Below are 55,926 nucleotides of genomic sequence, written 5' to 3' on the forward strand. Positions count from 1 at the left end.
TCGACAACGAACTCACCACGCCCAACGGCCGCGTGCACCGGCTGCTCACGCGCCTGGCCGTCGACAACCTGTTCCACCCGTTCCAGGCGTTCATGTTCGGGCAGAAGTCGCTGGCGCCCAAGATGGCGATCCTGCACGACATCCCGTTCGTCATCTATGGCGAGAACGAGGCCGAGTACGGCAACCCGATCGGCGACACCACCACCGCCAAGCGCGACTGGTCGTACTTCACCGCCTCGGACAAGTCGCAGATCTACCTGGGCGGCACCTCCATCCAGAGCCTCTACGACGACTTCGGCCTCGAGGAGCAGGACCTGCTGCCCTACCTGCCGGCCGACCCGGTGCAGATCCAGAAGAAGAACATCGAGGTGCACTACCTCGGCTACTACCTCAAGTGGCACCCGCAGAGCTGCTACTACTACGCGGTGGAGCACGGCGGCTTCGAGGCGTCGCCCGAGCGCACGCCGGGCACGTACAGCAAGTACAACTCCATCGACGACCGCATCGACGACTTCCACTACCACACCACGTTCGTGAAGTTCGGCATCGGCCGTGCCACCTACGACGCGGCGCAGGAGATCCGCTCGGGCGACATCACGCGCGACGAGGGCGTGGCGCTGGTGCGCCGCTACGACGGCGAATTCCCCGAGCGCTTCGCGGACGAGATCTTCCGCTACCTCAGCATCCCGGCGAAGGAGTTCCCGCAGGCTTCGAAGATGTTCGAGCAGCCGGTGATGGACCGCGACTACTACGCGAAGCTCGCCGACAACTTCCGCTCGCCGCACCTGTGGAAGCGCGAGACCGGGCAGTGGAAGCTGCGTCACACCGTCTTCGAATGACGACCGGCCGGCACGTCCGCATCATCGCGCGCCTCGACATCAAGGGGCCGAACCTGATCAAGGGCGTGCACCTCGAAGGCCTGCGCGTGGTGGGCGACCCGAACGAACATGCGGTGCGCTATTACGAGGAGGGCGCGGACGAGCTGCTCTTCATCGACATCGTCGCGTCCCTCTACCAGCGCAACAACCTCTCGGACATCATCAAGCGCGCGGCGGACCGCGTCTACGTGCCGATCACGGTGGGCGGCGGCATCCGCTCGCTCGCGGACGTGGCCACGATGATGATGTCCGGTGCGGACAAGGTCGCGATCAATACCGCTGCCATCGCACGCCCGGAGCTGATCGGCGAAGTGGCCAAGCGCTACGGTTCGCAGTGCATGGTGGTCGGTATCGAGGCCAAGCGCGTGAGCCGCGACGGCGGCTGGGAGGCCTACACCGACAACGGGCGCGAGCGCACCGGGCGTGACGTGGTCGAGTGGGTGAAGGAAGCGGTGGACCGCGGGGCGGGCGAAGTGCTGCTGACCTCCGTGGACATGGAAGGCACGCGCAAGGGCTTCGACCTCCAGCTCGCGCACGACGTGTGCGACGCGGTGAACGTGCCGGTGACGATCAGCGGCGGTTTCGGCAAGGCGGAGGACCTCGCCGCGGTCGCCGCGACAGGCGTGTCGGCGATTGCCGTCGCCGATGCGCTGCACTGGAAGCGCATGTCCATGGCCGAGATCAAGCGGCATGCGGCGGCCGCCGGGCTGGACGTGCGATGAGCGCCGTCACCGTCCTCGACTACGGCATCGGCAACCTGCTGAACGTGCTGCGGGCGCTGGAGCATTGCGGCGCCTCGCTCAAGGTGGTGGACAAGGCGTCGCCGGAAGACGTCGATGCCTCACGGCTCGTGCTACCCGGCGTCGGTGCTTTCGGCGACGGCATGAACGAGCTGCGTGCACGCGGCTTCGACGACCTGGTCAGGCGCTTCGCGCAGACCGGGCGGCCCTTCCTCGGCATCTGCGTGGGCATGCAGATGATGTTCGACGCGAGCGAGGAGATGGGTGAGCATGCAGGGCTGGGCCTGATGGCCGGCCGCGTGCAACCGGTCCCGCCCAACGGCGCCGACGGCACGCCGCACCGCGTGCCCCATATCGGCTGGCGTCCGCTCGAAGCGGCCACCGAGTGGAAGGGCACGATCATGGAAGGCGTGGCGCCGGGCGAGCGTGCCTACTTCGTGCATTCCTTCGCCGCTGTTCCCGCGGATGACGGCGTGCGCCTTGCGGACGTTCACTACGACGGCCGGCGCATCTGCGCGGCCGTGCACCGCGACAACCTCTACGGCTGCCAGTTCCACCCGGAGCGCAGTGCGCACGCGGGGCTGGGCATGCTCGAACGCTTCCTCAAGCTATGACCTCGCTCGCCGCTCCTGCCAAGACCATCGCGACCATCTGCGCGCGCGGCGGCAGCAAGGGCCTGCCCGGCAAGAACATCCGGCCCTTCATGGGCGTGCCGCTGATCGTGCACACGATCCGGCAGGCGCTGGGGTGCGAGCACATCCAGGGCGTGTACGTCTCCACCGACGACGACGAGATCGCGGCGATCGCGCGCGATGCGGGCGCGACGGTGCCGTTCAAGCGGCCCGCCGAACTGGCCACCGATACCGCCGGCAAGCTGCCCGTCATCGAACACCTGGCGCGCTACCTCGAACTGCAAGGCGAGACGATTGCGCGCATCGTCGACCTGCAGCCCACCTCGCCGTTGCGCGACACCGCGGACATCGAGCTTGCACTGCAGACGCGTCCCGACGTGGACCTCGTGGTCAGCGTTGCCGAGGCCCACGACAACCCGTACTTCAACCTTGTCGAGCGCGGCGCGGACGGCCTCGTGCGGCTGTGCGCGGGCGAGGGCAACCTGCGGCGGCAGGACGCGCCGCAGGTCTACGCGCTCAACGGGTCCATCTACGTCTGGCATCGCCCAGCGTTGGCAAAGGCCGCGAAGCAGGGCATGTGGAGCGTGCGCATGGCGCCGTACGTGATGCCGCGCTGGAAATCGGTCGACATCGACACGCTCGACGACTTCGATTACGCGGAGTGGCTGTACGTGCGGCACCGCGGTGGGGACGAGCGTGGCTGACGCTGTCTTCGTCATCGCGGAAGCGGGAGTGAACCATAACGGCGACCTCGCGCTGGCCTTCAAGCTGTGCGACGCCGCGAAGCAGGCCGGGGCCGACGCGGTCAAATTCCAGAGCTTTCGCGCCGAGGACCTCGTGCTGCCCGGCGCGCCCACCGCGAACTACCAGGCCCGGCAGACCGGCGAGCGCGACCAGTTCGCGATGCTGCGCAAGCTGGAGCTCTCGCGCGAGCAGCATGTGAAGCTGCAGGCGCACTGCGCGTTGATCGGCATCGAGTTCTTCTCGACGCCGTTTTCGACGGATGCTGTGGACATGCTGGTCGGCCTCGGCGTGCAGCGCATCAAGCTGCCTTCGGGCGAGCTCACGCATCGGGCGCTCGTCGAGCACGCGGCGCGCACGAAGCTGCCGCTGCTCATCTCCACCGGCATGGCGACGCTGGAGGAAGTGCGCGAGGCGCTCGACTGGGTGAAAGCGGCGCGCGGCAACCTCGAAGGCGTCACGGTACTGCATTGCACTTCCGCCTATCCGGCGCCCGACGAAGCGCTGAACCTGCGCGCCGTGCAGACGCTTGCGCGCGAGCTGGGGCTGCCGGCCGGCTACTCGGACCACAGCCTCGGCATCGAGGCTTCCCTTGGTGCCGTTGCGCTCGGTGCCATGGTGATCGAAAAGCACCTGACGCTCGACCGCACGCTGCCAGGCCCGGACCACGCCGCCTCGCTGGAACCGGGCGAGTTCGGCACGATGGTTACCGGCCTTCGCCGCATCAGCGCGATGCTGGGCGACGGCCGCAAGGAGCCGCGGCCGGAGGAGCTGGATGCGGCGCGCGTCGCCCGGCGCAGCATCGTTGCCGCTTGCGACATCGCCGCGGGTGCGCGCATCGACGCGTCGATGCTGGCGTTCCGGCGTCCGGCCTCGGGCATTGCGCCGCGCGAGTCGGTGCGCGTCGTGGGCAAAGTCGCGCGGACGGACATCGCGGCCGGCACGCTGCTGGATTGGGACCAGCTCGGGGACTGACGTGAAGCCGGCAAACCCACCCCGCGTCATCCCGGGCTTGACCCGGGATCCATCTTTGCGCGGCGCCACGCCACCATGGATTGCGGGTCGAGCCCGCAATGACAGCCTGTGACGCGCCGCATCGTGTACCTCACCGGCACGCGCGCCGACTTCGGGTTGATGGAAGCGACGCTCAGGCAGACGGCTGCAACGCCCGGCGTGCAGGTGCAGGTCATCGCCACCGGCATGCACCTGAGCGCCGTGCACGGCCGCACGATCGACGAGGTGCGAGCGAGCGGCCTCGACGTGCTCGCCGAAATCCCGCTCGACATGGACACCCGTACCGGCTCCAGCATGTCCCTCGGTATCGCCGAGTGCCTGCGCGGCGTCACGGAGGTCTTGGACCGCGAGCGCCCGGACGCGCTGCTGCTGCTCGGTGACCGCGGCGAGATGCTCGCCGGTGCCATCGCGGCGCTGCATGTCGGAATCCCATGCGTGCACGTGCACGGCGGCGAGCGCTCCGGCACCGTTGACGAGCCGGTGCGACACGCGATCAGCAAGCTCGCCAGCTACCACTTCGTGGCCACCGAGGACGCGCGCCGGCGGCTCGAGCGCATGGGCGAGGACGAGTCGCGCATCTTCGTCACCGGTGCGCCCGGGCTCGACGGCTTGCGCGAGCTGGGCGACTTGCCGCGCGCGGAGGCGCTGGCCGAGATCGGAATGCCGCCCGGCTCGCAGTTCGTCCTGGCGGTATTCCACCCGGTCGTGCAGCAGGCCCGCGAGGCCGCGCGTCAAACGCGCGAACTGGCCGACGGGCTCAAGCAGGTGGGCCTGCCGGTGCTGTGGCTCGAGCCGAATGCGGATGCGGGCTCGCGCGAAATCCTGCAGGCGCTGGACGGCATCGAGCTGCCAGCGGGCTCGCGCCGCGTCACCCACCTGGGCCGCAGGCACTTCGCCGTGGCCATGAACCACTGCGCCGCCATGATCGGCAATTCATCCGCCGGCATCATCGAGGCGGCCACGTTCGGCACGCCGGTGGTCAACGTCGGTGCGCGCCAGCAGCTGCGCGAGCACGGCCCCAACGTGATGGACGCGAACGACGGCTCGCACACGCTGGCCGCCGCCTTGCGGGCGCAGCTCGGCCACGGCAAGTGGCCGTGTGAGAATTCATGGGGCGACGGCCGCAGCGCCGCGCGCATCGCCAACCTGCTGGCGACGCTGCCGCTGCACCCGCGCCTGCTGGAAAAGACCAACACCTACTGAGCTTTGGACGCGAAGAACATCCTCGTCATCGTCGGCGCCGGCGGCCATGGGCGCGTCGTGGCCGATGCCGCGCTCGCCCAGGGCGGCTGGACTCGTGTTGCCGCTACCGACGGCGACCCGGCCCGGTGTGCCGGCGAGCTGCTGCCGGGCGTGGCGCTGCAGGGCTATGAGCCGGCGGTGGCGCTGCGCGATGCGGTGTTCCACGTCGCCGTCGGCAGCGCGCGCGCGCGTGAGCACGAAACCCACGCGATCGGCGCGCAGCGTCTCGCCGCGGTCATCCACCCGGCAGCCACGGTGTCGCCGTTTGCCGAAATCGGCGCCGGCACTTTCGTCGCCGCGCAAGCCGTCGTTGCGCCGCGCGCGAAGGTCGGTGTCTCCACCATCGTCAACCACGGCGCGGTCATCGACCACGATTGCGTCGTCGGCGACTACACGCACATTGCCCCCCAGGCGAGCCTGAGCGGGGCGGTCCGCATCGGCGCTCGCGTGTTCCTGGGCAGCGGCGCGCGCGTCCTGCCCGGCCTCTCCGTCTGCGACGACGTCGTGGTCGGCGCAGGCGCCGTCGTCATCGCGTCGATCACCGAACCGGGTGTGTACGCCGGCGTGCCCGCCAGGAGGCTCAAGTGACCGGCAACGAATTCCGCGCGCTGTGCGTGCCCGCGACGATCACGGTGCACGACGCGCTGCAGCTGCTGGACCGCACGGCCAAGGGCATCCTGCTCGTGACGCACGAGGACGGGCGCCTGCGCCGCACGCTCACCGACGGCGACTTGCGCCGCGCCGCGCTCGTGCACGTCGCCGAGACCACGCCGGTCGCGCAGCTGCCCGAAAAGCCGCCCATCACGATCGGCGAGGAAGCAGGCCTTCCCGCAGCGGTGGCGCTGCTGGACAAGCACGAGATCGACCACGTGCCCGTCGTCGACAAGGCCGGCCGCCCCGTCGACATCGTCCACCGCCGCGAGCTCTCGCAGCGCATCTGGCTGTCGTCCCCGCACCTGGGCGACGAAGAGACCGCGTTCGTCGAGGATGCCTTCCGCAGCAACTGGATCGCGCCGCTCGGCCCGCACGTCGACGGCTTCGAGCGCGAGGTCGCCGCGTATGTCGGCGTGCAGCACGCCGCGGCATTGAGCTCCGGCACCGCGGCCATCCATCTCGCATTGCTGCTGCTGGGCGTGAAGCCGGGGGACACGGTGTTCTGCTCCTCGCTCACCTTCGTGGGCAGCTGCAACCCCATCCTCTATTGCGGCGCGAAGCCCGTGTTCATCGACTCCGAACCGGGCAGCTGGAACATGTCGCCGCAGGCGCTGGAGCGCGCCTTCGAATGGGCGAAGCGCGAGAACCGCCTGCCGCGCTGCGTGATCCTGGTGAACCTCTATGGCCAGAGCGCCGACATGGACGCGCTGCTGCCGCTGTGCGAGCGCTACGGCGTGCCCGTGCTGGAGGACGCCGCCGAGTCGCTGGGCGCGCGCTACAAGGGCCGCGCGAGCGGCAGCTTCGGGCGCGTGGCCATCTTCTCCTTCAACGGCAACAAGATCATCACCACGTCCGGTGGCGGCATGCTCGTGGCCGACGACGGGGACCTCGTCGCGCGAGCGCGCAAGCTCTCGACGCAGGCGCGCGAACCCGCGGCCCACTACGAGCACACCGAGGTCGGCTTCAACTACCGCATGAGCAACGTGCTGGCCGGCATCGGCCGCGGCCAGCTGCGCGTGCTGGACCAGCGCGTGGAGCGGCGCCGCCACGTCTTCGAGACGTACCGCCGCGAGCTCGCCGGCCTGCCGCTGGCGTGGATGCCCGAGCCGGCCGGCTCGCGCTCGACGCGATGGCTCACGTGCTTTACCTTCGAGGGTGGCAACGCGGCCGCGCGGCGCGACGGCGTGATGCGCGCGCTGGAGCGCCACTCCATCGAGGCGCGGCCGGTGTGGAAGCCGATGCACCTGCAGCCGCTCTTTGCGCGCGCGGCGTATTTCGCGCACCGCGATGGCGAGGACGTGGCGGGCCGCCTCTTCGAGTCCGGCGTCTGCCTGCCCTCGGGCTCCAACATGTCCGACGAACAGCTCGCGCGCGTGATCGACCACCTGCGCCGCGCGCTCGAGCCGGCGAAGGCGCCCGAGTGAGGCGCGTCCGGCACGCGCTGCCGGTCCTCACCCTCGACCTCGCCCTCGTGCTGGCGGCGTGGTGGATCGCGTTCTGGCTGCGCTTCAACCTCGACATCCCGGACGAGTACGAGGACCTCGCCGTCAAGGCCATGCTGTGGCCGCTCGCCGGCTATGCCGCCGGACTGGTCTGGGCCGGCATCTACCGGCACGTCTGGAGCTTCATCGGCCTGCCGGAGATGCGGGAGCTGACGCTCGGCGTCGCGTTCGGTGCGGTGGTGACGACCGCGGCGGTGCTGATGCTGCGCCTGCCGTTCTTCCCGCGGTCGGTGCTGGTGCTGCACCCGCTGCTGGTGCTCGTGCTGCTCGGTGCGGCGCGCGCCGCGTGGCGCACGCTGGCAGAGCACCGGCGGTTGTCGGAGTCCGGCAAGGCCATCGTGGTCGTCGGCTCGCTGCAGGACGCTTCCGATGCGCTGCGCGCGCTGAAGGGCTCCCGCGACTGGCAAGCCGTGGGCATCGTGTCGCCGCTCGCCGAAGAGGTGGGCCGCTCGCTGCAGAACGTGCGCGTGCTCGGCCGCGTGAGCGCGCTGGCCGAGGTGTGCGACCGCATCGGCGCTGAAGCCGCGCTGGTGGCCAGCCCTGCCGGCAGCGAGGAGCGTCGTGAGGCGCTGCTGCTCGCGGCCGATACCGGCATCACGCTGCTCACGCTGCCGCGCGCGGACCAGTGGCTCAAGGCGGAGAGCACGGGCCCGCGCAAGATCGAGCTGGAGGACCTGCTGGGCCGTGCGCCGGTGCAGCTCGATGTGGAAGGCCTCGCCGATCTCTTCTCCGGCCAGACGGCGCTGGTGACCGGAGCCGGCGGCTCCATCGGCTCCGAGCTGTGCCGCCAGATCGCGCGCCTGGGCGTGGGCCGGCTCGTATGCATCGACGTGTCGGAGTACGCGATCTACCAGCTGGAGCAGGAGCTGCGCGAGACGCATCCGCAGATGCAGGGCGTGTACTACACCGCCAACGTGCGCGAGGCCGAGCGGCTGCGCGCGATCTTCGCGCGGCATCAACCGGCCGTTGTGCTGCATGCGGCGGCGTACAAGCACGTGCCGCTGATGGAGCAGCACAACGAGATCGAGGCCGTGCGCACCAACGTCATCGGCACGCTCAACGCCGCGCGCGCGGCGGGCGAGTGCGGCGCGAAACGGTTCGTGATGATCTCCACCGACAAGGCGGTGAACCCCACCAACGTGATGGGCGCGAGCAAGCGCCTCGCCGAGCTGGTCGTGCAGGCCGTGGCGGCGGAGCACCTGCAGACGCAGTACGTGTCCGTCCGCTTCGGCAACGTGCTGGGCTCCAGCGGCTCGGTGGTGCCGCTCTTCACGCAGCAGATCGCGCGCGGCGGCCCGGTCACCGTGACGCACCCGGAGATCGTGCGCTACTTCATGACGATCCCGGAGGCCGCGCAGCTCGTGCTGCAGGCGGGCTTGATGGGGCGCTCGGGCCAGATCTTCGTGCTGGAGATGGGCGAGCCGGTGAAGATCGTCGAGCTCGCGCGCATGCTCATTCGCCTGTCGGGGCACACCGAGCAGGAGATCCCGATCACTTATTCGGGCCTGCGCCCGGGCGAGAAGCTCTACGAGGAGCTGCTCGCGGACGACGAGACGACGGAGCCGACGCCGCACCCCAAGCTGCGCATCTCCAAGGCGTCGAGCCCGTTGCCGGACATCGAGACGATCGTGAAGTGGGTCGAGCTCGCCGGCGCCGCGCCGACGGGTACTTTCCTGCGCGAATGGCTGAAGGCGGCGGTGCCGGAGTACATGCCTCGCAACGAGGCCTGACCTAGTTTGTGATGCCGGTGCGGGTGAGCACGTCGCTCACCAACTCGAGGCGTACGAGCGGGTTCTCCAGCTCCATCAGGCGCTGCTTGAGCTGGACCGGCAGCGGCAGCAGCTCGCACCAGCGGTTCGCCACCCAGCCGCAGTCGTCGAGGCGCAGCGGCCCCTCGATCGGCAGCGGCTCGCCTTCGGGCGCGCGCTGCTGCAGCGACTGGATCAGCTTGGCCAGCGCATCCGCGGTGCCCTTGAGGTCCTCGGGAATGGCGACTTCCATGTCGGCGTCCATGCGCTCGACGTCGGCCACCCAAAGCCCGTGCTTGAGCTGGTCGCTCGACGTGATGCGAAAGCGCTGCGCGCCGTTCGCGCGGATCAGCAGCAGGCCAGGACGCGGCGACTCGAACTGGGCGATGGTAGCCAGCGTGCCGACCGTGGAGAACGCCTCTTTCTGGCCCGGCTGGCGCACTTCGCTGCCCTGCGTGAGCGACACCACGCCGAAGGGCGCGCCGGCCTTGTGGCACTTGGCGATCATGTCGAGGTAGCGCACCTCGAAGATGCGCAGCGGCAGCACGCCACCGGGGAACAGGACTGTGCCGAGGGGGAACAGCGGGAGGGACTGCAGGGTGAGGGCGGCGGCCACGGGTAGCGGGGGATTCGAAGCCGTATCATCCCACGGCCAAGCCGACCGCGCACCGATGCTCTACCAAATCATTTCCTTCCTGCTCGAAGTGGCCGCCGGCCTCCTCGGAGGCGCGTGCCTGCTGCGCATGTACATGCAGTACCAAAGGATTCCGTTCGGCAACCCGGTGGGCCGCTTCGTGTTTGCGCTCACTGACTGGCTCGTGCTGCCGCTGCGCCGGGTGCTGCCGCCCGTCGGCAAGGTGGACACCGCCAGCATCGTCGCGGCGTACCTGGTGACGCTGGTGCAGTACGCCATCGTCTGGCTCCTCATCCTGCGCGGCGTCTCGCCGGCGGTGGTGCCGGTGCTGGCGATCTTCGCGCTGCTGCGCCTCGTCATCTCCGGCCTGATGGGCCTGGTGCTGGTCTACGCCATCCTGTCGTGGGTGCGCGCGGATTCGCCCATCGTGGACGTGATCGACCGGCTCTGCGCGCCGCTGCTGCGGCCTTTCCGCAAGCTGATCCCGCTGGTGGGCGGGATCGATTTGTCGCCGCTGGTGCTGCTGGTGCTGCTGCAGATCGCGTCGTTCGTGCTGCAGGAGGTGCAGCGCTCGGTGGTGCGTATCAGCTGACCGCGTCAGCTGCCTGGCGTTGCAGCATGGCCAGCACGTTCGCCACCGTCTTGCGCAGCTCGCGGCGGTCGCAGATGAAATCCACGGCGCCCTTCTGCTGCAGGAACTCGGCGCGCTGGAAGCCCTCGGGCAAGGTCACGCGCACGGTGGACTCGATCACGCGCGGGCCCGCGAAGCCGATGAGGGCCTTCGGCTCCGCGATCACCACATCGCCAACGAACGCAAAGCCCGCGCTCACGCCGCCCATGGTGGGGTCCGTGAGCACGCTGATGTAGGGAAGGCCCTTCTTCGCCAGGCGCGTGAGCGAGGCATTGGTCTTCGCCATCTGCATCAGCGACAGCAGGCCCTCCTGCATGCGCGCGCCGCCGGTGGCGGTGAAGCAGAGGAACGGTACCTTCTGTTCGATCGCCGTCTCGACGCCGCGCACGAAGCGCTCGCCCACCACGCTGCCCATCGAGCCGCCCATGAAGTCGAACTCGAAGGCAGCGGCCACGAGGCTGATGCTGTGCACCGCGCCGCCCATCACCACCAGCGCGTCGGTCTCGCCGGTGTTCTCCATCGCCTCTTTCAGGCGCTCGGGGTACTTGCGGCTGTCCTTGAACTTCAGCGGGTCGACCGGCACCACCTCCTGGCCGATCTCGTAGCGGCCTTCGGGATCGAGGAACGCGTCGAGGCGCGCGCGCGCGCCGATGCGGTGGTGGTGGCCGCAGCTCGGGCACACGTTCTGGTTGCCTTCGAGGTCGGTCTTGTACAGCACCGTCTCGCAGCTCGGGCATTTGACCCACAGGCCCTCGGGCACGCTGCGGCGCTCGTTGGGGTCGGTCTGCTGGATCTTCGGCGGGAGCAGTTTCTCAAGCCAGCTCATCGGGGCTCCTTGGCGGGAATCAGTGATTATCGTCCAGTGCCGAGCGGATCTCCCGCAGGAAAGCGCCCAACGCGGCGGCGGCATTTCCGCGCGGCTGCTCCTCGGCCACCTGGATGACCTTGGAGCCGATCACCACCGCGTCGGCCACCTTGCCGATGGCCCGGGCCGATTGCGCGTCGCGGATGCCGAAGCCCACGCCGACGGGCACTTTGACATGCTGGCGGATGCGCGGCAGAGCTTCACCGACGGCTTGCGTGTCGAGGTTGCCGGCGCCGGTGACACCCTTGAGCGAGACGTAGTAGACGTAGCCGCTCGCGATGCGCGCGACCTGCTGCATGCGCTTCTCGGTGCTCGTCGGCGCGAGCAGGAAGATCAGGTCCATGCCGTGCTTGCGCAGCTCGGCGGCGAAGGCTTCGCACTCCTCGGGCGGGTAGTCCACGATGAGCACGCCGTCCACGCCGGCCTCTGCGGCGTCGCGAACGAACGCGCCTTCGCCACGTTCGAGGTCGTAACGCTCAACGGGGTTCGCATAGCCCATCAGCACGACGGGCGTCTTGTCGTCGCGCTGGCGGAACTCGCGGACCATGTCCAGCACCTGCACCGTGCCGATGCCGAGGGCCAACGCCTTCTCGCCCGCACGCTGGATGACGGGTCCATCGGCCATCGGGTCGGAGAAGGGAACGCCCAGCTCGATCACGTCCGAGCCCGCTTCGACCATGGCGTGCATCAGCGTGGGCGTGATGTCCGCGAACGGGAAACCCGCGGTGATGTACGGGATGAGGGCCTTGCGGCCCTGCGCCTTCAGTTGCGCGAAGGTGGGGTCGATGCGGCTCATTTCGGCTGCCCCTTGAGCGTGAGGCCGCGCATCGAGGGCCTGTCGTAGAAGTCGACGCCCGAAAGGTCCGCCACGGTGCCGATGTCCTTGTCGCCACGGCCGGAGAGGTTCACCAGGATCTTCTGGTCGGGCCGCATCGTCTTCGCGAGCTTCATCGCATACGCGATCGCATGGCTCGATTCCAGCGCGGGGATGATGCCTTCGGTGCGGCACAGGTAGTGGAAGGCTTCGAGCGCTTCCTTGTCCTTGATGCCGACGTACTCCGCACGCTTCGTGTCCTTCAGCCACGCATGCTCAGGCCCGACGCCGGGGTAGTCGAGCCCCGCGCTCACGCTGTGCGTCTCGGTGATCTGGCCGTTCGCGTCCTGCAGGATGTAGGTGCGGTTGCCGTGCAGCACGCCGGGGCTGCCGCGCTGCAGCGACGCCGCGTGCTTGAGCGTGTCGAGGCCTTCACCCGCGGCTTCCACGCCGATCAGGCGCGTGTTCTCGTACGGGATGTACGGGTAGAAGATACCCATCGCGTTGCTGCCGCCGCCCACGCACGCGATCACCGCGTCGGGTTGCGAGCCGGCCATCTCCTGCATCTGCTCGATGCTCTCGTTGCCGATCACGCTCTGGAAGTCGCGCACCATCATCGGGTAGGGGTGCGGGCCCGCGACGGTGCCGATGATGTAGAACGTGTTCTCCACGTTGGTCACCCAGTCGCGCATCGCCTCATTCAGCGCGTCCTTCAGCGTCTTGCTGCCGGACTCCACCGGCACGACGGTGGCGCCCAGCAGGTTCATGCGGTAGACGTTGGGGCTCTGGCGCTTGACGTCCTCGCTGCCCATGTACACCACGCATTCGAGGCCGTAGCGCGCACAGATCGTCGCCGTCGCGACGCCGTGCTGGCCCGCGCCGGTCTCCGCGATCACGCGCGGCTTGCCCATGCGGCGCGCGAGCATCGCCTGGCCGATCACGTTGTTGATCTTGTGCGCGCCGGTGTGGTTGAGGTCCTCGCGCTTGAGGTAGATCTGCGCGCCGCCCTGTTCGCGGCTCATGCGCTCGGCGTGGTAGACCGGCGAGGGGCGGCCGACGAAGTGCTTGAGCTCGTACGCGAACTCGCGCTTGAACTCCGGGTCGTGCTGGTATTTCGCGTAGGCGAGCCGCAGCTCTTCGATGGCGTGCGTGAGCGTCTCGCTCACGAAGCTGCCGCCGTATTTCCCGAAGTGGCCTGTCGGGTCAGGTTGCTGATAGGAGGGCATTCGTGGACCTTGCAAGGAGTGCGTCGGCGGCGCGCACGGCCGCGACGAACTGGTTGATCTTTGCGGCGTCCTTGATGCCCTTGGAGGCCTCGACGCCGCTACTCACGTCAACCGCCAGCGTCCTGCAACGCGGGCGCACCTGCACGATGCCATCGGTCACGTTTGCAGGCGTCAACCCACCACTCAAAACGAGGTGACTGTCGACGCTTGTTGGAAGGAGTGACCAATCGAATGCCTTGCCGCCGCCGCCATAGCCTTCGACATGCGCGTCGACGAGGATGGCCTGGGCGTGAGAATAGTCGGTGGCGAATTTTACCAAGTCGAACCCGGCCCCATCCAGCGGGATGCGGGCCGCGCGCATGTAGGGGCGGCCGCGGGCCGCATCGATGCATTCCTGCACGGTCTCGTCGCCGTGGAACTGCAGCATCGCGGCGGGGACTTCGTTGCACGCGGCCTGAACCGCATCGACGCCCGCGTTGACGAACAGCAGCACGGGCGTCACGAAGGGCGGCAGGCGGCGGGCAAGCTCACCGGCGCGTTGCGCGCTGACGTAGCGCGGGCTCTTGTCGTACTGCACGAAACCCACCGCGTCCGCACCGGCGGCCACTGCCGCATCCACGTCCTGCTCGCGCGTCAGGCCGCAGATCTTGATGCGGGTGCGGTGGTCCAGCGGGTTGGTCATGGCAGCCAATGATAGAGAGGCGTTTCGGCCGGCAGGTTCCACCTGGCGTCGTACACCGGCCCGACGAAATAAAGCCCATCCGGCGAGAACGTCGGCGCGGCGGCGTCGCGACTGCGTGCGTCGCGCACAGCCGCCATCCAGTCCGGCTCATGCAGCCCCTGCCCGACGGCGACGAGGCAGCCCATGATGTTGCGGATCATGTGGTGCAGGAAGGCATTGGCCTCGAACTCGAAGCGCCAATAGGGGCCGCGGCGCGCGATTTCGATGCGGGTCATGGTCTTCACCGGTGTCTTCGCCTGGCACGACGACGCGCGGAACGACGTGAAGTCGTGCTCGCCCAGCAGGTGCTGCACGGCCGCGCGCATGGCATCGGCGTCGAGGGGGCGGAAAACCCAGCCCGCGCGGCCATGCTCCACGCTGGGCCTCACGGGGCTTTCGAGCAGCACGTACGCGTAGCGCCGCGCGATGGCGCTTGCGCGCGAGTGGAATTCGTCCGGCACCGCGCGTGCCCACTGCACGGCAATGTCCGGCGGCAGGAAGGTGTTGGTGCCGCGCACCCAGGAGAACGCTTCGCGTTGGAGGTCGGTGTCGAAGTGCACCACCTGGTTGAGGCCGTGCACGCCGGCATCGGTGCGGCCCGCGCAGAGCGTCGTGACTGGATCCAGCTGCGCAGAGAACTGCGCGAGCGCCCCTTCCAGCTTGTCCTGCACGGTATTGCCCGACGGCTGGCTCTGCCAGCCATCGTAGCCTTGTCCGTTGTAGCTGATGCCGAGCGCCATGCGCATGGCGCTTCTCCGTGACGCCTCGCGTTAACCGATTTCGGCGAGCAGCTTCTGCGCGCGCGACTTGAGGTCGCCCTTCGCCTCGGCCAGCACTTCCTCGGCGAGGCTGCGCGCACCGTCGGCGTCGCCGATGGCGTTGAACTCCTCGGCCAGCGCCAGCTTGGTGGCGAGCGGGTCGGCACCGTCTTCGCTGGCGCCCAGGCTGACCGGGCCGGTGCTGTCCCCGGCGTCGAGCGAAAGCGTCGGCATCGCCGGCTCGGCCACCGGGGCGGCTGGTGCCTTGGCCGCGGGCGCGGGTGCCGGGCTGCCGGGCAGGTCGAGCGAAAGCGCGCCGAGGTCGAACTCGATCATGCCCGGGTCCTTGGCCTCGGCCGCGGGTGCCGCCGCCACGGGCGCCGCCACAGGCGCGGCAGGCGGCGGGGGCGGGGCGGGCAGGGGCTCCGGCGTGAAGCTCAGGCTGTTCTCGTTGAGCGTGAGGTCGGGCGCGTCCAGGCGCACGGCTTCGGGCTCCGACACGGCGGGCAACTCGAGCGCGGCGGGCGCGGGCTCGGCTGCTGCGACGGCCTGCGTCTTTTCACTGCCGAAATCCATGTCCAGCGGCGGGGGCGAGCCGGTGACGTCGAAGGCAACCGTGCGCTCGCTGGCGGGCGCCTGGGTACCGGCCGGCGTGGGCGCGGCAGCAGCCGGCGCCTCGGGCTCGTCGCCGAGCGAGAAGTCGAGGTCGAGGTCGAGGTCGACATCGCCGCCGCCGGCGTCCGCAGCGGGCGCTGCGACGGGCTGCACGGCCGGCGTGATCGACGTGGTGCCGAACGAGCCCGTGGCCGCGTGCGCCGCGGCCGCGGCCGCCATCGCGCTTTCGCCGGGCTGCCCGCCCGGGCGGTACATCGGGTTGGCCGGGTCGAGGTCGCGGCCGAGCTCGCAGATGTGCTCCCACTCCGGCCCCTGGCCGTGCGTGAGGTTGTAGGCCTCGGTGGCCACGACTTCGAAGGCCTTGGCGTCGCGGCGCTTCGCGTAGATCTCCAGCAGCTTGGCGTGGATGGCCACGCGCTGCGGGTTGGTGCGCAGCGCTTCCTTGAGGATCTCCTCGGCCTGCAGGTCGCGGCCGTAGGCGAGGTAGACGTCGGCTTCGGCCACCGGGTCCACGTCGCCGGCGGCATCGAGCTGGCTCGGCGAGTACACCATCGACGAACCGGTGGCGGCGCTGCTCTCCGCCGTGTCGATGCGCTGGCCGCCGCTGGCGCCGAAGAACGAGTCCGGCTGCAGGCGGCTTTCGAGGAAGGAGCTGTCGACCTGCGTGGCCTTGCGCTTCTGGCGCACGCGGTAGACGCCGAAGCCGGCCAGCAGCGCGAGGGCGGCGAGAACGACACCCGGGATGAGCGGGTTCTCCATCAGCTCGTCCATCAGGCTGGGTTCGGGCGGCGGAGGCGGCGGCGGTGCCTTGGGCTTGGGCGCGGCGGCGGCCGCAGGCGCGGGCGCGGCAGCGGAGGCAGCCGGGCTACCGGTGCCGGCAGGTGCTGCGCCGGGAGCGCCTGTACCTGCGGGACCGGCGACGGGCGCGGCCGCGGAACCGGACGCAGCAGGCGCCGTGGCCGTGGCAGGTGCCGGAGCCGGCGTCGCCGCTGCGGACGCCGGCTTCGCGGCCGAGGCCGGTGCAGCGGCTGCAGGCGTCGCGGCAGGCGAAGGTGCGGACGCAGCCTTCGACGCAGCAGCTGCCGCAGCCGGCGCAGCGGCCGAAGCGGGTTTCGATGCGGCGGCGGCGGGTGCAGCGGCGGCAGTTGCGGGCGTCGCGGCGGATGCGGGCCGCGCGGATGCGGCTGCAGCAGCTGGCACGGCCGCAGAAGCGGGTCGGCCCGCCGATGCGGCAGCGGCCGGCGCCGAAGCAGGGCGCGCCGCACTCGCGGCCGGCGCACCGGCCACAGGCACGCCAGGCCGGGCGCCGCTTGCGGCAACGCCAGGCGCGAGCTTGCCCAGCTCGGTGAGGTTGCGATTGAGTTCGGCCACGCGCGTGGCGGCGTCCTGCTGCGCGCGCTGGCGGGCGATCTGGTCGGCGCTCGCGGCGCCCTTCGCGGCCACGGCGCCCTTCGACAGCTGCAGCTTGTCGGGCGAACCGGCACCGGGTTTCTTGTCCTCGACCTTGGCCGTGACGCGGCCGGTGGCGACGCGGTCCGAGCCCTTGGGGACGGTGGTGGCCACGCCCTCGGCGACGCGGCGACGGAATTCATTGAAGTCGCGACTTTGCGCGACGAGCGTCTGCTTCGCGTCCTCGTGCGGCACCATCGCCGCCTCTTCGCCGCTCGGCACCTGCAGCACCGTGCCGGCGCGCAGGCGGTTGATGTTGCCGCCGATGAATGCGTCCGGGTTGGCGCGCAGCATCGCCACCAGCATCTGGTCGAGCGAAACCGTGGCGGGCTTGTTGGCGGCGGCTATCTTGCCGGCCGTTTCGCCGGCCTGCACGGTCACCTGCTTGCCGTCGCCGCTGGGTGCGGGTGCGGGCGCACCTGCGGGTGCAGGTGCGCGTGCCGTGGAGGGCGCGCGCGTACCCGGTGCGGGCCGGGTGCCCGGCGCGGGCCGCGTGCCCGCGGCGGGCGGCACGACCCGCTGGCTGATCGAGGGCGTGGGCACCGGGGACGTCTGCGCCGCAACCGGCGGCGCGGGGGCGCGCGCGGTCGGCGGGTCGAACAGCATCGTGTAGTCGCGCACGATGCGGCCGGACGCCCACGAGGTCTCGAGGATCAGGTCGACGAAGGGGTCGTTGACGACGCGGTCGCTTTCCAGCCGCAGGAAATAGCGGCCGTCGGGGCGGCGCTGCAGCGTGATGCGGACGTTGCCGAGCGCCGGGTTGTAGTCGAGGCCCGCGGCGCGGAACGTGTCGGGCGAGGCCACCTGCGCGCGCAGCGAGGCCACTTCGTCGGCGTTGATCTCGGGGATCTCGACGTCGGCGCGCAAGGGCTCCCCCAGCGCGGACGTTACCGTCACGCGGCCGAGTGCCAAGGCCTGCGCGTCCGAGCTGATGACGCCGAGGGCAACCGCCGCTGCCAGTGCCAGTGCGGACACGCGGCCTTGCGGCTTGCTCCAGTTCGGCGTCCCCACTGCTCGTTTCACAGGCAGTCTTGTTCTCTTCATGCGGCCCGTCGCCTCTAGGCTAAATTCGAAAAAGGACCATAGCATCAATGTCTTAGACTGACAAGCTGAGACACCTCTTAATGTCCGCGAGGCCCTTTTGCACCGCAAGCCCTGCGTTGCGATGCGACAACGGAAAGGCCGCGATTCATCGTTTCCCGATGCGCAGCGTGTAATCGCGCAGCAATCGGCCCGAGGAACTGGTGGCTTCGATCAGCAGGTCCACGAACTCCTCGCGCACCGGGCTCTTGCCCGTGATCCGCAGCAGGGCGGGCCCGTCGGGCCCCTGGACGATGTCCACGCGCGCCGCTTCCAGCGAGGGGCTGTAGTCCACGCCGGCGGCCATATAGGTTTCGACGCCGGCCACCGCCACCTTGAGCGAGGCGGCTTCGGCCGCGGTGACGGCCGCGATGCGGATTTCCGCCCGAAGCGGCGCGCCCAGCGCGGAGTGGACGCGGACCTCGCCCAGCTCCAGCCCGTGCGCCTGCAGCGTCGTGATGAAAAGGCCCAGAACTGCAGCCGCCCTGGACCCGGCCCTCACCGCTAGGCGTCCAGCAGGATGCGCAGCATGCGGCGCAGCGGCTCGGCCGCGCCCCACAGCAGCTGGTCGCCGATCGTGTAAGCGCCGACATATTCCGGGCCCATCGCCAGCTTGCGGATGCGGCCGACCGGGATATCGAGCGTGCCGGTCACGGCGACGGGCGTCAGGCCGGCCAGCGTCGCCTCCTTCGTGTTGGGGATGACCTTGGCCCACGGGTTGTCGGCCGCGATCATCGCTTCGATGTCGGCGACCGGCACGTCCTTCTTCAGCTTGAAGGTCAGGGCCTGGCTGTGGCAGCGCATGGTGCCCACGCGGACGCAGAACCCGTCCACCGGGATCGGCTGGGCATTGCCCATGATCTTGTTGGTTTCGGCGCCGGCCTTCCACTCCTCGCGGCTGACGCCGTTGCCCAGGTCCTTGTCGATCCAGGGGATGAGCGAGCCGCCCAGCGGCACGCCGAAGTTGGCGACCTCGTCACCCGAGAGCGACTGCTGGCGCGCGAGGATCTTGCGGTCGATCTCGAGGATGGCGGACTTGGGGTCGTCCAGCAGCGCGCGCACCTCGGCGTTGAGCGTGCCGAACTGCGTGAGCAGCTCGCGCATGTGCTGCGCGCCGCCGCCCGAGGCCGCCTGGTACGTCATGCTCGACATCCACTCCACAAGGCCCGCCTTGTACAGCGCGCCCACGCCCATCAGCATGCAGCTGACGGTGCAGTTGCCGCCGATCCAGTTGCGGCCGCCCTTTTGCAGCGCGTTCTTGATGACGGGCATGTTGACGGGGTCGAGGATGATGACCGCGTCGTCCTTCATGCGCAGCGTGGAGGCCGCATCGATCCAGTGGCCGGTCCATCCGGCCGCGCGCAGCTTGGGGAACACCTCGGTGGTGTAGTCGCCGCCCTGGGCCGTGATGACGATGTCGCACTTCTTCAGCGCTTCGATGTCGAAGGCGTCCTTCAGCGTGGTCTCGTTCTTCGCCTGGGCCGGGGCCTTGCCGCCCGCGTTGGACGTGGAGAAGAACACCGGCTCGATGAGGCCGAAGTCGCCTTCGGCCTGCATGCGGTCCATGAGGACCGAGCCGACCATGCCGCGCCAGCCGACGAGGCCGACGAGGGGTTGTTGTGCCTTGAGATTCATGCGAACGCCCTTTCAGTTTGAAGTCCTGGGTTCCCCGGCTCGTCTGACACCGGGGAGGGCGCACATGACGAACCGGAGCTTGCTAGCTCTTGGTAGTCGTCTTTTTCGTAATCGCGGCCACGACGGCGTCGCCCATTTCGAGCGTGCCGACCTTCGTGGTGCCTTCGGACCAGATGTCCGCCGTGCGCAGCCCCTGGGCCAGCACGGACTTCACCGCGGACTCGATCCGGTCGGCGGCTTGGGGCTGGTTGAGGGAGAAGCGGAGCATCATGGCAGCAGACAGTATTGTAGCCAAAGGATTAGCCACCCCCTTGCCCGCAATGTCCGGCGCGCTGCCGTGGGACGGTTCGTACAGGCCCTGGTTGCCCGCGTTGAGGCTGGCCGAGGGCAGCATGCCGATGGAGCCGGTGAGCATGGCTGCCTCATCCGAGAGGATGTCGCCGAACATGTTGCCGGTGACCACCACGTCGAAGAACTTGGGCTGCTTGACCAGCTGCATCGCGGCGTTGTCCACGTACATGTGGTCCAGCTTCACGTCGGGGTACTGCTGGCCCACCTCGGTGACCACGTCCTTCCAAAGCTGGAAAGTCTCCAGCACGTTGGCCTTGTCGACGCTGGTGACGTGCTTGTTGCGCTTGCGGGCGGCCTGGAAGGCGACGTGCGCGATGCGCTCGATCTCCGGGCGCGTGTAGCGCATCGTGTCGAAGGCTTCCTCGGCCCCAGGGAAGTGCCCGTCCGGGGCGCTGCGGCGGCCGCGGGGCTGGCCGAAATAGATGTCGCCGGTGAGCTCGCGGATGATCAGGATGTCGAGGCCCGACACCAGCTCGGGCTTGAGGCTCGACGCATGCGTGAGCTGCTCGTAGCAGATCGCTGGTCGGAAGTTGGCGAAAAGGCCCAGGTTCTTGCGCAGGCCCAGGATGGCCTGCTCGGGGCGGAACTGGCGATCGAGCTTGTCGTATTTCCAGTCGCCCACCGCGCCGAAGAGGATCGCGTCCGCTTCCCTGGCGAGCTTGAGCGTCGCTTCGGGCAGCGGATGGCCGTGCTTGTCGTACGCGGCGCCGCCGACGTCGGCCGACTCCATCTCGAACTTCAGGTCCAGCACGTTCAGGACCTTGACGGCCTCCGCCACGATTTCGGTACCGATGCCGTCGCCCGGCAGCACTGCGATCTTCATTTGTCCTGTTCCTGGTTGGCGGCCTCGCGCAGCAGTGTTTCGAGCTGGCGCAGCAGGCCGGGGTTGGGGGCGGGGCGCCCGCTGGCGAGCAGCATGAAATTGTCCGCCGCGATCTCTTCGGGGTGGTGCAGGTAGCGCGTATTGCCGCCGGTGCGCTGGAAGTACGCGGGTGTGCGGTACGCCGGCAGCCATTGTGGCTCCGTGCCCTGCAATTGCGCGCGGCTCGGCGCGCCGGGCTCGGGCGGTGCGAGGACGAGCAGGCGCACGTCGAGCACGCTGAAGATGAAATCGGTGGGCGAGGGCTGCGTGTGCTTCGCGACCAGCACGGGCATCACGCGCACCGTGCGGCCTTCATGTTCGAGCGTGAGGGCGTGGCGGTTTTGCGGCGCGTCCGGGTTGGTGAGGTTCAGGCCGAGCCATGCGTGCGGCCATTGCAGCGGTGCGGCAGGTTCGAAGCCATACAGGCCGTAGATGCGCGAGGCCAGCCGCGGGTTCGCACGCGAGGACACGTGGAAGAACTCGTGCGCCATCACCGCCGCGTCGGCGCCGGGCGCCATCGCGAAGCCGCGCGGGATGAAGATCGCCTCGCCGCGCGTGTGCGGCACGTTGCCGGGTTGCGTGCCGTCGATGAGGACGAGGGTCACGGTCCGCGGCAACGGCAAGCGCAGCTCGACGAGCCGCGGCGCCGCGCCTTCGACTGCCGCGCGCCAGCGAGCCACGTCTTCGTTCGTCCACTCGACGGCGTTGCGCGCCATGACTTCACGGAATTCGGCGCGGCTGACCGGGCGCGAGGCCTTCGCGATCAGCGCCCTTTCGAAATCGCTCGTCGCGGCAACCCACTCGTCGTCGCGCGCGAGCTCCGTGCGAGCCTCGTCGAGCGTGGCGAAGCGCACCTGCGTCCGGCCGACGGCAACCGGCTCGAACGCGAGCGCCGGCTGCAGCGCCGCGAAGGCGAGCACCAGCAGGAAGGCGCGCAGCACTCGCACGGCGGGAAGCGTCAGCCCTGCAGCGTGTGCGCGAGCCAGGGCTTGGTGGCCAGGCGCTGCGCCTCGAACGCCTTGATCTTGTCCGACTGGCGCAGCGTCAGGCCGATGTCGTCGAAGCCGTTGAGGAGGCAGTACTTGCGGAACGGTTGCACGTCGAAGGCGATCTCGCTGCCGTCCGGCTTCACGATCACCTGGCGCTCCAGGTCGACGGTGAGCTCGTAGCCGGGGAAGGCGTTCACCTCGTCGAACAGCTTCGAGATGGTGGACTCCGGCAGCACGATGGGCAGCAGGCCGTTCTTGAAGCAGTTGTTGAAGAAGATGTCCGCGAAGCTCGGCGCGAGGATCGTGCGGAAGCCGTATTGCTGCAGCGCCCAGGGCGCGTGCTCGCGCGAGGAGCCGCAGCCGAAGTTCTTGCGCGCGAGGAGCACGGTGGCGCCCTTGTAGCGCGGCTGGTTCAGCACGAAGTCCGGGTTGGGCTTGCGCGAAGCGGGGTCCTGGCCGGGCTCGCCCGGGTCGAGGTAGCGCCACTCGTCGAACAGGTTGGGGCCGAAGCCCGTCTTGCGGATCGACTTGAGGAACTGCTTGGGGATGATGGCGTCGGTGTCGACGTTCTCGCGGTCGATGGGGGCGACAAGGCCCTTGTGTACGGTGAACTTGTCCATTTACTTCTTTTTCGCGGCGTCTTCGATGGCGCCGCCTGCCTTTTGAATGTCCTGGCCCATGCCTTTGACGGTGTTGCACCCAACCATGACGAAAGCAGCAGCGAGCAACGCGATCAGAGTCTTCATGGCTTCTCCTTTCAAGCGAACTTGCGGACGTCGACAAAGTGCCCATGCACGGCCGCGGCAGCAGCCATCGCGGGGCTCACGAGGTGCGTGCGGCCGCCGGCACCCTGGCGGCCTTCGAAATTGCGGTTGCTGGTGGACGCGCAGCGCTCGCCCGGCTCCAGCCGGTCGGCGTTCATCGCCAGGCACATCGAGCAGCCCGGCTCGCGCCATTCGAAGCCCGCGGCCTTGAAGATCTCGTGCAGGCCTTCGCGCTCGGCCTGCTCCTTCACCACGCCCGAGCCCGGCACCACCATCGCGAGCTTCACGTTCTTGGCGACCTTCTGGCCCAGCTTCTTCACCATCGCAGCGGCTTCGCGCATGTCCTCGATGCGGCTGTTGGTGCACGAGCCGATGAACACCTTGTCGACGTAGATGTCGTCCATCGGCTTCGCAGGCTGCAGGCCCATGTACGTGAGCGCGCGCTCGATCGCGCCGCGCTTGCTGGCGTCCTTTTCCTTCTCGGGGTCCGGCACGCGGCCGTCGATGCCCGTCACCATCTCGGGCGACGTGCCCCACGTGACTTGCGGGACGATTTGCGACGCGTCGAGTTCGACGACGGTGTCGAACTTCGCATCCGGGTCGGACTGCAGCGTGCGCCAATAGGCGACGGCCTGGTCCCACTCCACGCCCTTCGGCGCGAGCGGGCGGCCCTTCACGTACTCGATGGTCTTCTCGTCCACCGCCACGAGGCCCGCGCGCGCGCCGGCTTCGATCGCCATGTTGCACACCGTCATGCGGCCTTCCATCGTGAGGCCGCGGATCGCGGAGCCGCCGAACTCGATGGTGTAGCCCGTGCCGCCGGCGGTGCCGATCTTGCCGATGATCGCAAGCACGATGTCCTTCGCGGTCACGCCGGGGGCGAGCTTGCCCTCGACCTTGACGAGCAGGTTCTTGGCCTTTTTCGCAAGCAGCGTCTGGGTCGCGAGGACGTGCTCGACTTCCGAAGTGCCGATGCCGTGCGCCAGCGCGCCGAAAGCACCGTGGGTGGACGTGTGCGAGTCGCCGCAAACGACCGTCATGCCGGGTAGCGTCGCGCCCTGCTCGGGGCCGATCACGTGCACGATGCCTTGCCGCTTCGACAGGAACGGGAAGTACGCGGCCGCGCCGAACTCGCCGATGTTCTTGTCGAGCGTGGTGACCTGCTCCTTGCTGATCGGGTCCGTGATGCCGTCGTAGCCGCGCTCCCAGCCGGTGGTGGGCGTGTTGTGGTCCGCGGTGGCAACGACCGAGCTGATGCGCCAGACCTTGCGGCCCGCTTCGCGCAGGCCTTCGAACGCCTGCGGGCTCGTCACTTCGTGCACGAGGTGGCGGTCGATGTAGAGGATGGCCGTGCCGTCTTCCTCGGTGTGGACGACGTGTTCGTCCCAGATCTTGTCGTAGAGGGTGCGTCCCATGGCAATGGTTCCTGAGTGAAATTCTATGCGGCGGCCGCGAGCGTTTCGGCACGCGCCTGCAGGTGGTCGACGAGCAGCCGCGCGGTGACGGGCAGCGTGGCGAAGTCGCGCGCGACGAGGTCGATGTTGCGCACGGCCCATTCGTCCGAAAGGCGCACCGACTCGAGGTCGCCGACGCCATGCATGAGCTCGAACGCGCGCTTTGGCATCACGCCGACGCCCAGGCCGTTGTGGATCATGCGGCACATCGCGTCGAGGCCGGTCACGTGGATGCGCAAGCGGATGTTGCGGCCGGCCTGCGCGGCGGCTTCGCGCATCGCGAGGTAGATGGAGCTGTTCGAGTGCAGGCCCACGTGGTCGTAGTCGAGGGAGTCCTCGAAGGCGATCTTCTTGCGGCGCGCCAGCGCATGGCCGCGCGGCACGATCAGCACCAGCTCGTCGCGGCGATAGGGCCTGGTCTGCAGCTCGTGCCCGCTGCCCACCATCGCGGTGCTGCAGATGCCAAGGTCCGCCGCACCTTCCTGCACCGCGCGCACGATCTCGGTGGAGAGGTGTTCCTCCAGGTCGATCTTCACCTGCGGGTGTTCCTTGCTGAAGGCGCCGAGGTCCTCCGGCAGGAACTGCACGATGGCGGAGATGTTGGCGTGGATGCGCACGTGGCCGCGCACGCCGTCGGCGTATTCGGAGAGCTCGGCCTGCATCTTCTCCAGCGAGACGAGCACCGAGCGTGCGTGGTGCAGCAGGCTCTCGCCGGCCGGCGTGAGGTCCACGCCGCGCGTGTGGCGATAGAGCAGGGGGGTGTCGAGCGTCGCTTCGAGGTCGGAGAGGCGCTTGCTCACGGCCGAAGCGGCGATGAACTCCCGCTCCGCCGCACGGCCGATCGAGCCGAGCTCGCACACCGCCACGAAAAGCTGCAGCGAGGTGAGGTCGATCCGGCGGGCGAAGGAGCGTTCGGTGGGGCGCATCGGGGGATGACATCGCTTACGGCGATGGCGAAACCGGATTCTCCTACGGTAATGCGGCGCCAGTCATCGCAAACCGCGATGACCCGCCTCCCTGCCGGGGAACGCGTCAGCCGGTGACGGCAGCCCGGTCGACGATCGCGTCCGCCTGGGGCTGGCGCAGGGCGAGCGCGCCGAACATGGCCGCCGGACGCCCCGCGAGGCGCGAGCCCATGAACGCGTCCACCACGGGCGACGGCGCGTACCTCAGCAGTTCGGCGCCCTGGATCGCGCGCGCCAGTGCTTCGGTTGCGGCGCGGCCGGCGAACTCGTCTTCCAGCAACCCGTCGACCACGTCGGGCAGCTGGTCCACGAACGCGTCGAAGCGCTTGTCCGCGCCGCGCACTTCCTTCAGGTCCGCCATGACGGCTTCGAAGCAGCCGCGGTCGCGCTGGATCGCGCGGCGTACGTCCATGCACATCATGTTGGCCGTCCCTTCCCACACGCTGTTCAGTGGCGACTCGCGGAACACACGCGCCATCGGGTTCTCCTCGATGAAGCCGTTGCCGCCATGGCACTGCAAGGCTTCATAGGCAACAGCGGGTGCGCGCGAGCAGTTGAAGAACTTCGCCGCGGGAGTCGCCACGCGGGCGAACGCGGTCTGGAGCGGATCGGTACCGATCCCGTCCGTGGCGCGCGCCACGCGCAGCGCCAGCAGCGTCGCGGCTTCCACTTCCACGGCCAGGTCCGCGAGCACGTTCGCCTGCATCGGCCGGCGCGCGAGCGGCGTGCCGAAACCCTGGCGTGTCATGCAGTGGTTGAGCGCGAGCGTCAGCGCCTGCCGCATGAGGCCGGCCGAACCGACGGCGAAGTCCAGCCGCGTGAGGTGCGCATGCGAGAGGATTTCGCGGATGCCGCCGCCTTCGGCACCCACGCGGATCGCGAGAGTGCCGTTGTATTCCACCTCGCTCGACGCGTTGGAGCGGTTGCCGGCCTTGTCCTTCAGGCGCTGGATCAGGAAGGTGTTGTACGTGCCGTCCGGCAAGGTGCGCGGAAGGAAGAAGCAGGTGACCTCGCCACGTACCTTCGCGAGCGTGAAGAAGCCGTCGGACTGCGGCACCGAGCAGAACCACTTGTGGCCGGTGAGCTCGTACCAGTGCGCAGTCGCGCCGTGGTAGTCGGCGGTGTGCGAGAAGGTCGCGGTGGTCTGCGTTTCGCGCAGGTCGCTGCCGCCCTGCTTCTCCGTCATCGCGTAGCCCACGACGACCGCGGGCTTGCGCGCGACTTCGTCGCGGTTGAATGCATATGTGGTCCCGCGCACTTTCTCCGCCCAGATCGCGAGCGCGGGTTCCGCACGGAAGCCCGCGTACGCCGCGTAAGCCATGCCGGTAGGGCAGCCCACGCCATGCTCCACCTGGTTCCACAGGTAGGACTGCACGGCGCGTGCGACGTGCGGGTGCGGGCCGCTCGCGTTCCACGCGAGCGAATGCACTTCGTGTTTCCATGCCAGGGCCATGAGCTCGTGCCATGCGGGGTGGAACTCGACCCAGTCGATGCGGTGGCCGTAGCGGTCGTGCGTCTTCAGCTCGGGTATGTGGCGGTTGGCCAGGCGCGCGAGTTCCTGCACGCCCGCGTCGCCCGCGAGCGCGCCCAGCTGCGTTGCAAGTGGCTCGGCCCAGGGCGCGTCGCGTCCGAGCGCCGCCCTCAGGACCGCGTCGCCGGCGAAGGCGTTGAAGCCCTGCGCCGGCGCGGCCTGGTTGCGCACTTCATGCGTGACGAAGGTCGATGCGGCAGGGCCCAGCTGCCCCACCGGGGTCGGTGCGTTCATCGCGGTCTCCTCGCGGCCGGCACGGGCGCCGGATGGCGAATCCTACGCCTCGTAGACCGGTTCGCGATCCATCGCCGGGGACGACACGCCGGTGTCCGCGGCTTCGCCGGTGGCCGGTTCCTCGGCCTGCAGTTTCGCGCGGCGCCAGCCGCCCCAGCGGTAGTAGCCGAAGGCAAGGGCGGTGGACACGACCGCGCCGAGCGGGAAGCTCCACCACACCGCGTCCGCGCCGAGCGGCCCCTGGAGTGCCCAGGCGAAAGGCACCCGTACCAGCAGCATCGACACGAACAGAATCACCAGCGGCGGCGTGACCGCGCCCGTGGCCCGCACCACGCCGAACAGCACGATGGTGATCCCGAAGAGCACGAACGACCAGCAGGCCACGTCGTTGATGTGCATCGCGATGTCGATGGCGCCGGTGTCGCCCGGCAGGAACAGGCCCAGCGCGTAGCGGTCCGCCGCGTAGAGCAGGGCGACGAGCACGCCCGTGAGCAGCAGGTTGAACAGCACGCCGGCGCGCGCGATGCGCTCGACGCGGTCCCAGCGCCCCGCGCCCACGTTCTGCGCCGCCATCGACGACACCGCCGCGCCCGTGGCGAGCGCCGGCATCTGCACGTAGGTCCACAGCTGCGCGGCCACACCGTACGCGGCCGCGACCTTCACGCCGAAGCTGTTGACCAGCCCCATCATCGCGAGCGCGGCCGACGAGATGACGATCATCTGCAAGCCCATCGGGACGCCCTTGGTCACGATGGTGCGCAGCAGCTTCGGCCGCGGGCGGTAATGGTCGAGCTCGGCGAGGCCGGGCAGCAGGGGGTGGCGGCGCCGGTTCAGCACGAACAGCAGCAGCGCGAAGCTCACGCCCTGGCCGACGAGCGTCGAGGCCGCCGACCCCGCGATGCCCATTTCGGGGAACGGCCCCACGCCCCGGATCAGCAGCGGGTTGATCGCGATGTCGATCGCCACCGACAGCAGCATGAAGCGGAACGGCGTGCGCGAATCGCCCGCGCCGCGCAGCACCGCCATCGCGAACGCGAAGAGGTTCATCAAGGGCACGGCGAGGAAGATGACCCGCAGGTACTGGGCGGCGAGCTCGAAAGCCGCGGGCGGTGTGCCGAGCAGGTGCAGGATGGCCGGCGTCCAGATCCATCCGGCGAGCGCAAGCACGGCGGAGACACCCACGAAGAACGTCGCGCCGGTGCCGACCACGCATTTCGCACGGCCGATGTCCTTCGCCCCCCAGGCCTGTGCGACGAGGATGGTCGCGGCCATCGAGACGCCGAAGACGGTGCCCAGCAGCAGGAACAGCACGAGGTTGGCGTTCGACGTCGCGGTGAGCGCTTCCTCGCCCAGCAGGTTGCCGATCCAGATCGCATTGACGGAGCCGTTGAGCGACTGCAGCACGTTGCCGCCGAGCACGGGCAGCGCGAAAGCGATGAGGTTGCGGGCGATGGGGCCCTGGGTGAGGTCGCGGGGCATGGCGCCATCGTCCGCGACGCGGCTGCGGCCGGGCGTAGGAGAACGGAAAGTAAAAGAGCCCGCCGAAGCGGGCTCTTCGAAGGCCAGGGCCGCTCGTCAGACGGTCACCTGGATGCCCTGCTGCAACCACAGCTGGATGTTGGTGGTGGGCGAGGCATAGATCACGTAGTCGACCCCGTCGAAGGACGCGACCTTGCCGATGTCCGTCTTGAAGCCGAGTGTGTGCGCCACGTCCACGCTGTCGGCGGTGTCGCCCTGCACCAAAAGCCGCGAGACGCCGGTATCGAGGATCGACGTGATGCTCGCCACGTCGTCGATGCGCAGCTTGATGTTGTTGGCCGTGAAGGTGTTGTTGCCCAGGTTGAGGCGCTCGATGCCGTGCGCATGGCCGTTCAGGGCCGACAGGTTCAGGGTCTGCGCGCTGCTGAAGGCCAGCACCAGCGTGTCGGTGCCCTGTCCGCCGTCGTACTGCCCGCGCACCGCGGGGTCGGACACGTAGAGGCGGTCGTCGCCGTCGCCGCCGCTCAGGGTGTCGATGCCGCCGTACCCGATCAGGCCGTCGTTGCCGTTGGCGCCCACGAGGTTGTCGTTGCCCGCGGTTCCGATCCGCGTGAGCGCCGGCGACTCCACGTCGATGACGGACTGCAGGGTCGAGGTCGCGCCGTAGTTGTCGGTCAGCACGAATTCGATGGTCCGTTCGCCGGCCGTGGCCGACGCGCCGCCGGAGTACTTGACGGTGCGCAGGGTGGCCTCGATGCCGTCGATCGTGGTCGCCGCGCTGAACACCAGCAGCATCGTGCCGGCGGTGGCGTCCCAGGTCGCGGTGATGCCCGCGTTCGAAGCGACGGCGGTGTCCACGGTGAGGACGTCGTTCGGACGCAGCTCGAGGATGGTCACTTCGGCCTTCCAGAGGTTGGTTTCGTCGCCCTGGGAGAGCAAGCCGTCCACGCCCGGGACGAACGTGGGGTCCGCGGCGGCGGCATTGGCGTTGGCCTGGTTGGCTTCGGTCGAACCGCCGACCAGCAGCTGCGGCTCGACCGCGATCGCGGCGCGGCCCGCCTGGAACTCGTCGAGGCCGATCACGTTGCCCGTCTCGTCGAAGTAGCGCAGGTAGGTGCCCGTGCCGCTGGCATCGCCCATCAGCTTGTTGTCGCTTGTCCAGCTTGCGGCGAAGCCGCCGTTGGCCAGCGGGGAGAGCGTGGGGTAGTACTCCTGCGTGCCCGAGTACGCCGTGGCCAGCTGGATGTTGCCGCGCACGAGGTTGCCCGCGGCGTCGTAGATGTTGCCCAGCACGTTCCTGTCGACGTTTGTGTCGCTCTTGCCGCGGTCCAGGTACGTGACGACCCATCCGCCGCCCGCGAGGCCGACGACGTCCAGTTGCTGGGCCACGTCCCGGCTGCTTGCGTCGCTGTCCGAGTAGTTGTAGACGGCCGACATCCGCTTGTCGAAGAGGTTGGTCACCAGCTGGTCCGCGGCGCTGGCGGGGCTCCAATTGCCGCTGGCGTCGGCTGTGAAGCGCTGCATGTACACGTCGTAGTAGTTGTCGCCGTCCTGGCCGTCGGCCGCATGCTCGCCGGCCCACGTCACGAGGAAGCTTCCGTCGGCCAGCGCGGCCACCTTGGGGGCCACCTGGTCGTTGATGACCGACGCGTTCACGCGGAACTCGGCGACGGACGTCTTGAGGTCGTTCGAAAACACGCGCATGAACAAGTCGCGCTCGCCGCCGCTGATTTGGCTGTTCGCCGACCAGACGACCGCCAGCCGGCCGTTCGATGCCGCCATGTGCGTCGTGATCTCCATCGGCGAGGTCGTGACGTACCCTGCGTCGCCGGGGCGGCTGCTGACCACCGTGTCGCCCGTGATGCCGGCAGGGCGGGTGCCGTCCGAATTGAAGACGCCCAGCAGCGGCACGATGTCGCCGGCGTTGGCGCCGACGTAGGCAACCGCCCATTGGCCGGTCGCGACGCCGTTGGCGTCCTTGAGTTCCACCAGCGCACCGGGGCCGGCCTGCACCCCGGTGGTCGCTGCCCGGGTTGCCCGCGATGTCCACCACGCGCGCGTAGTAGGTGAAGCTGCCGGCATGGCTGTTGGCGGTGTCGTCGAAGCTCCAGGTGGTCGGCGTGTCCTGTTTCACGGTCGACCAGGTGACGTTGTCCGCGCTGACCTCGATGCGGTTGCCGGTGCTCAGCGGCGCGTTGGTGCCGCTGACGATGAGCGTGGTGTCGCTCGTGACGAAGTCGCTCGCGCTGGTGCCGGTGTCGACGGTGATCGCCGTGATGTTCACCGTCTCGCCGGCCGCGGGCTTCGAGGTGTCGATCGTCACGTCCTGCCGGGCGATCGTGGAAGGCTCCACGTTGCCGGCGATGTCGATCACGCGGGCGAGGTAGGTGAAACTGGCCTTGTGGTCGACCGGGTCGGCATAGGTCCAGGTCGTGTCCGACATCAGGGCGTTCGACCAAGTCGTGCCGCCGTCGGTGCTCACCTGCACGCGGCTGCCGCTGGCAACGGTGTGCGTGCCGCTCACGATCAGCGTCGTGTCGGAAGTGATGAAGTCCGCAATGCCGGTGTCCGTGCTGATCGCACCGATGACGACCTTCTCGTTGGTGCCCGGCGGGGTGATGTCGATCGTGACGTCCTGGGTGTCGCTGCGGACCGTCTTGCCCTTGTCGTCGACCTCGCGCACCGTGTAGGTGAAGCTGGCGTTGTGCGTGTCGGGGTCGACGAAGTTCCAGGTGGTGGCCGTGAGGTGGTTGACCTCCGTCCACTTCACGCCGTCGGAGCTGATCTCCGTCCGGTGGCCGGCATCGAGCACCGGGTCGGGCGCCGTGTTGATGCCGTTGACGGTCAGGCCCGTGGCGTTGGTGATGAAGTCGGTGGCGCTCAGCCCGGTGTCGGGCGTGATGCCCATGATGGCGAGCTGCGTGTCCGTGGAACTGCTCACCGACAGCGGGAACGGCCCGCTGGTCGCCCCGGTGTTGCCGGCGTCGTCCTCGACCCTCGCTTCGTAGACGTGCGCGCCTGCCGTCACCCCGCTGTCGGCGAAGGTCCAGGCGCCGCCGGCGCGGTCGGCCGTGCCGAGGCGCGTGCCGTCGCGGTAGACGGTGATGTGCTCGTCGCCCGCCAGCGCACGGCTGAGGGTGCCCTTGAGCTCCGGCGACGTGTCGTTCGTCGTCCCCCCGAAAGCCACCTGGCCCACATCGGGCGCGAAGTCGTCGAACACGGACACGGTGAGCGTCACGGGGTTCGGGTCGTTCGGTCCGCCGGACACGTCGGTGTCGATCGTGACGGTGCGCTTGTCGCCTTGTCCCTCCGTGCCGGCGTCGTCGACCACGCGTGCCCAGTACGTGACGCTGCCTGTGCGCTGGACGCCCGTGTCGTCGAAGCTCCACGTCCCGGCAGCGGTATCCTGCTTCACATCCACCCAGTGGGTGCCGTCGGTACTGAGCTGGATGCGGTGGTTGGCGCCCAGCGGCGTGTTGGTGCCGCTGACGATGAGCGTGGTGTCGTTGGTCTTGAAGTCGGCGTTGCTGATGCCGCGGTCTTCGGTGATCGCCGTGATCTTGACGAGTTCGTCCGCGCCGGGGCCCTCGAACCGCACGGTGATCGCCTGCCGCGCGAGTTCGGTGCCCGCGTTGCCCGCGAGGTCCACCACGCGCGCGAGGTATTCGAAGTCGCCGGTGTGGCCGACGAGGTCGGTGAACGTCCACGTCGTGGCCGACATCGCGGCGTCGCTCCAGGTTGCGCCCTGGTCGCTGGACACCTGCACGCGGCTGTCGGCGAGGGCGGTGTGCGTGCCGCTGACGGTGAGGCTGGTGTCGCTGGTGATGAAGTCGCCCGCCGTGCCGGTGTCGTCCGAGATGGCCGTGATGGCGACCTTCTCGCCCGCGCCCGGAGCGACGGTGTCGATCGTCACGACCTTCGAGTCGTTCGCGCCCTCGTTACCGGCGGCATCGATGACACGCACGCGATACGTGACGTTGCCGCTTCGTGCGACGGTGTCGTCGTAGCTCCATGTGGTCGGCGTGTCCTGGCTCACCGCGGCCCAGTTGGCGCCGTCGGTGCTGATCTGGATGTGGCTGTCGCTGCCGCCGGCCCCACGGAGGTCGGAATTGGTGCCGCTGACCTTCAGCATCGTGTCGGAAGTGACGAAGTCGGTGCTGGACAGCCCGGTGTCCGCGTCGATGCCGGTGATCTTCACGGCATTGTTGGCGGGCGCCTCGGTGATCACGGTGACCTCGCGGCTGTCCGTCTCGCCCGGATTCCCGGCGACGTCCACCACGCGGGCGGTGTAGGTGAACTTCCCGCTGTGGAGGGCGGGGTCGACGAACTGCCACGTCGTGCCCGACAAGGTGGCCGCGGCCCAGGTGGCGCCGCCGTCGCTGGTGACCTCGATGCGGTTGTCGCCGGTCAGGGTGTGCGTGCCGCTGACCGTGAGGCTGGTGTCCTTGGTTAGGAAGTCGCCGGCGGTCCCGGTGTCGTCGGTGATCGCCGTGATCGCCACCGTCTGGTCCGCGTCCGGCCGCGTCGTATCGATCGTCACGTCGCGCTTGTCGGTGTTGCCGACGTTGCCCGCCGAGTCGACCACGCGGGCGTAATACGTGAAGGTGCCGGTGCGCGCCTGGGTGTCGTCGAAGGCCCACGTCGTGTCCGTGAGCACCGTCACCTCCGACCAGGTCGTGCCGTCGGCGCTGACCTGGATGCGGCTGTCCTTTTCCAGGCCCGCGTGCGTGCCGCTGACCCGCAGCGTCGTGTCGTTGGTGACGAAGTCGTTGCTGGACGCGCCGGTGTCTTCGGTGATCGCCGTGATGGCGACCATCTCCGCCGGGCCGGGCACAAGGGTGTCGATCGTCACGCTGCGGCTGATGCTCTGGACAAAACCGCCCTCGCTGTCGAGCTCGCGCAACGTATACGTGAAGCTCGTGCCGTGCGGCGTCGCCGTGTCGTCGAAGCTCCACGTGCTGGGCGTGTCCTGCGTGACGTTGTTCCAGGTGCTGCCGTCGCTGCTGATCTGCAGCCTGTGGCCGGGAGCCGGGGCGTTGGTGCCGCTGACGAGAAGCGTGGTGTCGCTGGTGACGAAGTCGCTCGAGCTCAAGCCCGTGTCGGTGCTGACCTGCAGGATGGCCAGCGCGGGGTCCGCCCCGCTCGCGCTCACCTTGATCGACCGCACGAGGCTGCTGGCGCCGAAGTTGCCGGCGATGTCTTCCACCCGGGCCTGGTAGACGTGGGGCCCGTCGGCCAGGCCGCTGTCCGCGAACTCCCAGGTATTGCCGGGCTTCTGTTGGACGACACCGACACGGATGTTGTCGCGGTACATGGCGATCACCTCGTCCTGCGCGAGGTTGCCCGTGAAGCTGCCTTTGAAGGAGGGCGAAGTGTCGCTGGTGATGGCGCCCTCCGCCAGCGGGCCCGCAAGCTCGGGCGGCTCGTCGGCCAGCATCTGGTCGATGCTGACCGTGACGCCCTCGGGGTCGGCCCCCGAGGCGTGGGTGTCGATCAGGACCGTGCGCTTGTCGACGTGGCCCTCGTTGCCGGCGGCGTCGACCACCCTGACCTTGTAGGTGACGCTGCCCGTGCGCGCGAAGGCGGTGTCGTTGTAGGTCCAGGTGGTATCCGTCTGCTGCGTCACGTCCGACCACGGGGAGCCGTCGGCGCTGATCTGGAGCCGGTTGCCGTCGGTGAGCGGCGTCTTGGTGCCGCTGATCACCAGACGCGTGTCGCTCGTGATGAAGTCGGTGGCGCTCGCGCCGGTGTCCTCCGTGATGGCCGTGATCGTCGCGATTTCCAGGGGGTCGGGCGGCGCCGTGTCGATCGTGACATCGCGGCTGACGACCTGGCTGCCCGCGTTGCCGGCGGTGTCCGCCAGGCGCGCCATGTAGGTGAAGTTTGTGCCGTGCGTGGCCGGGTCGACATAGGACCACGTCGAGCCGGTCACCGTGGCATAAGCCCAGGTGGCGCCGCCATCGGTGGAGACCTGCACCAGGTTGCCGTCGGTGACGGTGCCGCTGACGGTGAGGCTGGTGTCGGACGTGAGGTAGTCGCCCGCGATGCCGGTGTCGTCGTCGATCGCGGTGATGGCCAGGGTGTCGGGCGCCTCGGGCGGCGTGGTGTCGATGACCACGTCCTGGTGGGCGCTTTGCGTGACGGTGGCGCCGTCGACCACCTGCACCGAGTAGGTGAAGTTGGCCGTGTGGGCGGTGGTGTCGTCGAAGCTCCACGTGGTGGCGCCGTCGGCAACAGTGATTTCCTGCCAGGTGGTGCCGTCGGTGCTCAACTGCAGCTTCTGCGTGCCGGTGAAGGCGGGCAGCGTCCCGCTGACGGTCAGCGTCGTGTCCCTGGTGATGAAGTCGCTGGCGCTGACGCCCGTGTCGTCGGTGATGCCGGTGATGGCCAGTGGCTGGGGCGTGTCCCCCTCGATGGTGACGGCCTGCGTGACAACCTGCGTGCCCACGTTGCCGGCGGTGTCGGCAAGTCTCGCCGTGTAGGTGAAGTTGCCGGTGTGCGTGGCCGGGTCCGCATAGGTCCAGGTCGAGCCCGTGACGGTGGCGTAAGCCCACGTGGTGCCGCCGTCGCTGGAGACCTGCACCTGGTTGCCCGCGGTGACGGTGCCACTGAGCGTGAGGCTGGTGTCGGAGGTGCGGAAGTCACCGGGGGTGCCGGTGTCGTCGGTGATGGCCGTGATGGCCAAGGTGTCACTCGCGTCGGGCGGCGTGGTGTCGACAACTACGTCCTGGTGCACACTGGCCTTGACGATGGTCTCTTCGCCAGCGGTCGCTTCGACCACCTGCACCGAGTAGGTGAAGCTGGCCGTGTGGGGGGTCGTGTCGACGAAGCTCCACGTGGTGCCGCCGTCGGCGACGGTGACATCCATCCACGTGGTGCCGTCGGTGCTCAGCTGCAGCCTCTGCTTCGCAGTGAGGGCAGGCAGCGTGCCACCGACGGTCAGCGTGGTGTCGCTGGTGATGAAGTCGCTGGCGCTGACGCCCGTGTCGTCCGTGATGCCGGTGATCGCGAGCTGCGGTGCAGGTGCCGGAGGTGGCGCCGGCGGAGGCGGAGGCGGAGCGGCAGACTCGATGATGACGTCGCGGCTGGCGGATTGCGTGCCCTGGTTGCCGGCGGTGTCGACAAGCCTTGCCGTGTAAGTGAAGTTGCTGGTGTGCGTGGCCGGGTCGACATAGGACCACGTCGAGCCGGCCACCGTGGCGTAAGCCCACGTGCCGCCGCCGTCGCTGGAGACCTGCACCTGGTTGCCCGCGGTGACGGTGCCGCTGAGCGTGAGGCTCGTGTCGGTGGTGCGGAAGTCACCGGGGGTGCCGGTGTCGTCGCTGATGGCCGTGATGGCCAGCGTGTCGCTCGCATCGGGCGGCGTGGTGTCGATGACGACGTCCTGGTGCGCGCTGGACTTGACGGTGGTGCCGTCGACCACCTGCACCGAGTAGGTGAAGTTGGCCGTGTGGGCGGTGGTGTCGTCGAAGCTCCACGTGGTGGCGCCGTCGGCAACGGTGATGTCCTGCCAGGTGGTGCCGTCGGTGCTCAGCTGAAGCTTCTGCGTGCCGGTGAGGGCGGGAAGCGTCCCGCTGACGGTCAGCGTGGTGTCGCTGGTGATGAAGTCGCTGGCGCTGACGCCCGTGTCGTCCGTGATGCCGGTGATCGCGAGCTGCGGTGCAGGTGCCGGAGGTGGCGCCGGCGGAGGCGGAGGCGGAGCGGCAGACTCGATGATGACGTCGCGGCTGGCGGATTGCGTGCCCTGGTTGCCGGCGGTGTCGACAAGCCTTGCCGTGTAAGTGAAGTTGCTGGTGTGCGTGGCCGGGTCGACATAGGACCACGTCGAGCCGGCCACCGTGGCGTAAGCCCACGTGCCGCCGCCGTCGCTGGAGACCTGCACCTGGTTGCCCGCGGTGACGGTGCCGCTGAGCGTGAGGCTCGTGTCGGTGGTGCGGAAGTCACCGGGGGTGCCGGTGTCGTCGCTGATGGCCGTGATGGCCAGCGTGTCGCTCGCGTCGGGCGGCGTGGTGTCGATGACGACGTCCTGGTGCGCACTGGCCTTGACGATGGTCTCTTCGCCAGCGGTCGCTTCGACCACCTGCACCGAGTAGGTGAAGCTGGCCGTGTGGGGGGTCGTGTCGACGAAGCTCCACGTGGTGCCGCCGTCGGCGACGGCGACATCCATCCACGTGGTGCCGTCGGTGCTCAGCTGCAGCTTCTGCTTCGCAGTGAGGGCAGGCAGCGTGCCACCGACGGTCAGCGTGGTGTCGCTGGTGATGAAGTCGCTGGCGCTGACGCCCGTGTCGTCCGTGATGGCGGTGATCGCGAGCGCGTGCGCTTCAGGCGCGGGCGCGGGCGCGGGCGCCGGAGGCGGGGGCGGGGGCGGAGGCGAAGGCGGCTCAGCCGGCGGCGCAGGCGCAGGAGGCGGGGCAGAGGGCGGCTCCGCCGGCGGCGCAGGCGCAGGCGGAGGCGGAGCAGAGGGCGGCTCACCCGGTGGAAGGGGTGCAGGCGTCGGGGATGCACCTTCGATGACGACATAGCGGCTGGCGAACTGCGAGCCCACATTGCCCGCGACATCCACCACGCGCGTCGCGTAGGTGAAGCTCCTGCCGTGGATGTCCGGGTCGGCATAGCTCCAGTTGGAGCCTGCAAGGCTGGCATCCACCCAGGTAACGCCTTCGTCGTTGGACACCTGGATGCGGCTGCCGGGCGCGAGCGTGTGCGTGCCGCTCACCGTCAGCGTCGTGTCCGTGGTGCGGAAGTCGCCCGGGGTGCCGGTGTCTTCGCTGATGCCCGTGATGCTCACGGTCTCGGCGTTGCCGGGCGGCGTGATGTCGATCGTGACGGCCCGCTGGTCGCTGTGCTGCACCGCCGTGCCGTCGACCACCTGCACGAAGTAGGTGAAGTTGCTGGTGTGGGTCGTGGTGTCCACATAGGACCACGTGGTGGCGCCCTCGCGCACGGCGACGTCCGACCAGGTGGTTCCATCGGAGCTGACCTGGAGCCTGCGGCCGCCGTTGAGGGGCTCGAGCGTGCCGCTGACGGTCAGCGTGGTGTCGCTGGTGATGAAGTCGCTGGCGCTCGTACCGGTATCGACGCTGATGGACGTGATGGCCACCGGCTTGGCCGGATCGATGACATTGGGGGGGCCGCTAGGGCCGCTAGGGCCGCCGGGACCGCCGGGGCCGCCGGGGCCGCCGGGGCCCGGCAAATTGCCGCCTCCACCCGGCCCGGGGCCGCCGGTGCCGCTGGTGCCGCCATCCAGCTTCACCGCAAAGTTGTCGCTGCCGGCGCCCTCGTTGCCGGCGCCGTCCTCGACGCGCGCCATGTAGACGTGGTCGCCCTTCGGAACGGCGGTGTCCGCGTACTGCCACGTGCCGCCGGAGAGCGTCGCCGTCCCGACGGCCACGCCGTCGCGGTAGACGGTGACGAACTCGTCGGGCGCCAGCTGGCCGGTCAGGGTGCCACCGACCTTGGCCGACGTGTCGTTCGCCGTGCCATCCGTGGCGGTCTCGACAACCGTCGCGATACCGACTGCGACGCCGTCAGCGGTGCCCGAAACACGCGTGTCGACCTTGAACGCATACGACTCGCTGGTTGCGCCGAAATTGCCGGCGACGTCTTCGACTCGCGCTTCGTAGCTGTGCGGCCCGTCCGCAACGCCGGTGTCCGTGAAGCTCCACGCGCCGTCCGCGAAGGTGGCCGTGCCCACGCGCACACCGTCTCGGTAGACGCCGATGACTTCATCGGCGGCGAGGGTGCCGGTGAGGGCGAGCGACAGCGTGGGTGACGTGTCGTTCGTGAACGCATCGACCGCGACGCGCCCGGAGCGCGGCGCCGCGTCGTCGGTGACGCCGGTGACGGCGAGCGAGACCCCGTCGCTCGCACCGGACGCATGCGTGTCCACCGTGACCGCCAGGTTGGTGGTCGACTCCAGGACGATGGTGTCGCCGTCGACGATGCGCGCCTGGTAAGTGAAGCTGCCCGTATGCTCGACCGGATCGTCGAAGACCCAGTCGCCGTTGTCCAGCAGCCTGGCGTCCGCCCATGTCAGGCCGCCGTCGGAGCTCACCTGCACGCGCTGCCCATCCACCAGCCCCGTGGCGGTGCCCCGGACGCTCAAGGTGGTGTCGCTGGTGATGTGGTCCGCGGTGCTGATGCCCGTGTCCGTGGAGATCTCGCTGATCGTGAGCGTCGCGGCAGGCGAGCCGCCCGCCTGCGACCCGCCCCCCGAAGAGCCGCCTGCCCCCGCTGCGGCGCCGGAGCCCATGGCAGCAGCCGCGAAGAACTGCGGGATGAAAGCCGGGAAGGCCATGAGGAAATCGGCCTTGTCGCCCGACTCGGCGTGTTCGTCCGTCACCGTCTCCGGGGCGCCGGCGGGCGCAGGGGGAAGGCTGGCTGGCACCAGCTCGCCAAGGCCGGCCGGCGCCACCTGCGCAGCCGGCTCGTCGAGCGAATCGGGCGACCCGGCAATGGGGCCTTCGGTCAGGGGCGTCACCGCGGTTGGCGTCACGTCCCCATTCGCCGCCGGGGCCGCCGCATGCTCGCCCCCGACGAAGATCTCCGAAACGTCGCCGGTGCTGACCACCAGCGTGGGCGCCGTTTCCTGCGCGGCATAGAAACCGTCGAACACCACCGACTGCCCGTCCTCGAACTCCAGCGAGAGCGAGGCCACGACCCGCTTGCGCGCGACGAGCGCGGCCTGCGGCGAATGCAGGTTCAGGCGATCGGCGTCTTGCACGGTGACGTCGGCGGAAGCCGCACGCTCGACGGCGGCCGAACTCTGGAGCCGGCCATCCTGGGTGGCCTTGGAAAGGATTTTTGTCTTCATGAGGGTTCCCTGTTTTCCTTGGTTTCTGGGGGCTGGGTCGCGCGGCCGGGGTCAACGCTCCCGCATGGCTTCCCGGGCGTGGTTGAATGGCTTGAGCAGGTACTGCATGACCGTCTTCTGGCCGGTGTGGATGTCGACCGTGGCCATCATTCCGGGCACCAGCGGCAAGGCGGCGCCGCTCTTGCGCGAGACGAGGCTCGCGGCATCGGTCTTGACCCAGACGCGGTAGTAGTAGCGCTCGCGGTGGATCTCGTCCTGCAGCGTGTCCGGCGAAACCTGCGAGACGACGCCTTGCATCGAACCGTGGACGCTGTAGTCGTACGCGCTGAACTTGACGGAAGTGGCGAGCCCGGGGCGCACGTGCGCGATGTCGCGCGGGTCGACCCGCACTTCGATGCGCAGCTGGTCGTCCAGCGGCACGATCTCCATGAGCTTGCCGCCGGGCGCGAGCACGCCGTCGACGGTGGTGATCTGCACGTCCTTCACGACGCCGCGCACGGGCGAGACGAGCGTGGTGCGTGCCACGCTGTCGGCCCGGGCGACCTGCAGGTGCGAGAGGCTTTCGAGTTCGGCCGAAGCCTTGGCGAGCTCCTCGCGCGCCTTCACGGTGAACTGGTTGCGCGCTTCCACCGCCTTCGCGTCCAGCTCGGAGAGGCCGCGGCGCAGCCGCACCACTTCGAGCTGGCCGGCAGCGCCCTTGGCGACCAGCGGCTCGGTGACGGCAAGCTCGTCGCGCATGCTGCGGCTGGAGTGCTCGATGGCTTCGAGCGTGGCGCCGAGCGCGGAGCGGCGCGCGCCCAGCAACGCAAGCTCGCGCTGCACGAGGACCGGGTCGGCTTGCACATCCTCCGGGAAGGAGGGCTTGGCATTGCCCACCTCGGCGACCAGCCGGGCGACCTGCGCGCGCAGGGAGCGCAGCCGCGCCGCGCCCTCGCCGGCCGCGGAAGTCGCGCGCGTCTTGTCGAGGTCGGCGAGCGGCTGGCCGCGCTGGACGATGTCGCCCTCGGCGGCGTGCAGTCGCGCGACGATGCCGCCTTCGAGACTCTGGATGACCTGCTCGCGCGAAGTGGGCACGACCTTGCCGGCACCGACGACGACTTCGTCGAGCTCGGCGCCATGCGCCCACGCGAGGAGCGCGAGCAGCGCGGCCAGCGCGAGCCAGATGACGGCGGCACTCCAGGATGATTCGCGCACGGGCGCGACGTGGCGCAGGGTCGAAAGGGCGGTCACGGCGGTCACTCCGGCAGGTGGGGGGCGGCCACCGGGGGGCGCGGCGGCTGCAGCACCCGGGGCGGCCGTGCGGCAGCGGGATCGGCAGGTGACGCCTGGGCGGCAGGCGGGCGGGCCTTGCCGGAGAGCAGCGCGAGCACGTGGTCGCGCGCGCCGTCCAGCACGATGCGGCCGCCGTCGACGACGCAGATGCGGTCGACCACCTGCAGGGCAGCCACGCGGTGGGTGACCAGCACGAGCGTGCGGGGCTGGACCCACTCGCGGATGCGCGCGATGGCGAGTGTCTCCGCAGCCTCGTCCATGTTGGAGGTCGGCTCGTCGAGCATCAGCACCTGCGGCTGCGAGATGAGCGTGCGCGCGAGCAGCACGAACTGGCGCTGGCCGCTCGACATGCCCTGGCCGCCTTCGAAGATGGGGATGTCGAGGGTGCGCGCGCCGGCTGCCGCCATCTGCTCCGCGCCCGCAAGGCGCAATGCGGCGAGCATCTCCTCGTCCGTTGCGTCGGCACGGCCCAGCGCGAGGTTGTCGCGGATGGTGCCGTAGAAGAGCCGCGACTCCTGCGACATGTAGGCGATGTGCCGCCGCAGGTCGGCCGGCCGGATGGCCTTGTAGTCGGTGCCGTCCAGCGCCATCGCGCCGCGCGTGGGCTGCAGCAGCCCGGACAGCACGCGCAGCAGCGTGCTCTTGCCCGCGCCGACCTGGCCGACCAGCGCAACCTTCTCGCCGGCGCGGATCTCCAGCTTGTCGATGGCAAGCACCGGCGGCGCGTCGGGCACGTAGCGGAACTCCAGGCCGGCCGCGCCGAGGGCCCCTTCGACACGGTCGCGCGCGGCCTGCCCGGAGCGTGCGGCGGCATCGACGGGGCGGCGCATCAGGTCGTCGAGGCATTCCTTCGCGACACGCGCCTGCTGCCAGCGGCCGAACACGACGCCCAGCTGCGCGAATGGCGAGATGGCGCGGCTGCCCAGGATCGAGCACGCCGTCAGGGCGCCGGTGGTCATCGAGGAGCCCATCACCTGGTAGGCACCCGTGACCATGATGCCGAGCCAGACGAGCTGCTGCGTTTCCTGTGTCCAGGCGAGCAGCCCCGATGCGAGGAAGCGGGAGCGCAGCGTGTTCTGCGCGCAGTCGGCATTGCACGCGTTCCACAGGGACTCGAAGCGCTCCTGCGCGCGCAGCGCCTTGATGTCCTCGATGCCTTCGATGGACTCGACGAGCACCGCGTTGCGCAAGGCGGACGTCCTGCTGCCGGCGCGCGCCAGGCGCGCCATGGGCCACTGCGCGATGATGCCGGGCACGGCGACCAGCGGAATGGCGCACAAAGCGACCAGCGCCACGGCGGGACCGCCGATGAGGTAGAGGATGAACACGAACACGGCCGCGAACGGGATGTCGATGACCGCCACCGTGCTCGTGGAGGTGACCAGCTCGCGGATCGCATCGATCTCGCGCAGCTGCGCCATGAAGCTGCCGGTCGAGCGCGGCCGCGCGTCCAGGCGCAGCGCCAGCGCATGCGAGTAGATGTGGCTCGAGATCGCGAGGTCGGTCTTCTTGCCGGACTGGTCGGCGCTGTGGGTGCGCGCCAGCTTGATCAGCAGGCTGAAGCCGACCGCCACGAGCACGCCGAGCGCCAGCATCCACAGCGTGGGCAGCGACTGCGCCGGGATGACGCGGTCGAACATCTGCATGGAGAACAGCGAGCCCGCGAGCGCCAGGCAGTTGGTCGCGAACGCGCCGACGGACTGGTGCACGAGGCTGGGCCAGTGCCGCAGGTACTCCGCGAGGAGCCAGTTCGGCCGGTGGGGTGCGAGGAATTCGTCGGCGCGTGCGTCGTCCATCAGGGTTTCCAGTTCAGCGCGGTCTGCGCCTCGGGCGGCGCGGGCGTGATCGATTCGGCCAGGCCGCCGTAGAGGCCTTGCAGCCTTGCCATGAGCACCGCGCGGTCGAACTCCAGCGAGGCGGCAGCCACCTCCGCGCCAAGAACCTCCTGGTGGGTGTTCAGCAGGTCGAGCACCTGGCGGCGGCCGGCGAGGAACTGCTCGAGGAAGATGCGGCGCGTCGAAGCGGTGCTCAGCGCCTGCGAGCGCAGCAGGGGCAGCCGCAGCTCGACGCCTTCGAGTTCCGTGCGCGTGCGGCGAAACAGGTCCTGCGCCGCTTCGCGGATGGATGCCACACGCGCGAGCGCCGACTGCGCGTCGGCGCTGGCGGACTCGACCCGGGACTCGCGCCCGCCCTCGAGGACGTCGACGTTGAGCACGAGGTTGACGCCGCCGGACGATTCCGCCGCACCCCGCCCGCCGGTGGCCGTGCGCGAAGCCTGCAGGTACACGGAAGGCCAGCGCGAAGCGCGCAGGCTCTGGACGTGGTGGACGGCGGCGCGGTGCTCGGCCTCGGCCTGTCGCACGCCGGGCAGGGCCGAGGGATCCCAGGGCGCCGCCGGCCCGTTGCCCTGCAGCGCCGAGGGCATGGCGAACACAGCGTCGGTGACGGCTGTGCCGGACAGCAGCGACAGGCGCGACAGGAACTGCTCGCGCTGCGTGCACGCCGCGAGCCCCGCGGCCCGCACCTGCGCAAGCCGGGCTTGCGCGAGCTCGACGTCCCCGGTGGCGGCCAGCCCGGCCTGCGCGCGCAGGTGGATGATGCGCACCGCCTCCTCCAGCCCCGCGGCGGCTTCGACGTGCAGCCGCGCCAGCTCGGACTGCCGCCACGCACCCAGCCACGCTTCGACCACGTCGAGCGTGATGCGATCGAGCACGTCCGCATGCTCCATGACGCGCGCTTCCTCGCGCTTGCGGGCCTCCTCCACGAGGCTGTCCGTCTTGCCGAAATCGTGCAGGAGCTTGGAGAGTTGCGCGTTCGCGGCGGAGGCGAGGCCGTTGTGCGCGGACCCCGACGAACCGCTGCTGGCGCTCACGCGCAACTGGGGCGAATACGCGGACTCGGCGGTTTCGATATCGGCGCGGGCCTTGCGGACCTGGGCCCTGGCGCGCTCCGCGTCGGGGTTGGCCTGCCGCGCGCGTTCGACGATCTGGTGCAGCGCGACGCTGCCTTCCGCGGCGCCGGCGCGGCAGGCGCTGGAGGGCTCGGGGGCAGAGACGGGCTTGCGGAGGGAAACCGGGCGCGCCGCATGCAAGGCGGCGCTCAGCTTGAGGACGATCCCTTCGGGTTCATCGGTTTCGCCGGCACCGACGCCGGCGCACCACGCGAGCAGCATGCAGGCCACGGCCGCTTGCACTGCGGTACGGCGGGCAGGCAGCCGGCCGGGGCTCGCGGAGGTCGCGCTGAACAACAAGAGTCCTGTCCTCTCGGTCGGGGTTGAACATCGGGCTGGTGTCGGTGAACATGATTCGTGTCAGCCACACTTGGCCGCGATGATTCAGGAGGGCACTTGCGGTGTCCACTAGACCAAGGCATGACAGTAAAAATGACAATGCCCGCGGGTGCGGGCATTGGAAGAGGGAGGACCCGGCGCTGCCGGGTGCCGTGCGCTAGCGCTGCTCGATCGGCTTGACCTCGCGGCGCGGCGAGCCGGTGAACAGCTGGCGCGGGCGGCCGATCTTGTACTCGGGGTCGCCGATCATCTCGTTCAGCTGCGCGATCCAGCCCACCGTGCGCGCGAGCGCGAAGATGGCGGTGAACAGCGAAACGGGGATACCGATGGCTCGCTGCACGATGCCGGAATAGAAGTCGACGTTCGGATAGAGCTTGCGCGACACGAAGTACTCGTCTTCCAGCGCGATCTTCTCCAGCGCCATCGCCAGCTTGAACAGCGGGTCGTTCTGCAGGCCAAGCTCGCCGAGCACTTCCTTGCAGGTCTCCTGCATCAGCTTGGCGCGCGGGTCGTAGTTCTTGTACACGCGGTGGCCGAAGCCCATCAGCTTGATGCCGCTGTTCTTGTCCTTCACCTTCGCGACGAACTCGCCGATCTTGGCGACGCCGCCCATCTGCTGGATGTCCTCCAGCATGTTCAGCGCCGCTTCGTTGGCGCCGCCGTGCGCCGGGCCCCACAGGCAGGCCACGCCGGCCGCGATCGCCGCGAACGGGTTGGTGCCCGACGAGCCGCACAGGCGCACCGTGGAGGTGGACGCGTTCTGCTCGTGGTCGGCGTGCAGGATGAAGATGCGGTCCAGCGCGCGCACCAGCACGTCGTTGGGCTCGTACTCCTCGCACGGCGTCGCGAACATCATGCGCATGAAGTTCGCGGTGTAGCTCAGGTCGTTCTTGGGGTACATGTACGGCTGGCCGGCGCTGTACTTGTACGCCATCGCCACGAGCGTGGGCATCTTGGCGATCAGGCGGATCGCGGAGATCTCGCGGTGCTCGGGGTTGTTGATGTCGGTGCTGTCGTGATAGAAGGCCGACAGAGCGCCCACGAGGCCCGTCATCACCGCCATGGGGTGCGCGTCGCGGCGGAAGCCGCGCAGGAAGAACTGCATCTGCTCATTCACCATCGTGTGGGTGGTGACGAGGCGGTTGAACTTCTTCTTCTGGTCCACGTTCGGCAGCTCGCCGTACAGCAGCAGGTGGCAGGTCTCGAGGAAGTCGCAGTTGGTGGCCAGCTGCTCGATCGGGTAGCCGCGGTACAGCAGCTCGCCCTTGTCGCCGTCGATGTAGGTGATGGCGGACTGGCAGGCCGCCGTCGACATGAAGCCCGGGTCGTACGTGAACATCCCGGTCTGCGCGTAAAGCTTGCGGATGTCGATCACATCCGGCCCGATGCTGCCCGAATAGACCGGTAGCTCGACGCTGGGGCTGCCGTTGGAGAACGACAGGGTGGCTTTGTTGTCGGCGAGTTTCATGGTTGCGTCCTAAAAAACAGTCAGGGGCGGGGGACCCGCAGCATCTCGAGCACTTTCCTCGTTTCGGGAGAAAGCGGGAGTTCCGCTTCCTCCTTGCGGCGCAGCAGCAGGTCGAGCAGGTCGTTGTCGGCCAGCTCCATCAGCTCGCTCATCCCGCGCGCCTGCGAGACGGTGAGGCTCGTCTCGTACTTCTCGAAGAACCGCTCGATCAACAGGTCGTTCTCCAGCAGCCCGCGGCGGCAGCGCCAGCGCAGCTTCGAGAGCGATCTTGCGTCGAGCAGGTCTTCGTCCATTTGATTCCTGTCAGACCGCGCGGCGGACCATCAATTCCTTGATCTTGCCGATCGCCATCGTCGGGTTCAGTCCCTTCGGGCACACGTCCACGCAGTTCATGATGGTGTGGCAGCGGAACAGACGGTACGGGTCCTCGAGGTTGTCGAGGCGCTCGCCGGTCGCCTGGTCGCGGCTGTCGGCAATGAAGCGGTAGGCCTGCAGCAGGCCGGCGGGGCCGACGAACTTGTCGGGGTTCCACCAGAAGCTCGGGCAGCTCGTCGAGCAGCTCGCGCACAGGATGCACTCGTACAGGCCGTTGAGCTCTTCACGCTCTTCCGGCGACTGCAGGCGCTCCTTCTCGGGCGGGATCGTCTCGTTGACGAGGTAGGGCTTGATCGAGTGGTACTGCTTGAAGAACTGCGTCATGTCCACGATCAGGTCGCGGATGACGGGCAGGCCGGGCAGGGGCTTGAGCACGATCGGCTTGTCGCCCAGCTGGCGCAGGTTGGTCAGGCAGGCCAGGCCGTTCTTGCCGTTGATGTTCATGGCGTCCGAGCCGCACACGCCTTCGCGGCACGAGCGGCGGAACGAGATGGTGGGGTCCTGCGCCTTGAGCTTCATCAGGGCGTCGAGCAGCATGCGCTCGTTGCCTTCGAGCTCGACCTCCACCGTCTGCATGTAGGGCTTGGCGTCCTTGTCGGGGTCGTAGCGGTAGATCTGGAAGGTGCGCTTCATTTCGTATTCCGTCTCTTTGAATGTAGGTGGTTCGCCGGTCCGCGTGACTACGTAATCAGAAGGTGCGAACCTTGGGCGGCACCGTGTCCACCGTCAGGGGCTTGAGCTTGACGGGCTTGTAGGCCAGGCGGTTGCCTTCGCTGTACCACAGCGAGTGCTTCATCCAGTTGGCGTCGTCGCGGCCGAGCGGCGCGATGGGGTCGTCCGCGGGCTTCTCGTAGTCGCTCACCGTGTGGGCGCCGCGGCATTCCTTGCGGGCGGCGGCGGACTCGATGGTCGCCTGCGCGGCCTCGATCAGGTTTTCCACTTCGAGGGCCTCGACGCGGGCCGTGTTGAACACGCGGCTCTTGTCCTTCAGGCCGATCGCGTCGACGCGCGAGCGGATGGCGGCGATCTTCTTCACGCCTTCGTCCATGCTGGCCTGCGTACGGAACACGCCCGCGTGCAGCTGCATCGCCGAGCGGATGTCGTTGGCGACGTCCTGCGCGTACTCGCCGCTGCTGGCAGCTTCGAGGCGATTGAGGCGCTCCAGCGTCCGGTCCGCGGCGTTGGCGGGCAGGTCCTTGTGCGACTTGCTGCGGCTGGCGAATTCCACGATGTGGTTGCCGGCGGCCTTGCCGAACACCAGCAGGTCCAGCAGCGAGTTGGTGCCCAGGCGGTTGGCGCCGTGAACCGACACGCAGGAGCATTCGCCCACCGCGTACAGGCCGTTGACCACGCTGTTGTCCTCGCCGCCCTTCTGGATGACGACCTGGCCGTTGATGTTGGTCGGGATGCCGCCCATCTGGTAGTGGATCGTCGGCACCACGGGGATTGGCTCCTTCGTGATGTCGACGTTCGCGAAGTTCACGCCGATCTCGTACACCGAGGGCAGGCGCTTGTGGATGGTCTCGGCGCCGAGGTGGTCGAGCTTGAGCAGCACGTAGTCCTTGTTCGGACCGCAGCCGCGCCCTTCCTTGATCTCCTGGTCCATCGAGCGCGAGACGAAGTCGCGCGGCGCCAGGTCCTTCAGCGTGGGCGCGTAGCGCTCCATGAAGCGCTCGCCGTTGCTATTGAGCAGGATCGCGCCTTCGCCGCGGCAGCCCTCGGTGAGCAGCACGCCCGCGCCGGCCACGCCGGTGGGGTGGAACTGCCAGAACTCCATGTCTTCCAGCGGGATGCCCGAACGCGCGGCCATGCCCAGGCCGTCACCCGTGTTGATGAACGCGTTGGTGGACGCCTGGAAGATGCGGCCCGCGCCGCCGGTGGCCAGCAGCACGGTCTTGGCGTGCAGCACGTGCAGGTCGCCGGTTTCCATCTCCAGCGCGGTCACGCCGACAACGTCGCCCTCCGCGTCGCGGATCAGGTCCAGCGCCATCCACTCGACGAAGAACGAGGTCTTGGCCTTGACGTTCTGCTGGTACAGCGTGTGCAGCATCGCGTGGCCGGTGCGGTCGGCGGCGGCGCAAGCGCGCTGCACCGGCTTCTCGCCGTAGTTGGCCGTGTGGCCGCCGAACGGGCGCTGGTAGATCGTGCCGTCGGGGTTGCGGTCGAACGGCATGCCGAAGTGCTCGAGCTCGTACACCACCTTCGGTGCTTCGCGGCACATGAACTCGATGGCGTCCTGGTCGCCCAGCCAGTCCGAGCCCTTGACCGTGTCGTAGAAGTGGTAGTGCCAGTTGTCCTCGCTCATGTTGCCGAGCGAGGCGCCGATGCCGCCCTGCGCCGCGACGGTGTGCGAGCGGGTGGGGAACACCTTCGAGAGGACCGCGACGTTCAGGCCCGCGAGCGAAAGCTGCAGCGACGCGCGCATGCCGGAGCCGCCGGCGCCGACGATCACGACGTCGAACTTGCGGGTGGTGATGTTCTTGTTGGTATATGTCATTTCGTCAGACCCTCCACAGCACCTGGATCGCCCAGCCGGCGCAGCCGACGAGGTACACGATGGTCAGGATCTGCAGCACGAGGCGCAGCCCCACGGGCTTGATGTAGTCCATCCACACGTCGCGCATGCCCACCCACACGTGGTAGAGCAGGGCGACGATGGTCACGAAGGTCAGCGCCTTCATGGCCTGGTTCGCGAAAAGCCCGGCCCACTTGTCGTAGCCGATGGGGCCGCTCGTGAAGACCAGGCGGGCCAGCACGACCAACGTGAAGAGCGCCATGAGGGCCGCGGTGACGCGCTGCGCGAGCCAGTCGCGCACGCCGTAGTGCGCGCCGACGACGACGCGCTGGGAACCGTAATTGACTGCCATTGTTCTTCTCCTCCGGGCTCAGTACAGGCCGAACAGCTTGGCGCCCAGCACCAGCGTCAGCAGGATGCTCGCGGCGAGCGTGAACGTGGCGGACGACGCGCCGAACTGCTTGGACACGGCCTTGTGGCTCACGTCCATCCACAGGTGGCGCAGGCCCGCGATGAAGTGGTGCAGGTAGGCCCAGATCAGGCCCAGCACCACCAGTTTCACGAGGAAGCCCGGAACGAAACCAAGGCCGCTGTTGAAGGCGGCCTTGAATTTCGCGAACGAGATTTCGGAGGAGACGGACGCGTCGAACATCCAGATGATGAACGGCATCAGCAGGAACATGAGCACGCCGCTGATCCGATGCAGGATCGACACGATCCCCGCGACGGGCAGTCGGTAGGTGGGCAGGTCCGAGAGCGCGTGGATGTTGCGGAACTCGGGCCGCGGCTTGGGCTGGGGCGTCATGGGCGGTCTTGGGGTTTCTTTGGATGTGCGGACAACCCAAAATTCTATTGCAACGCAACAACCTGACACCGGGGTTTCACATTCCACCCCCGCCGCCGCTTTTTGATCGAGCTCAGCTCAGGTCGTTGTGGTAGTGGTGCGTGTCGGTGCGATAGAGCCCGCGGCGCAGCTCCATCGGTACATCGTTGTAGGTATACGCGATGCGCTCGACCGAGAGCAGCGGCGTGCCTTTGGGCACTTGCAGCAGCTGCGCGGCCTCCTCGTCGGCCGCGATCGCGCGGATCTTCTCCTCCGCGCGCACCATGCGCACGCCGAAGTCCAGCTCGAACATGGCGTAGGTGGGGCCGTGGTAGTCGGCCATCTGCTCCGCCGTCAGCCCCTTGAAGGCGTTGCCGGGCAGCCAGAAGTCCTCCAGGATGGTCGGCTCGCCGCCGAACGAAAGCGTGCGGCGCACCTGCACGACGGCGTCGCCCGAGCGCAGCGCGAGCGCGCGCGCGATCTCGGCGGACGCGCGCACGCGCCGGCACTCGAGGATGTTGCGCTGCGCGGGCCCTTCGCTGTCGCGGTCGCCGCTGTCGGGCATCAGCTTGAGGAAGCGGTACTGCACGTGCTGCTCGGCGTGCGTGGCGACGAACGTGCCCTTGCCCTGGCGGCGCACGACGAGGTTCTCGGCCGCGAGTTCGTCGATCGCCTTGCGCACGGTGCCCTGGCTCACGCGGTAGCGCGCGGCCAGCTCCATCTCGCTGGGGATGGCTTCGCCCGGCTTCCATTCGCCCGCCTGCAGGCTTTGCAGGATGAGCCCCTTGATCTGCTGGTACAGCGGGCTGAACGCCGGCGTGGCCTGGGTTTCTTCCATGCTTGTCTCCGGCCCCATCATATCTCTTATATAAGACATAAGACAAATTGACTGCTAGGGGTTCACCCGAGTAAACTCGTCGGCTCCCACACACGCAAATCTCCGGAGAATTTCCATGAGCAAGAAGCCCGTCCGAGTCGCCGTCACCGGCGCCGCCGGCCAGATCGGTTACGCCCTGCTGTTCCGCATCGCCAGCGGCGAGATGCTGGGCAAGGACCAGCCCGTGATCCTGCAGCTGCTGGAGATCCCGGACGAGAAGGCCCAGAAGGCCCTCAAGGGCGTGATGATGGAGCTGGAGGACTGCGCGTTCCCGCTGCTGGCCGGCATGGAGGCCCACAGCGACCCGATGAACGCCTTCAAGGACACCGACTACGCGCTGCTGGTCGGCGCCCGCCCCCGCGGCCCCGGCATGGAGCGCAAGGACCTGCTGGCCGCCAACGCCCAGATCTTCACGGCCCAGGGCAAGGCCCTCGACAAGGTCGCCTCGCGCAACGTCAAGGTGCTGGTGGTCGGCAACCCGGCCAACACCAACGCGTACATCGCGATGAAGAGCGCGCCCAGCCTGCCGCGCAAGAACTTCACCGCCATGCTGCGCCTGGACCACAACCGGGCCCTGTCGCAGATCGCGGCCAAGACCGGCACTGCGGTGGGCGACATCGAGAAGATGGTCGTCTGGGGCAACCACTCGCCCACCATGTATGCCGACTACCGCTTCGCCACGGTGAACGGCAAGCCGGTCAAGGACATGATCAACGACCAGGCGTGGAACAAGGACGTGTTCCTGCCCACCGTCGGCAAGCGCGGCGCGGCCATCATCGAGGCGCGCGGCCTGTCGTCCGCCGCATCGGCTGCCAACGCCGCCATCGACCACATGCGCGACTGGGCGCTGGGCACGGGCAGCAAGTGGGTCACGATGGGCATCCCGTCGGACGGCCAGTACGGCATCCCCAAGGACACGATGTTCGGCTTCCCGGTCACCACCGCCAACGGCGAGTACACCGTGGTCGACGGCCTGCCGATCGACGAGTTCAGCCAGGAGCGCATCAACCTCACGCTCAAGGAGCTGCAGGAAGAGCAGCAGGGCGTCGCCCACCTCCTCTGAAGGTCGACGTGAAGCATCCGAGAGAAGTCCTCCTCGGCGCGCAGGCGCGCACCGGCACGCTGCCGGTGTGCGACCACTACAGCGGCGTCGAGGTGCGGATGCGCAAGAGCCTGCAGCTGCAGGCCGAGATGATGCAGGAGTTCGGCGCGTGCGTCTTCGACGTGTCGCTGGACTGCGAGGACGGCGCGCCGGTGGGCGGCGAGGCGGAGCACGCGGCGCTGGTCACCGAGCTCGCGCTCGGCGCAGCTGAAGGTGCACGCGTCGCCGTGCGCATCCATCCGGTGGACCATCCCGCCTTCGAGGCCGACATCGCGACCATCGTCCGCAAGGCCGGCGCGAAGCTCGCGCACGTGATGCTGCCCAAGTGCGAGTCGCTTGCCGACGTCGAGCACGCAGCCCGTGCGATCGACGCCGCGGGCTCGCCCGATCTGCCGTTGCAGGTGCTGATCGAGTCGCCGGCGGCGGTGCACCGCGCCTTCGACATCGCTTCGCATCCGCGCGTGCAGTCGCTCAGCTTCGGGCTGATGGACTTCGTGTCGGCACATGGCGGCGCCATCCCGTCCGAGGGCATGGGCATCGACGGCCAGTTCACGCACCCGCTCGTGGTGCGCGCCAAGCTGGAGATCGCATCGGCCTGCCACGCGCACGGCAAGGTGCCGTCGCACTCCGTCATCACGGAATTCAAGGACACCGCGGCGCTCAAGCGCGCGGTGACGCGCGCGAACCGCGAGTTCGGCTTCACGCGCGCGTGGAGCATCCACCCCGACCAGATCCGCCCGATCCTGGAAGTGATGGCGCCCACCGAGCAGGACATCGAGAACGCAACAACGATCCTCGTGAAGGCATTGGCCGCCGACTGGGCGCCGATCCAGCACGCAGGCAAACTGGAGGACCGGGCAAGCTACCGTTACTACTGGCAGGTGCTGGAGAGGGCGCACCAGACCGGGAGGCGGCTGCCTACGGAGGCGCAAGGCTGGTTCGAAGCCGCGCGCCATTGAAGTCACAAACAATCCCGGAGACAGAGTTGAAGTCCCTCATCGCCATGCTGCTCATCGCCGCCGCACCCGCGCTGGCGCTCGCGCAAGCCACTGCAACGCAAAAGCCGGCGGCAAAACCCGCCGCCAAGCCCGCGGCGAAAAAGCCCGCCGCGCCGAAGAAGCCCACCGAAGAAGAGATCAAGGCCCGCGAGGAAGCCACGCCGCTGGAAGAGCCCGACCCCGCCATCAAGCTCAGCGAAGCGGAACTCGAAGTCGCCAAGCGAGTCCATGTGGGCGAATTCCCGTGCGAGCTCGGCGCCAACATCAAGGTGCGCGCCTTGCGGCGCGACGGCTTCTTCCTGGTGTCCAACAAGCTCAACCGCTTCGTCATGCACCCGGTGGAAAGCAAGACGGGCGCGATCCGCCTCGAAGACCCGGTCCGCGGCGCCATGATGCTGCAGCTGGGCAACAAGTCGATGCTCATGAGCCAGAAGCTGGGCCAGCGCCTCGCCGACGACTGCAAGAGCCCCGAACAGGAAAAGTTCGCGGAAGAAATGAAGACGAAGCCGCCGGTGGACCTGCTGCAGCAGGACAAGCCGAAGAGCGGCACGAACTGACGTATTTGTGAATCACCCCGGAGAGAGAGCCATGCTGCAAGCCTATGTCGAACATGTCGCCGAGCGCGCCGCGCTGGGCATCCCGCCCCTGCCGCTCAATGCGAAGCAGACCGCCGAAGTCATCGAGCTGCTGAAGGCAGCCCCCTCCAAGGAGGAGGCGTTCCTGCTGGACTTGCTCACCCATCGCGTGCCCCCGGGCGTGGACGATGCCGCCAAGGTCAAGGCGAGCTTCCTCGCCGCGGTTGCGCACGGTGACTTCCCCGTCAAGGCGATCTCCAAGGCCAAGGCCACGGAGCTGCTCGGCACCATGGTCGGCGGCTACAACGTCAAGCCGCTGATCGACCTGCTGGACGACAAGGAAGTGGCGCAGGTCGCGGCCGACGGCCTGAAGAAGACGCTGCTGATGTTCGACTACTTCCATGACGTGGCCGAGAAGGCGAAAGCCGGCAATGCCTACGCGAAGCAGGTGATCCAGAGCTGGGCTGATGCCGAGTGGTTCACCAGCCGCCCCGAAGTCGCGAAGAAGATCACCGTCACCGTCTTCAAGGTCCCCGGCGAAACCAACACGGACGACCTGTCGCCCGCGCCCGATGCGTGGAGCCGCCCCGACATCCCGCTGCACACGCTGGCGATGCTGAAGAACACGCGCCCTGGCGCCGACTTCAAGCCGGAGGAAGACGGCAAGCGCGGCCCGATGAAGTTCATCGAGGAGCTCAAGGCCAAGGGCCACCAGGTGGCCTACGTCGGCGACGTGGTGGGCACCGGCTCCTCGCGCAAGTCGGCGACCAACAGCGTGATCTGGGCCACGGGCCAGGACATCCCGTTCGTGCCGAACAAGCGCTTCGGCGGCGTCACGCTCGGCGGCAAGATCGCCCCGATCTTCTTCAACACGCAGGAAGACTCCGGCGCGCTGCCCATCGAGGTGGAAGTGTCGAAGTTCAACATGGGCGACGTACTCGACATCTACCCGTACGAGGGCAAGATCGAGCGCAATGGCGAAGTGCTGGAGAAGTTCGCGCTCAAGAGCGACGTCATCCTCGACGAAGTGCGCGCCGGCGGCCGCATCAACCTGATCATCGGCCGCTCGCTCACCGCGAAGGCGCGCGAGTTCCTGGGCCTGCCCGCGTCCAGGACCTTCCGCCTGCCGCAACCGCCCGCTGCTTCGAACAAGGGCTTCACGCTCGCGCAGAAGATGGTTGGCCGCGCCTGTGGCCTGCCGGATGGCCAGGGCGTGCGCCCCGGCACGTACTGCGAGCCGCGCATGACGACCGTGGGTTCGCAGGACACCACGGGCCCGATGACGCGCGACGAACTGAAGGACCTCGCGTGCCTCGGCTTCAGCTCCGACATGGTGATGCAGTCGTTCTGCCACACCGCGGCCTACCCGAAGCCGGTGGACGTGCTGACGCACCGCGAACTGCCGCAGTTCATCAGCAACCGCGGCGGCGTGGCGCTGCGCCCCGGCGATGGCGTGATCCACTCGTGGCTCAACCGCCTGCTGCTTCCCGACACCGTGGGCACGGGCGGCGACTCGCACACGCGCTTCCCCATCGGCATCTCCTTCCCCGCGGGTTCCGGCCTCGTCGCGTTCGCGGCCGCCACCGGCGTCATGCCGCTGGACATGCCCGAGTCGGTGCTGGTGCGCTTCAAGGGCCAGATGCAGCCCGGCATCACGCTGCGCGACCTCGTGCACGCCATTCCCTACTACGCGATCAAGCAGGGCCTGCTGACCGTTGCGAAGCAGGGCAAGAAGAACATCTTCTCCGGCCGCATCCTCGAGATCGAGGGCCTGCCGACGCTGAAGGTGGAGCAGGCGTTCGAACTGTCCGACGCATCGGCCGAGCGCTCCGCCGGCGGCTGCACGGTCAAGCTCGACAAGGAACCCGTCATCGAGTACCTCAAGAGCAACGTGGTGCTGATGAAGAACATGATCGCCAACGGCTACGAGGACAAGCGTTCGCTCGAGCGCCGCATCAAGGCCGTCGAAGCGTGGATCGCGAACCCGCAACTGCTCGAAGCCGACAAGGACGCCGAGTACGCTGCCGTCATCGAGATCGACCTGGCCGACATCAAGGAGCCGCTGCTGTGCTGCCCGAACGATCCGGACGACGTGAAGCCGCTGTCGGAAGTGCAGAACACGAAGATCGACGAGGTGTTCATCGGTTCGTGCATGACCAACATCGGCCACTTCCGTGCGGCCTCGACGCTGCTGGAAGGCAAGCGCGACATCCCGGTGAAGCTGTGGGTGGCGCCGCCGACCAAGATGGACGCGAGCGAGCTCACCAAGGAAGGCCACTACGGCGTGTTCGGCACGGCCGGTGCGCGCACCGAGATGCCGGGCTGCTCGCTGTGCATGGGCAACCAGGCGCAGGTGCGTGAAGGCGCGACGGTGGTGTCCACCTCCACTCGCAACTTCCCGAACCGGCTGGGCAAGAACACCAACGTGTTCCTGGCCTCCGCGGAGCTCGCGGCGATCGCGTCGAAGCTGGGCCGCATTCCGACGGTGGACGAGTACCACGTGGACATGGGCGTCATCAACAAGGATGCGGCGCGCGTGTACCGCTACATGAACTTCGACCAGATCGAGGAGTACGCGGACGTGGCGAAGGCCGTGACGGTTTAAGCGCCTCGGCGCTCATGAAAAAGCCGCCCTCGGGCGGCTTTTTCCTTGGCTCGCGATGCGATCAACCGCGGTCGCGCTTGGCCTTGCGGGCCTTCGTGCCGGCAACTGCGGAAGGCGAGCCGCCGTTGTTGCCGCTCGTGCCCGCGTTGGCGCCCGTGCCGCCCATGTCGGTCGAGCCCGGGCCCATGGCCGCGGCGCCCATCGCGCTGCTGCCGGTGCCGCCGGCCACCGTGCCGGTGCCGCCCGCGACCGCGCCGCCGGCGATACCGGTCGTGCCGACCGAGCCGCCGCCAACGGTGCCCGACGTCGCGACGCCACCACCGGTCGTCGTGCCGATGGCGCCCACCGGCCCCGTCACGCCAACCGTGCCCACCGGGCCCGTGACACCCACGCCCACCGCCGGGCCGGTCACGCCCACGGTGCCGGTCGTTCCAACCGTACCCGTGGTGCCCACCGTGCCCACCGTACCCGTCGTGCCCACGGTGCCGCTCGTGGCCGTGCCGCCAGTCGCTGCCGTCGTGCCGGTGGAGCCGGTCGTGCCCACGGTCGCGCCGACCGTGCCGCTCGTGCCGGTGCCCACGCTCACGCCGGTGCTGCCGGTGCTCGCACCCACGTTGCCGCCGACGTTGCCGCCCACGTTGCCGTTGACGCCACCGCCGCAGCAGGCGTTGCCTGCTGTCGAAGCATTCGGGCCGTTGCCCTGGTTGCCGAGTCCGGTGTTGCCGACGCCGTTGCCGTTGTTGCCGGTGCCGACGTTCGCACCGCCGTTGCCGCCGGCGTTGCCTGCCGGAGCGCCGCCGGGGCCGCCGCCGTTCGCGCTGGCACTGCCGCTGCCGCTGCCGCCAGGCCCGCCGGACGTGCCCGCACTCGCGCTGCCGCCGGCGCCGGCGCCACCGCCGACACCGCCGCCAACTCCACCGCCAACTCCACCGCCAACACCTGCACTGGCGCCGCCGCCGGCACCGGCACCAACGCCGCCGCCACTGCCGCCCGCACCGGCGCTTGC

The 55,926-nt window shown here is 68.8% G+C and carries 50 protein-coding genes and 6 pseudogenes (1 of these 56 running past the window's edge); 22 read left to right on the forward strand and 34 right to left on the reverse strand.

Annotated features, from left to right (window positions below; all coding sequences use genetic code 11):
* From H8R02_RS28280 to H8R02_RS28320, 9 genes are all read left to right on the forward strand, one after another.
* Positions 1-839: the 3' portion of an N-acetyl sugar amidotransferase gene (locus tag H8R02_RS28280; protein WP_187085096.1), read on the forward strand. Its footprint begins 472 nt before the window's first position; the window shows 839 of its 1,311 coding nt (coding positions 473-1,311); the start codon falls outside the window, past its left edge; its stop codon occupies positions 837-839.
* Positions 836-1,600 carry an imidazole glycerol phosphate synthase subunit HisF gene (gene hisF, locus H8R02_RS28285; RefSeq protein ID WP_187085098.1) on the forward strand — a complete coding sequence of 255 codons (765 nt, stop codon included), beginning with the start codon at positions 836-838 and terminating at the stop codon, positions 1,598-1,600. Before H8R02_RS28280 ends, hisF begins: the two co-directional genes overlap by 4 nt.
* The gene (gene hisH / locus H8R02_RS28290) at positions 1,597-2,232 is read left to right on the forward strand and encodes an imidazole glycerol phosphate synthase subunit HisH (RefSeq protein ID WP_187085100.1); all 636 of its coding nucleotides are present in this window, start codon (positions 1,597-1,599) and stop codon (positions 2,230-2,232) included. The genes hisF and hisH overlap by 4 nt, the downstream gene beginning before the upstream one ends.
* Positions 2,229-2,954 carry an acylneuraminate cytidylyltransferase family protein gene (locus tag H8R02_RS28295; RefSeq protein WP_187085102.1) on the forward strand — a complete coding sequence of 242 codons (726 nt, stop codon included), beginning with the start codon at positions 2,229-2,231 and terminating at the stop codon, positions 2,952-2,954. The genes hisH and H8R02_RS28295 overlap by 4 nt, the downstream gene beginning before the upstream one ends.
* Entirely contained in the window at positions 2,947-3,966 is a 1,020-nt protein-coding gene (gene neuB, locus H8R02_RS28300; RefSeq protein ID WP_187085104.1) for an N-acetylneuraminate synthase, read from the forward strand. Before H8R02_RS28295 ends, neuB begins: the two co-directional genes overlap by 8 nt.
* A gap of 108 nt (positions 3,967-4,074) precedes the next feature.
* Positions 4,075-5,208, forward strand: coding sequence for a UDP-N-acetylglucosamine 2-epimerase (neuC, locus tag H8R02_RS28305; protein ID WP_187085106.1), 1,134 nt, complete (start codon positions 4,075-4,077; stop codon positions 5,206-5,208).
* Between the two features lie 3 nt (positions 5,209-5,211).
* The gene (locus H8R02_RS28310; RefSeq protein WP_187085108.1) at positions 5,212-5,835 is read left to right on the forward strand and encodes a NeuD/PglB/VioB family sugar acetyltransferase; all 624 of its coding nucleotides are present in this window, start codon (positions 5,212-5,214) and stop codon (positions 5,833-5,835) included.
* Positions 5,832-7,325, forward strand: coding sequence for an aminotransferase class I/II-fold pyridoxal phosphate-dependent enzyme (locus H8R02_RS28315; RefSeq protein WP_187085110.1), 1,494 nt, complete (start codon positions 5,832-5,834; stop codon positions 7,323-7,325). The genes H8R02_RS28310 and H8R02_RS28315 overlap by 4 nt, the downstream gene beginning before the upstream one ends.
* Positions 7,322-9,133 carry a polysaccharide biosynthesis protein gene (locus H8R02_RS28320; RefSeq protein ID WP_187085112.1) on the forward strand — a complete coding sequence of 604 codons (1,812 nt, stop codon included), beginning with the start codon at positions 7,322-7,324 and terminating at the stop codon, positions 9,131-9,133. The genes H8R02_RS28315 and H8R02_RS28320 overlap by 4 nt, the downstream gene beginning before the upstream one ends.
* A 1-nt stretch (position 9,134) precedes the next feature.
* Here H8R02_RS28320 and H8R02_RS28325 read toward each other — a convergent pair whose 3' ends face one another.
* Positions 9,135-9,767: an LON peptidase substrate-binding domain-containing protein gene (locus H8R02_RS28325; RefSeq protein ID WP_187085114.1), complete on the reverse strand. Its 633-nt coding sequence runs from the start codon at positions 9,765-9,767 to the stop codon at positions 9,135-9,137.
* A 55-nt stretch (positions 9,768-9,822) separates the two neighbouring features.
* Here H8R02_RS28325 and H8R02_RS28330 point away from each other — a divergent pair, with 55 nt between their 5' ends.
* Positions 9,823-10,377: a YggT family protein gene (locus H8R02_RS28330; protein WP_187085116.1), complete on the forward strand. Its 555-nt coding sequence runs from the start codon at positions 9,823-9,825 to the stop codon at positions 10,375-10,377.
* Here the strand turns inward: H8R02_RS28330 and accD are convergent.
* The 18 genes and pseudogenes from accD to H8R02_RS30905 form a co-directional block, all read right to left on the reverse strand.
* On the reverse strand, positions 10,370-11,242 hold the full coding sequence (accD, locus tag H8R02_RS28335) for an acetyl-CoA carboxylase, carboxyltransferase subunit beta (RefSeq protein WP_187085118.1): 873 nt from the start codon (positions 11,240-11,242) through the stop codon (positions 10,370-10,372). The genes H8R02_RS28330 and accD overlap by 8 nt on opposite strands.
* Before the next feature lie 19 nt (positions 11,243-11,261).
* The gene (gene trpA / locus H8R02_RS28340) at positions 11,262-12,077 is read right to left on the reverse strand and encodes a tryptophan synthase subunit alpha (protein ID WP_187085119.1); all 816 of its coding nucleotides are present in this window, start codon (positions 12,075-12,077) and stop codon (positions 11,262-11,264) included.
* A complete protein-coding gene (gene trpB, locus H8R02_RS28345) occupies positions 12,074-13,321 on the reverse strand; it encodes a tryptophan synthase subunit beta (protein ID WP_187085121.1) in 1,248 nt (415 codons plus the stop codon). Before trpB ends, trpA begins: the two co-directional genes overlap by 4 nt.
* Positions 13,299-14,003 (reverse strand): phosphoribosylanthranilate isomerase, encoded by a 705-nt coding sequence (locus H8R02_RS28350; protein WP_187085123.1) that lies wholly within the window; start codon positions 14,001-14,003, stop codon positions 13,299-13,301. Before H8R02_RS28350 ends, trpB begins: the two co-directional genes overlap by 23 nt.
* Positions 14,000-14,788 (reverse strand): tRNA pseudouridine(38-40) synthase TruA, encoded by a 789-nt coding sequence (truA, locus tag H8R02_RS28355; RefSeq protein WP_187085125.1) that lies wholly within the window; start codon positions 14,786-14,788, stop codon positions 14,000-14,002. The genes H8R02_RS28350 and truA overlap by 4 nt, the downstream gene beginning before the upstream one ends.
* A gap of 24 nt (positions 14,789-14,812) precedes the next feature.
* Positions 14,813-17,887 carry a motility hub landmark protein FimV gene (locus H8R02_RS28360; protein WP_354004990.1) on the reverse strand — a complete coding sequence of 1,025 codons (3,075 nt, stop codon included), beginning with the start codon at positions 17,885-17,887 and terminating at the stop codon, positions 14,813-14,815.
* 166 nt (positions 17,888-18,053) lie between these two features.
* A complete protein-coding gene (locus H8R02_RS28365; RefSeq protein ID WP_187085128.1) occupies positions 18,054-18,446 on the reverse strand; it encodes a type IV pilus assembly protein FimV in 393 nt (130 codons plus the stop codon).
* A 2-nt stretch (positions 18,447-18,448) separates the two neighbouring features.
* Positions 18,449-19,579 carry an aspartate-semialdehyde dehydrogenase gene (gene asd, locus H8R02_RS28370; RefSeq protein WP_187085130.1) on the reverse strand — a complete coding sequence of 377 codons (1,131 nt, stop codon included), beginning with the start codon at positions 19,577-19,579 and terminating at the stop codon, positions 18,449-18,451.
* A gap of 82 nt (positions 19,580-19,661) precedes the next feature.
* Positions 19,662-20,753, reverse strand: a complete 1,092-nt coding sequence (leuB, locus tag H8R02_RS28375) for a 3-isopropylmalate dehydrogenase (protein ID WP_187085132.1) — start codon at positions 20,751-20,753, stop codon at positions 19,662-19,664.
* Positions 20,750-21,739 carry a hypothetical protein gene (locus H8R02_RS28380; protein ID WP_187085134.1) on the reverse strand — a complete coding sequence of 330 codons (990 nt, stop codon included), beginning with the start codon at positions 21,737-21,739 and terminating at the stop codon, positions 20,750-20,752. Before H8R02_RS28380 ends, leuB begins: the two co-directional genes overlap by 4 nt.
* An 11-nt stretch (positions 21,740-21,750) precedes the next feature.
* On the reverse strand, positions 21,751-22,401 hold the full coding sequence (leuD, locus tag H8R02_RS28385) for a 3-isopropylmalate dehydratase small subunit (RefSeq protein ID WP_187085136.1): 651 nt from the start codon (positions 22,399-22,401) through the stop codon (positions 21,751-21,753).
* Entirely contained in the window at positions 22,402-22,527 is a 126-nt protein-coding gene (locus H8R02_RS28390) for an entericidin A/B family lipoprotein (protein ID WP_187085138.1), read from the reverse strand. It abuts the gene before it with no gap.
* Between the two features lie 11 nt (positions 22,528-22,538).
* Entirely contained in the window at positions 22,539-23,960 is a 1,422-nt protein-coding gene (gene leuC, locus H8R02_RS28395; protein WP_187085140.1) for a 3-isopropylmalate dehydratase large subunit, read from the reverse strand.
* Positions 23,961-23,983: 23 nt separating this feature from the next.
* A complete protein-coding gene (locus tag H8R02_RS28400) occupies positions 23,984-24,925 on the reverse strand; it encodes a LysR family transcriptional regulator (RefSeq protein WP_187085142.1) in 942 nt (313 codons plus the stop codon).
* A 106-nt stretch (positions 24,926-25,031) separates the two neighbouring features.
* The gene (locus H8R02_RS28405) at positions 25,032-26,729 is read right to left on the reverse strand and encodes an acyl-CoA dehydrogenase family protein (protein ID WP_187085144.1); all 1,698 of its coding nucleotides are present in this window, start codon (positions 26,727-26,729) and stop codon (positions 25,032-25,034) included.
* Between the two features lie 42 nt (positions 26,730-26,771).
* The gene (locus H8R02_RS28410) at positions 26,772-28,208 is read right to left on the reverse strand and encodes an MATE family efflux transporter (protein WP_187085146.1); all 1,437 of its coding nucleotides are present in this window, start codon (positions 28,206-28,208) and stop codon (positions 26,772-26,774) included.
* A gap of 96 nt (positions 28,209-28,304) precedes the next feature.
* The gene (locus tag H8R02_RS30725) at positions 28,305-30,197 is read right to left on the reverse strand and encodes a hypothetical protein (RefSeq protein ID WP_187085147.1); all 1,893 of its coding nucleotides are present in this window, start codon (positions 30,195-30,197) and stop codon (positions 28,305-28,307) included.
* 100 nt (positions 30,198-30,297) lie between these two features.
* A pseudogene (locus H8R02_RS30905) lies at positions 30,298-30,651 on the reverse strand (hypothetical protein); the annotation flags it as partial.
* Here H8R02_RS30905 and H8R02_RS30605 point away from each other — a divergent pair.
* Complete coding sequence (locus tag H8R02_RS30605) at positions 30,641-30,898, forward strand: hypothetical protein (RefSeq protein WP_187085151.1); 258 nt, start codon at positions 30,641-30,643, stop codon at positions 30,896-30,898. The pseudogene H8R02_RS30905 and the gene H8R02_RS30605 overlap by 11 nt on opposite strands.
* 51 nt (positions 30,899-30,949) lie before the next feature.
* A complete protein-coding gene (locus H8R02_RS30610) occupies positions 30,950-31,216 on the forward strand; it encodes a hypothetical protein (protein ID WP_187085153.1) in 267 nt (88 codons plus the stop codon).
* Positions 31,217-31,227: 11 nt separating this feature from the next.
* On the opposite strand, the pseudogene H8R02_RS30910 reads toward H8R02_RS30610, so the two are convergent.
* Positions 31,228-34,878: pseudogene (locus tag H8R02_RS30910) on the reverse strand (beta strand repeat-containing protein); the annotation flags it as partial.
* On the opposite strand from H8R02_RS30910, the gene H8R02_RS30645 reads away from it, so the two are divergent.
* Positions 34,766-35,002 (forward strand): hypothetical protein, encoded by a 237-nt coding sequence (locus tag H8R02_RS30645; protein ID WP_187085170.1) that lies wholly within the window; start codon positions 34,766-34,768, stop codon positions 35,000-35,002. The pseudogene H8R02_RS30910 and the gene H8R02_RS30645 sit on opposite strands and share 113 nt — an antisense overlap.
* 24 nt (positions 35,003-35,026) lie before the next feature.
* The gene (locus H8R02_RS28475; protein ID WP_187085172.1) at positions 35,027-35,347 is read left to right on the forward strand and encodes a hypothetical protein; all 321 of its coding nucleotides are present in this window, start codon (positions 35,027-35,029) and stop codon (positions 35,345-35,347) included.
* 8 nt (positions 35,348-35,355) lie between these two features.
* On the opposite strand, the pseudogene H8R02_RS30915 reads toward H8R02_RS28475, so the two are convergent.
* Positions 35,356-35,637 (reverse strand): annotated as a pseudogene (locus H8R02_RS30915) (hypothetical protein); the annotation flags it as partial.
* 124 nt (positions 35,638-35,761) lie between these two features.
* Here H8R02_RS30915 and H8R02_RS28485 point away from each other — a divergent pair.
* Complete coding sequence (locus tag H8R02_RS28485; RefSeq protein WP_187085176.1) at positions 35,762-35,989, forward strand: hypothetical protein; 228 nt, start codon at positions 35,762-35,764, stop codon at positions 35,987-35,989.
* An 8-nt stretch (positions 35,990-35,997) separates the two neighbouring features.
* Here H8R02_RS28485 and H8R02_RS30920 read toward each other — a convergent pair.
* Positions 35,998-36,375 (reverse strand): annotated as a pseudogene (locus tag H8R02_RS30920) (hypothetical protein); the annotation flags it as partial.
* Between H8R02_RS30920 and H8R02_RS30660 the strand changes: the two are divergent.
* Together H8R02_RS30660 and H8R02_RS30665 are read left to right on the forward strand one after the other, a co-directional pair.
* Positions 36,326-36,730, forward strand: a complete 405-nt coding sequence (locus tag H8R02_RS30660; RefSeq protein WP_187085219.1) for a hypothetical protein — start codon at positions 36,326-36,328, stop codon at positions 36,728-36,730. The pseudogene H8R02_RS30920 and the gene H8R02_RS30660 sit on opposite strands and share 50 nt — an antisense overlap.
* A gap of 144 nt (positions 36,731-36,874) precedes the next feature.
* Positions 36,875-37,090: a hypothetical protein gene (locus H8R02_RS30665; RefSeq protein ID WP_187085180.1), complete on the forward strand. Its 216-nt coding sequence runs from the start codon at positions 36,875-36,877 to the stop codon at positions 37,088-37,090.
* Between the two features lie 725 nt (positions 37,091-37,815).
* Here H8R02_RS30665 and H8R02_RS30925 read toward each other — a convergent pair.
* A pseudogene (locus tag H8R02_RS30925) lies at positions 37,816-38,283 on the reverse strand (Ig-like domain-containing protein); the annotation flags it as partial.
* Positions 38,284-38,290: 7 nt separating this feature from the next.
* Between H8R02_RS30925 and H8R02_RS30675 the strand changes: the two are divergent.
* Positions 38,291-38,809, forward strand: coding sequence for a hypothetical protein (locus tag H8R02_RS30675; RefSeq protein ID WP_187085184.1), 519 nt, complete (start codon positions 38,291-38,293; stop codon positions 38,807-38,809).
* 263 nt (positions 38,810-39,072) lie between these two features.
* Here H8R02_RS30675 and H8R02_RS28515 read toward each other — a convergent pair whose 3' ends face one another.
* The 10 genes from H8R02_RS28515 to H8R02_RS28560 form a co-directional block, all read right to left on the reverse strand.
* On the reverse strand, positions 39,073-40,251 hold the full coding sequence (locus H8R02_RS28515; protein WP_354004991.1) for a beta-barrel domain-containing protein: 1,179 nt from the start codon (positions 40,249-40,251) through the stop codon (positions 39,073-39,075).
* A 5-nt stretch (positions 40,252-40,256) separates the two neighbouring features.
* Positions 40,257-42,089 carry an ATP-binding cassette domain-containing protein gene (locus tag H8R02_RS28520; RefSeq protein WP_187085186.1) on the reverse strand — a complete coding sequence of 611 codons (1,833 nt, stop codon included), beginning with the start codon at positions 42,087-42,089 and terminating at the stop codon, positions 40,257-40,259.
* Positions 42,089-43,540: a TolC family protein gene (locus tag H8R02_RS28525; protein ID WP_187085188.1), complete on the reverse strand. Its 1,452-nt coding sequence runs from the start codon at positions 43,538-43,540 to the stop codon at positions 42,089-42,091. Before H8R02_RS28525 ends, H8R02_RS28520 begins: the two co-directional genes overlap by 1 nt.
* A 199-nt stretch (positions 43,541-43,739) precedes the next feature.
* Positions 43,740-45,050 carry a citrate synthase gene (locus H8R02_RS28530; RefSeq protein ID WP_187085190.1) on the reverse strand — a complete coding sequence of 437 codons (1,311 nt, stop codon included), beginning with the start codon at positions 45,048-45,050 and terminating at the stop codon, positions 43,740-43,742.
* Positions 45,051-45,070: 20 nt separating this feature from the next.
* On the reverse strand, positions 45,071-45,343 hold the full coding sequence (locus H8R02_RS28535) for an FAD assembly factor SdhE (protein WP_187085192.1): 273 nt from the start codon (positions 45,341-45,343) through the stop codon (positions 45,071-45,073).
* Between the two features lie 10 nt (positions 45,344-45,353).
* On the reverse strand, positions 45,354-46,058 hold the full coding sequence (locus tag H8R02_RS28540; RefSeq protein WP_187085194.1) for a succinate dehydrogenase iron-sulfur subunit: 705 nt from the start codon (positions 46,056-46,058) through the stop codon (positions 45,354-45,356).
* A gap of 55 nt (positions 46,059-46,113) precedes the next feature.
* Positions 46,114-47,922 carry a succinate dehydrogenase flavoprotein subunit gene (gene sdhA / locus H8R02_RS28545; RefSeq protein ID WP_187085196.1) on the reverse strand — a complete coding sequence of 603 codons (1,809 nt, stop codon included), beginning with the start codon at positions 47,920-47,922 and terminating at the stop codon, positions 46,114-46,116.
* Between the two features lie 4 nt (positions 47,923-47,926).
* Positions 47,927-48,292, reverse strand: a complete 366-nt coding sequence (gene sdhD, locus H8R02_RS28550) for a succinate dehydrogenase, hydrophobic membrane anchor protein (protein WP_187085198.1) — start codon at positions 48,290-48,292, stop codon at positions 47,927-47,929.
* Positions 48,293-48,310: 18 nt separating this feature from the next.
* On the reverse strand, positions 48,311-48,745 hold the full coding sequence (gene sdhC / locus H8R02_RS28555) for a succinate dehydrogenase, cytochrome b556 subunit (protein ID WP_187085200.1): 435 nt from the start codon (positions 48,743-48,745) through the stop codon (positions 48,311-48,313).
* A gap of 112 nt (positions 48,746-48,857) precedes the next feature.
* Positions 48,858-49,601 carry a GntR family transcriptional regulator gene (locus tag H8R02_RS28560; RefSeq protein ID WP_255429616.1) on the reverse strand — a complete coding sequence of 248 codons (744 nt, stop codon included), beginning with the start codon at positions 49,599-49,601 and terminating at the stop codon, positions 48,858-48,860.
* A gap of 115 nt (positions 49,602-49,716) precedes the next feature.
* Here H8R02_RS28560 and H8R02_RS28565 point away from each other — a divergent pair, with 115 nt between their 5' ends.
* The 4 genes from H8R02_RS28565 to acnB are packed head-to-tail and all read left to right on the forward strand — an operon-like array spanning position 49,717 to position 54,920.
* Entirely contained in the window at positions 49,717-50,703 is a 987-nt protein-coding gene (locus H8R02_RS28565) for a malate dehydrogenase (RefSeq protein ID WP_187085204.1), read from the forward strand.
* Between the two features lie 8 nt (positions 50,704-50,711).
* Positions 50,712-51,701 carry an HpcH/HpaI aldolase/citrate lyase family protein gene (locus H8R02_RS28570; RefSeq protein ID WP_354004992.1) on the forward strand — a complete coding sequence of 330 codons (990 nt, stop codon included), beginning with the start codon at positions 50,712-50,714 and terminating at the stop codon, positions 51,699-51,701.
* Between the two features lie 26 nt (positions 51,702-51,727).
* Positions 51,728-52,297: a hypothetical protein gene (locus H8R02_RS28575; RefSeq protein WP_255429617.1), complete on the forward strand. Its 570-nt coding sequence runs from the start codon at positions 51,728-51,730 to the stop codon at positions 52,295-52,297.
* A gap of 31 nt (positions 52,298-52,328) precedes the next feature.
* Positions 52,329-54,920, forward strand: coding sequence for a bifunctional aconitate hydratase 2/2-methylisocitrate dehydratase (gene acnB, locus H8R02_RS28580; RefSeq protein ID WP_187085206.1), 2,592 nt, complete (start codon positions 52,329-52,331; stop codon positions 54,918-54,920).
* Between the two features lie 61 nt (positions 54,921-54,981).
* On the opposite strand, the pseudogene H8R02_RS28585 reads toward acnB, so the two are convergent.
* Positions 54,982-55,926, reverse strand: a pseudogene (locus H8R02_RS28585) (hypothetical protein); the annotation flags it as partial.

The organism is Ramlibacter albus, from assembly GCF_014297445.1.
Lineage (GTDB): Bacteria > Pseudomonadota > Gammaproteobacteria > Burkholderiales > Burkholderiaceae_C > Ramlibacter > Ramlibacter albus.

Coding starts and splice junctions, on each gene's coding strand:
- hisF (WP_187085098.1), top strand. CDS start 836: ATGACGACCGGCCGGCACGTCCGCATCATCGCGCGCCTCGACATCAAG.
- hisH (WP_187085100.1), top strand. CDS start 1,597: ATGAGCGCCGTCACCGTCCTCGACTACGGCATCGGCAACCTGCTGAAC.
- H8R02_RS28295 (WP_187085102.1), top strand. CDS start 2,229: ATGACCTCGCTCGCCGCTCCTGCCAAGACCATCGCGACCATCTGCGCG.
- H8R02_RS28330 (WP_187085116.1), top strand. CDS start 9,823: ATGCTCTACCAAATCATTTCCTTCCTGCTCGAAGTGGCCGCCGGCCTC.
- accD (WP_187085118.1), bottom strand. CDS start 11,242: ATGAGCTGGCTTGAGAAACTGCTCCCGCCGAAGATCCAGCAGACCGAC.
- trpA (WP_187085119.1), bottom strand. CDS start 12,077: ATGAGCCGCATCGACCCCACCTTCGCGCAACTGAAGGCGCAGGGCCGC.
- trpB (WP_187085121.1), bottom strand. CDS start 13,321: ATGCCCTCCTATCAGCAACCTGACCCGACAGGCCACTTCGGGAAATAC.
- H8R02_RS28350 (WP_187085123.1), bottom strand. CDS start 14,003: ATGACCAACCCGCTGGACCACCGCACCCGCATCAAGATCTGCGGCCTG.
- truA (WP_187085125.1), bottom strand. CDS start 14,788: ATGCGCATGGCGCTCGGCATCAGCTACAACGGACAAGGCTACGATGGC.
- asd (WP_187085130.1), bottom strand. CDS start 19,579: ATGAATCTCAAGGCACAACAACCCCTCGTCGGCCTCGTCGGCTGGCGC.
- leuB (WP_187085132.1), bottom strand. CDS start 20,753: ATGAAGATCGCAGTGCTGCCGGGCGACGGCATCGGTACCGAAATCGTG.
- leuD (WP_187085136.1), bottom strand. CDS start 22,401: ATGGACAAGTTCACCGTACACAAGGGCCTTGTCGCCCCCATCGACCGC.
- H8R02_RS28390 (WP_187085138.1), bottom strand. CDS start 22,527: ATGAAGACTCTGATCGCGTTGCTCGCTGCTGCTTTCGTCATGGTTGGG.
- leuC (WP_187085140.1), bottom strand. CDS start 23,960: ATGGGACGCACCCTCTACGACAAGATCTGGGACGAACACGTCGTCCAC.
- H8R02_RS28400 (WP_187085142.1), bottom strand. CDS start 24,925: ATGCGCCCCACCGAACGCTCCTTCGCCCGCCGGATCGACCTCACCTCG.
- H8R02_RS28405 (WP_187085144.1), bottom strand. CDS start 26,729: ATGAACGCACCGACCCCGGTGGGGCAGCTGGGCCCTGCCGCATCGACC.
- H8R02_RS28410 (WP_187085146.1), bottom strand. CDS start 28,208: ATGCCCCGCGACCTCACCCAGGGCCCCATCGCCCGCAACCTCATCGCT.
- H8R02_RS28520 (WP_187085186.1), bottom strand. CDS start 42,089: ATGGACGACGCACGCGCCGACGAATTCCTCGCACCCCACCGGCCGAAC.
- H8R02_RS28530 (WP_187085190.1), bottom strand. CDS start 45,050: ATGAAACTCGCCGACAACAAAGCCACCCTGTCGTTCTCCAACGGCAGC.
- H8R02_RS28535 (WP_187085192.1), bottom strand. CDS start 45,343: ATGGACGAAGACCTGCTCGACGCAAGATCGCTCTCGAAGCTGCGCTGG.
- H8R02_RS28540 (WP_187085194.1), bottom strand. CDS start 46,058: ATGAAGCGCACCTTCCAGATCTACCGCTACGACCCCGACAAGGACGCC.
- sdhA (WP_187085196.1), bottom strand. CDS start 47,922: ATGACATATACCAACAAGAACATCACCACCCGCAAGTTCGACGTCGTG.
- sdhD (WP_187085198.1), bottom strand. CDS start 48,292: ATGGCAGTCAATTACGGTTCCCAGCGCGTCGTCGTCGGCGCGCACTAC.
- sdhC (WP_187085200.1), bottom strand. CDS start 48,745: ATGACGCCCCAGCCCAAGCCGCGGCCCGAGTTCCGCAACATCCACGCG.
- H8R02_RS28560 (WP_255429616.1), bottom strand. CDS start 49,601: ATGGAAGAAACCCAGGCCACGCCGGCGTTCAGCCCGCTGTACCAGCAG.
- H8R02_RS28565 (WP_187085204.1), top strand. CDS start 49,717: ATGAGCAAGAAGCCCGTCCGAGTCGCCGTCACCGGCGCCGCCGGCCAG.
- acnB (WP_187085206.1), top strand. CDS start 52,329: ATGCTGCAAGCCTATGTCGAACATGTCGCCGAGCGCGCCGCGCTGGGC.